At 61.9% G+C, this 54,583-nt stretch carries 62 protein-coding genes (1 of these 62 only partly in view); 15 read left to right on the top strand and 47 right to left on the bottom strand.

Annotation, left to right across the window (positions count from 1 at the left end; genetic code table 11):
- Positions 1 to 37 precede the first annotated feature (37 nt).
- A complete protein-coding gene (locus F561_RS0105925; RefSeq protein ID WP_019009033.1) occupies positions 38 to 517 on the bottom strand; it encodes a DUF4870 domain-containing protein in 480 nt (159 codons plus the stop codon).
- A gap of 41 nt (positions 518 to 558) precedes the next feature.
- Here F561_RS0105925 and rnhA point away from each other — a divergent pair, with 41 nt between their 5' ends.
- Positions 559 to 1,119, top strand: a complete 561-nt coding sequence (gene rnhA / locus F561_RS0105920) for a ribonuclease HI (RefSeq protein WP_019009032.1) — start codon at positions 559 to 561, stop codon at positions 1,117 to 1,119.
- A 20-nt stretch (positions 1,120 to 1,139) separates the two neighbouring features.
- On the opposite strand, the gene F561_RS27100 is transcribed toward rnhA, so the two are convergent.
- Complete coding sequence (locus F561_RS27100) at positions 1,140 to 1,553, bottom strand: GNAT family N-acetyltransferase (protein WP_157451599.1); 414 nt, start codon at positions 1,551 to 1,553, stop codon at positions 1,140 to 1,142.
- Positions 1,554 to 1,637: 84 nt separating this feature from the next.
- Here F561_RS27100 and F561_RS0105910 point away from each other — a divergent pair, with 84 nt between their 5' ends.
- Together F561_RS0105910 and F561_RS0105905 are read left to right on the top strand one after the other, a co-directional pair.
- Complete coding sequence (locus F561_RS0105910; RefSeq protein WP_051096830.1) at positions 1,638 to 3,023, top strand: MFS transporter; 1,386 nt, start codon at positions 1,638 to 1,640, stop codon at positions 3,021 to 3,023.
- 157 nt (positions 3,024 to 3,180) lie between these two features.
- Complete coding sequence (locus tag F561_RS0105905) at positions 3,181 to 4,554, top strand: MFS transporter (protein WP_019009029.1); 1,374 nt, start codon at positions 3,181 to 3,183, stop codon at positions 4,552 to 4,554.
- A gap of 155 nt (positions 4,555 to 4,709) precedes the next feature.
- On the opposite strand, the gene F561_RS0105900 is transcribed toward F561_RS0105905, so the two are convergent.
- Positions 4,710 to 5,456, bottom strand: coding sequence for an SDR family oxidoreductase (locus F561_RS0105900; protein WP_019009028.1), 747 nt, complete (start codon positions 5,454 to 5,456; stop codon positions 4,710 to 4,712).
- Positions 5,457 to 5,547: 91 nt separating this feature from the next.
- On the opposite strand from F561_RS0105900, the gene F561_RS0105895 reads away from it, so the two are divergent.
- Entirely contained in the window at positions 5,548 to 5,985 is a 438-nt protein-coding gene (locus F561_RS0105895) for a winged helix-turn-helix transcriptional regulator (RefSeq protein ID WP_245556438.1), read from the top strand.
- 56 nt (positions 5,986 to 6,041) lie between these two features.
- Here the strand turns inward: F561_RS0105895 and glmU are convergent, their stop codons facing one another.
- The 9 genes from glmU to F561_RS24890 all read right to left on the bottom strand — a co-directional run bounded on the left by glmU (position 6,042) and on the right by F561_RS24890 (position 14,124).
- Complete coding sequence (gene glmU / locus F561_RS0105890; RefSeq protein WP_019009026.1) at positions 6,042 to 7,502, bottom strand: bifunctional UDP-N-acetylglucosamine diphosphorylase/glucosamine-1-phosphate N-acetyltransferase GlmU; 1,461 nt, start codon at positions 7,500 to 7,502, stop codon at positions 6,042 to 6,044.
- A 150-nt stretch (positions 7,503 to 7,652) separates the two neighbouring features.
- Positions 7,653 to 8,585 (bottom strand): prolipoprotein diacylglyceryl transferase, encoded by a 933-nt coding sequence (gene lgt, locus F561_RS0105885; RefSeq protein WP_019009025.1) that lies wholly within the window; start codon positions 8,583 to 8,585, stop codon positions 7,653 to 7,655.
- Between the two features lie 118 nt (positions 8,586 to 8,703).
- The gene (gene tatC, locus F561_RS0105880) at positions 8,704 to 9,471 is read right to left on the bottom strand and encodes a twin-arginine translocase subunit TatC (protein ID WP_019009024.1); all 768 of its coding nucleotides are present in this window, start codon (positions 9,469 to 9,471) and stop codon (positions 8,704 to 8,706) included.
- Positions 9,472 to 9,489: 18 nt separating this feature from the next.
- Positions 9,490 to 9,729, bottom strand: coding sequence for a twin-arginine translocase TatA/TatE family subunit (locus F561_RS0105875; RefSeq protein WP_019009023.1), 240 nt, complete (start codon positions 9,727 to 9,729; stop codon positions 9,490 to 9,492).
- 278 nt (positions 9,730 to 10,007) lie between these two features.
- On the bottom strand, positions 10,008 to 10,736 hold the full coding sequence (locus tag F561_RS0105870; protein ID WP_019009022.1) for an SDR family oxidoreductase: 729 nt from the start codon (positions 10,734 to 10,736) through the stop codon (positions 10,008 to 10,010).
- Positions 10,737 to 11,029: 293 nt separating this feature from the next.
- Positions 11,030 to 11,446 (bottom strand): organic hydroperoxide resistance protein, encoded by a 417-nt coding sequence (locus F561_RS0105865; protein WP_019009021.1) that lies wholly within the window; start codon positions 11,444 to 11,446, stop codon positions 11,030 to 11,032.
- A 100-nt stretch (positions 11,447 to 11,546) separates the two neighbouring features.
- Positions 11,547 to 12,494 (bottom strand): hypothetical protein, encoded by a 948-nt coding sequence (locus tag F561_RS0105860; protein ID WP_019009020.1) that lies wholly within the window; start codon positions 12,492 to 12,494, stop codon positions 11,547 to 11,549.
- A gap of 98 nt (positions 12,495 to 12,592) precedes the next feature.
- Positions 12,593 to 13,267, bottom strand: a complete 675-nt coding sequence (pdxH, locus tag F561_RS0105855) for a pyridoxamine 5'-phosphate oxidase (RefSeq protein WP_019009019.1) — start codon at positions 13,265 to 13,267, stop codon at positions 12,593 to 12,595.
- Positions 13,264 to 14,124 carry a DNA-formamidopyrimidine glycosylase gene (locus tag F561_RS24890; RefSeq protein WP_019009018.1) on the bottom strand — a complete coding sequence of 287 codons (861 nt, stop codon included), beginning with the start codon at positions 14,122 to 14,124 and terminating at the stop codon, positions 13,264 to 13,266. The genes pdxH and F561_RS24890 overlap by 4 nt, the downstream gene beginning before the upstream one ends.
- Before the next feature lie 74 nt (positions 14,125 to 14,198).
- Here F561_RS24890 and F561_RS0105845 point away from each other — a divergent pair, with 74 nt between their 5' ends.
- Positions 14,199 to 14,852, top strand: coding sequence for a pyroglutamyl-peptidase I (locus F561_RS0105845; RefSeq protein WP_019009017.1), 654 nt, complete (start codon positions 14,199 to 14,201; stop codon positions 14,850 to 14,852).
- A 159-nt stretch (positions 14,853 to 15,011) separates the two neighbouring features.
- Here the strand turns inward: F561_RS0105845 and F561_RS0105840 are convergent, their stop codons facing one another.
- From F561_RS0105840 to F561_RS0105825, 4 genes are all read right to left on the bottom strand, one after another.
- The gene (locus F561_RS0105840) at positions 15,012 to 15,320 is read right to left on the bottom strand and encodes a hypothetical protein (RefSeq protein ID WP_019009016.1); all 309 of its coding nucleotides are present in this window, start codon (positions 15,318 to 15,320) and stop codon (positions 15,012 to 15,014) included.
- 12 nt (positions 15,321 to 15,332) lie between these two features.
- A complete protein-coding gene (locus F561_RS0105835) occupies positions 15,333 to 15,770 on the bottom strand; it encodes a DinB family protein (RefSeq protein ID WP_019009015.1) in 438 nt (145 codons plus the stop codon).
- Positions 15,767 to 16,312, bottom strand: a complete 546-nt coding sequence (locus tag F561_RS0105830) for a hypothetical protein (protein WP_019009014.1) — start codon at positions 16,310 to 16,312, stop codon at positions 15,767 to 15,769. The genes F561_RS0105835 and F561_RS0105830 overlap by 4 nt, the downstream gene beginning before the upstream one ends.
- 79 nt (positions 16,313 to 16,391) lie before the next feature.
- Positions 16,392 to 16,829, bottom strand: a complete 438-nt coding sequence (locus F561_RS0105825) for a response regulator (RefSeq protein ID WP_157451598.1) — start codon at positions 16,827 to 16,829, stop codon at positions 16,392 to 16,394.
- Between the two features lie 331 nt (positions 16,830 to 17,160).
- Here F561_RS0105825 and hisF point away from each other — a divergent pair, with 331 nt between their 5' ends.
- The 4 genes from hisF to F561_RS0105805 all read left to right on the top strand — a co-directional run bounded on the left by hisF (position 17,161) and on the right by F561_RS0105805 (position 20,269).
- The gene (hisF, locus tag F561_RS0105820; RefSeq protein ID WP_019009012.1) at positions 17,161 to 17,973 is read left to right on the top strand and encodes an imidazole glycerol phosphate synthase subunit HisF; all 813 of its coding nucleotides are present in this window, start codon (positions 17,161 to 17,163) and stop codon (positions 17,971 to 17,973) included.
- Positions 17,970 to 18,653 carry a bifunctional phosphoribosyl-AMP cyclohydrolase/phosphoribosyl-ATP diphosphatase HisIE gene (hisIE, locus tag F561_RS0105815; RefSeq protein WP_019009011.1) on the top strand — a complete coding sequence of 228 codons (684 nt, stop codon included), beginning with the start codon at positions 17,970 to 17,972 and terminating at the stop codon, positions 18,651 to 18,653. Before hisF ends, hisIE begins: the two co-directional genes overlap by 4 nt.
- Positions 18,654 to 18,793: 140 nt before the next feature.
- Positions 18,794 to 19,639: a DUF4394 domain-containing protein gene (locus tag F561_RS0105810; RefSeq protein ID WP_019009010.1), complete on the top strand. Its 846-nt coding sequence runs from the start codon at positions 18,794 to 18,796 to the stop codon at positions 19,637 to 19,639.
- An 84-nt stretch (positions 19,640 to 19,723) separates the two neighbouring features.
- The gene (locus tag F561_RS0105805) at positions 19,724 to 20,269 is read left to right on the top strand and encodes a 5-formyltetrahydrofolate cyclo-ligase (RefSeq protein ID WP_026298627.1); all 546 of its coding nucleotides are present in this window, start codon (positions 19,724 to 19,726) and stop codon (positions 20,267 to 20,269) included.
- Positions 20,270 to 20,419: 150 nt separating this feature from the next.
- Here F561_RS0105805 and F561_RS0105800 read toward each other — a convergent pair whose 3' ends face one another.
- Positions 20,420 to 21,523 (bottom strand): coiled-coil domain-containing protein, encoded by a 1,104-nt coding sequence (locus F561_RS0105800; protein ID WP_019009008.1) that lies wholly within the window; start codon positions 21,521 to 21,523, stop codon positions 20,420 to 20,422.
- A gap of 74 nt (positions 21,524 to 21,597) precedes the next feature.
- Positions 21,598 to 22,557: a coiled-coil domain-containing protein gene (locus F561_RS0105795; RefSeq protein WP_019009007.1), complete on the bottom strand. Its 960-nt coding sequence runs from the start codon at positions 22,555 to 22,557 to the stop codon at positions 21,598 to 21,600.
- A 157-nt stretch (positions 22,558 to 22,714) separates the two neighbouring features.
- Between F561_RS0105795 and gcvT the strand changes: the two genes are divergently transcribed.
- The 4 genes from gcvT to F561_RS24885 all read left to right on the top strand — a co-directional run bounded on the left by gcvT (position 22,715) and on the right by F561_RS24885 (position 27,835).
- Entirely contained in the window at positions 22,715 to 23,788 is a 1,074-nt protein-coding gene (gene gcvT / locus F561_RS0105790; RefSeq protein ID WP_019009006.1) for a glycine cleavage system aminomethyltransferase GcvT, read from the top strand.
- A gap of 75 nt (positions 23,789 to 23,863) precedes the next feature.
- Positions 23,864 to 24,226 carry a glycine cleavage system protein GcvH gene (gene gcvH, locus F561_RS0105785; protein ID WP_019009005.1) on the top strand — a complete coding sequence of 121 codons (363 nt, stop codon included), beginning with the start codon at positions 23,864 to 23,866 and terminating at the stop codon, positions 24,224 to 24,226.
- 144 nt (positions 24,227 to 24,370) lie between these two features.
- On the top strand, positions 24,371 to 27,262 hold the full coding sequence (gene gcvP / locus F561_RS0105780; protein WP_019009004.1) for an aminomethyl-transferring glycine dehydrogenase: 2,892 nt from the start codon (positions 24,371 to 24,373) through the stop codon (positions 27,260 to 27,262).
- A gap of 150 nt (positions 27,263 to 27,412) precedes the next feature.
- On the top strand, positions 27,413 to 27,835 hold the full coding sequence (locus tag F561_RS24885; RefSeq protein WP_019009003.1) for a hypothetical protein: 423 nt from the start codon (positions 27,413 to 27,415) through the stop codon (positions 27,833 to 27,835).
- A gap of 118 nt (positions 27,836 to 27,953) precedes the next feature.
- Here F561_RS24885 and F561_RS0105770 read toward each other — a convergent pair whose 3' ends face one another.
- Both F561_RS0105770 and F561_RS0105765 read right to left on the bottom strand, forming a co-directional pair.
- Complete coding sequence (locus F561_RS0105770; RefSeq protein ID WP_019009002.1) at positions 27,954 to 28,382, bottom strand: hypothetical protein; 429 nt, start codon at positions 28,380 to 28,382, stop codon at positions 27,954 to 27,956.
- Positions 28,383 to 28,457: 75 nt separating this feature from the next.
- Positions 28,458 to 28,772, bottom strand: a complete 315-nt coding sequence (locus F561_RS0105765; RefSeq protein ID WP_019009001.1) for a cupin domain-containing protein — start codon at positions 28,770 to 28,772, stop codon at positions 28,458 to 28,460.
- 273 nt (positions 28,773 to 29,045) lie between these two features.
- Between F561_RS0105765 and dnaG the strand changes: the two genes are divergently transcribed.
- Together dnaG and F561_RS0105755 are read left to right on the top strand one after the other, a co-directional pair.
- Positions 29,046 to 30,836, top strand: a complete 1,791-nt coding sequence (dnaG, locus tag F561_RS0105760) for a DNA primase (protein WP_019009000.1) — start codon at positions 29,046 to 29,048, stop codon at positions 30,834 to 30,836.
- 58 nt (positions 30,837 to 30,894) lie between these two features.
- Positions 30,895 to 31,857, top strand: coding sequence for a hypothetical protein (locus F561_RS0105755; protein WP_157451597.1), 963 nt, complete (start codon positions 30,895 to 30,897; stop codon positions 31,855 to 31,857).
- 397 nt (positions 31,858 to 32,254) lie between these two features.
- On the opposite strand, the gene F561_RS0105745 is transcribed toward F561_RS0105755, so the two are convergent.
- From F561_RS0105745 to F561_RS27090, 27 genes are all read right to left on the bottom strand, one after another.
- Entirely contained in the window at positions 32,255 to 32,626 is a 372-nt protein-coding gene (locus tag F561_RS0105745; protein ID WP_019008998.1) for a hypothetical protein, read from the bottom strand.
- An 86-nt stretch (positions 32,627 to 32,712) separates the two neighbouring features.
- Positions 32,713 to 33,432 (bottom strand): M23 family metallopeptidase, encoded by a 720-nt coding sequence (locus F561_RS27095; protein WP_019008997.1) that lies wholly within the window; start codon positions 33,430 to 33,432, stop codon positions 32,713 to 32,715.
- 1 nt (position 33,433) lies between these two features.
- Positions 33,434 to 33,742, bottom strand: coding sequence for a hypothetical protein (locus F561_RS0105735; protein WP_019008996.1), 309 nt, complete (start codon positions 33,740 to 33,742; stop codon positions 33,434 to 33,436).
- The gene (locus F561_RS0105730; protein WP_019008995.1) at positions 33,739 to 34,134 is read right to left on the bottom strand and encodes a PH domain-containing protein; all 396 of its coding nucleotides are present in this window, start codon (positions 34,132 to 34,134) and stop codon (positions 33,739 to 33,741) included. Before F561_RS0105730 ends, F561_RS0105735 begins: the two co-directional genes overlap by 4 nt.
- The gene (locus F561_RS0105725; protein WP_019008994.1) at positions 34,115 to 34,534 is read right to left on the bottom strand and encodes a hypothetical protein; all 420 of its coding nucleotides are present in this window, start codon (positions 34,532 to 34,534) and stop codon (positions 34,115 to 34,117) included. The genes F561_RS0105730 and F561_RS0105725 overlap by 20 nt, the downstream gene beginning before the upstream one ends.
- A 67-nt stretch (positions 34,535 to 34,601) precedes the next feature.
- Positions 34,602 to 37,001 carry a fibronectin type III domain-containing protein gene (locus tag F561_RS0105720; RefSeq protein WP_019008993.1) on the bottom strand — a complete coding sequence of 800 codons (2,400 nt, stop codon included), beginning with the start codon at positions 36,999 to 37,001 and terminating at the stop codon, positions 34,602 to 34,604.
- Positions 36,998 to 37,444, bottom strand: a complete 447-nt coding sequence (locus tag F561_RS0105715; RefSeq protein WP_019008992.1) for a hypothetical protein — start codon at positions 37,442 to 37,444, stop codon at positions 36,998 to 37,000. The genes F561_RS0105720 and F561_RS0105715 overlap by 4 nt, the downstream gene beginning before the upstream one ends.
- Before the next feature lie 101 nt (positions 37,445 to 37,545).
- Entirely contained in the window at positions 37,546 to 38,565 is a 1,020-nt protein-coding gene (locus F561_RS0105710; protein WP_157451596.1) for a glycosyltransferase family protein, read from the bottom strand.
- A gap of 49 nt (positions 38,566 to 38,614) precedes the next feature.
- Positions 38,615 to 41,302 carry a polysaccharide deacetylase family protein gene (locus F561_RS0105705; RefSeq protein WP_019008990.1) on the bottom strand — a complete coding sequence of 896 codons (2,688 nt, stop codon included), beginning with the start codon at positions 41,300 to 41,302 and terminating at the stop codon, positions 38,615 to 38,617.
- Between the two features lie 8 nt (positions 41,303 to 41,310).
- Positions 41,311 to 41,724, bottom strand: a complete 414-nt coding sequence (locus F561_RS0105700; protein WP_019008989.1) for a hypothetical protein — start codon at positions 41,722 to 41,724, stop codon at positions 41,311 to 41,313.
- Entirely contained in the window at positions 41,721 to 43,310 is a 1,590-nt protein-coding gene (locus tag F561_RS0105695; RefSeq protein ID WP_019008988.1) for a hypothetical protein, read from the bottom strand. The genes F561_RS0105700 and F561_RS0105695 overlap by 4 nt, the downstream gene beginning before the upstream one ends.
- 7 nt (positions 43,311 to 43,317) lie before the next feature.
- Positions 43,318 to 48,678 carry a phage tail tape measure protein gene (locus F561_RS0105690; protein ID WP_019008987.1) on the bottom strand — a complete coding sequence of 1,787 codons (5,361 nt, stop codon included), beginning with the start codon at positions 48,676 to 48,678 and terminating at the stop codon, positions 43,318 to 43,320.
- Complete coding sequence (locus F561_RS0105685; RefSeq protein WP_157451595.1) at positions 48,675 to 48,974, bottom strand: hypothetical protein; 300 nt, start codon at positions 48,972 to 48,974, stop codon at positions 48,675 to 48,677. Before F561_RS0105685 ends, F561_RS0105690 begins: the two co-directional genes overlap by 4 nt.
- A 56-nt stretch (positions 48,975 to 49,030) precedes the next feature.
- Positions 49,031 to 49,495: a hypothetical protein gene (locus F561_RS24875; protein WP_019008985.1), complete on the bottom strand. Its 465-nt coding sequence runs from the start codon at positions 49,493 to 49,495 to the stop codon at positions 49,031 to 49,033.
- Positions 49,492 to 49,731, bottom strand: coding sequence for a hypothetical protein (locus F561_RS0105675; RefSeq protein ID WP_019008984.1), 240 nt, complete (start codon positions 49,729 to 49,731; stop codon positions 49,492 to 49,494). Before F561_RS0105675 ends, F561_RS24875 begins: the two co-directional genes overlap by 4 nt.
- On the bottom strand, positions 49,732 to 50,217 hold the full coding sequence (locus tag F561_RS0105670) for a hypothetical protein (protein WP_019008983.1): 486 nt from the start codon (positions 50,215 to 50,217) through the stop codon (positions 49,732 to 49,734). It abuts the gene before it with no gap.
- Positions 50,218 to 50,226: 9 nt separating this feature from the next.
- Positions 50,227 to 50,574, bottom strand: coding sequence for a hypothetical protein (locus F561_RS0105665; RefSeq protein WP_019008982.1), 348 nt, complete (start codon positions 50,572 to 50,574; stop codon positions 50,227 to 50,229).
- The gene (locus F561_RS0105660) at positions 50,567 to 50,848 is read right to left on the bottom strand and encodes an HK97-gp10 family putative phage morphogenesis protein (RefSeq protein WP_019008981.1); all 282 of its coding nucleotides are present in this window, start codon (positions 50,846 to 50,848) and stop codon (positions 50,567 to 50,569) included. Before F561_RS0105660 ends, F561_RS0105665 begins: the two co-directional genes overlap by 8 nt.
- 2 nt (positions 50,849 to 50,850) lie before the next feature.
- Positions 50,851 to 51,030, bottom strand: coding sequence for a hypothetical protein (locus F561_RS0105655; protein ID WP_019008980.1), 180 nt, complete (start codon positions 51,028 to 51,030; stop codon positions 50,851 to 50,853).
- Positions 51,031 to 51,315: a hypothetical protein gene (locus F561_RS0105650; RefSeq protein ID WP_019008979.1), complete on the bottom strand. Its 285-nt coding sequence runs from the start codon at positions 51,313 to 51,315 to the stop codon at positions 51,031 to 51,033.
- A 39-nt stretch (positions 51,316 to 51,354) separates the two neighbouring features.
- Positions 51,355 to 51,696, bottom strand: a complete 342-nt coding sequence (locus F561_RS0105645; RefSeq protein WP_019008978.1) for a hypothetical protein — start codon at positions 51,694 to 51,696, stop codon at positions 51,355 to 51,357.
- Positions 51,696 to 52,052 (bottom strand): hypothetical protein, encoded by a 357-nt coding sequence (locus F561_RS0105640; RefSeq protein ID WP_040379944.1) that lies wholly within the window; start codon positions 52,050 to 52,052, stop codon positions 51,696 to 51,698. Before F561_RS0105640 ends, F561_RS0105645 begins: the two co-directional genes overlap by 1 nt.
- Positions 52,053 to 52,054: 2 nt before the next feature.
- Entirely contained in the window at positions 52,055 to 52,228 is a 174-nt protein-coding gene (locus tag F561_RS28680; protein WP_019008976.1) for a hypothetical protein, read from the bottom strand.
- Positions 52,228 to 53,244, bottom strand: a complete 1,017-nt coding sequence (locus F561_RS0105630) for a hypothetical protein (protein WP_019008975.1) — start codon at positions 53,242 to 53,244, stop codon at positions 52,228 to 52,230. Before F561_RS0105630 ends, F561_RS28680 begins: the two co-directional genes overlap by 1 nt.
- An 11-nt stretch (positions 53,245 to 53,255) precedes the next feature.
- On the bottom strand, positions 53,256 to 53,756 hold the full coding sequence (locus F561_RS0105625) for a DUF4355 domain-containing protein (RefSeq protein WP_019008974.1): 501 nt from the start codon (positions 53,754 to 53,756) through the stop codon (positions 53,256 to 53,258).
- Between the two features lie 15 nt (positions 53,757 to 53,771).
- A complete protein-coding gene (locus tag F561_RS30695) occupies positions 53,772 to 54,089 on the bottom strand; it encodes an Acb2/Tad1 domain-containing protein (RefSeq protein ID WP_483782823.1) in 318 nt (105 codons plus the stop codon).
- Positions 54,086 to 54,583, bottom strand: partial view of a phage minor head protein gene (locus F561_RS27090; protein WP_019008972.1) — the 3' portion only. Its footprint extends 276 nt past the window's final position; 498 of the gene's 774 nt are visible here — the last part of the coding sequence; its start codon lies beyond the right edge, outside the window — the gene reads right to left on this strand; its stop codon occupies positions 54,086 to 54,088. The genes F561_RS30695 and F561_RS27090 overlap by 4 nt, the downstream gene beginning before the upstream one ends.

Below are 54,583 nucleotides of genomic sequence, written 5' to 3'. Positions count from 1 at the left end.
GTGGGAAAAGCTGGGCTGATCTGTTGCCAATCACCGCTTACTTCAAAAAACGGATGGTCAGCGGATATCGGTACGCCTGCCCGCCGCTGACCCGCACCACGGCCACCAGCATCAGCACCAGCGGCAACAAAAACAGCACCAACAAAATAGGCAGATAGAAGGCAAAGAAGGCCGCAAATGCTCCGAAAAAGGCGAAGGCTCCGGCATCGGGCCTGCCCACCACCGCGCCCACTGCGCCGCCCACCAAGCCGAGGCTGAACAGAGCAAAGGCCAGCACGGTAATCAGCACGCCGTACAGCCACAGGCTCAGTTGAAAATTCAGGGCTTCCTTGCCCTGACCGTCCAGGGCGCGGCTGCGGTCTCGGTACACCAGCCACGCCAGCAGCGGCCCCAGCAGATTGCCGATGCTGGGCAGCAGCAGGCCCGCCAGAGGAGACAGGTGAATCAGGATAGCGGGCGTGCGCTCCGGCTCCGGCAGCGTGGTAGGAGGGGGGAAAGACGAGGGCGGCAGGCTCATAGTTGACGTTACGCGGCGCGGCTGTCTACAGTTCCGGAGTTATGACCAGACCCGGCGGCAAAGCCCCCTTCAAGAAGTCTGCCGCAAAAAAGGCAGAAAGTGCGGCAAGAGACCGTTTGCCCATCAAGGCCGGAATTCAGCCCGCCGTACCCATAGCAGGCGAACAGATCGACCTGTTCAGCGACGGCGCGTGCGATACGCAGGCCGGACACGGCGGCTGGGCCTGCATCCTGCGCTTTGGTGAGCGCGAACTCGTGCTGAGCGGCAACGAAGAGAACACCACCAACAACCGCATGGAACTGCGCGGCCTGCTGGAAGGGCTAAAAAGCCTGAAACGTCCCTGCCAGGTGCGCGTGATCACCGACAGCCAGTATCTCCGCAAGGCCTTTACCGATGGCTGGATTCTGAACTGGCAGCGCAACGGCTGGAAAACGGCCAGCAAGGAACCGGTGAAAAATCAGGAGCTATGGGAAGAATTGGTGGAGCAGGCCAAAATCCACGCCCTGACATTTATCTGGGTCAAGGGCCACGCGGGGCACGGCGAAAATGAGCGCGTAGACGTGCTGGCCGTACAGGAGCGCAAAAAGCTGCGGGCGGGGTGAGGTTGGGCAACGCCTAGAATTCAGACGCCGCTGAGGGTGCAACGAAAACGCGGCGTACTCCATACGGAGGGCAAAGGAGCGATCTCAAACCCGCTTCGGCGGTAGAAGGCGACTGCCTGGTCGTCGGTTTCCGCACTTAAGGTTGTCAGACCAAGGTGCGCCCTGATGCCGTGCAGTAAGGCCCGCCCATATCCCTGCCCTCTGAACTGCGGCGCTGTGCCGATGTGCAGCACCTCTGCTGCGTTTCCACTGACCTGAACGCTAACTCCCGCCGCGCTGACCATTTGCCCACCTACACTCCAAGCGTAGACGAGCCGAGTTGGATCATTCGCATAGGTAGCCAAGGTCTGAGCCGTCCGTTGGGGGTCGGGGAACATTGCCAGACTCAGCAAGGTTTTTAGCTCTGGCGTAAGAGTGGTCTCTGGACGCAGCACAGCTCAGTTTAAGGGTGGCCCCTCATCCACCCACAAGCCATCCTGCCTATCCCCTCTTTGCCCCCCGCGCCGTAGCCTGAGCCTATGCCCCCCGCATCACCCGTTTTGCCCACGCCCAAAGATACGAATGGCGGCTGGCGCACCTTCCTCTGGCTGTGGAGTTCTCAGGCGCTGAGCGTGCTGGGCAGCGGTCTGAGCGGGTTTGCCTTCAATATCTACCTGACCCAGACCCGCTTTCCGCTGGAATCTCAGAAGCCGGAATTGGCGGCGGCCCTGTCTCTGACGGCGCTGGGGTGGGCGCTGGCCGCCATCGTGGGTGCGCCACTGGCTGGAGCTTTGGCCGACCGTCTGGACCGCCGCCGAATGATGCTGACCGCAGACGTGCTGAACGCCGTGCTGTCGGCGGGCGCAGTGGCGTTGGTGCTGGCAAACAACCCACCGATCTGGCTGTTCGTGCTGTTCACAGCGGCACTGGGGCTGGTGGGTACTTTTCACGGCTCAGCCTTCGATACGAGTTATTCCAGTCTGGTTCACCGCGAGCGCCTGCCACGTGCCAACGGCATGATGCAGACCCTGTGGAGCCTGTCGGGGTTGCTGAGTCCAGCGTTGGCGGCACTCCTGATCGGGCTTCCTGCGCTGGCGAGGCGGGGCGGTGGCCCTTCCTGGCTGGGCGGATTACAGGACGGCGTGCCTCTGGCCTTTGCTCTGGATGGCCTGTCTTTTGCGGTGGCGGCGTTGGTGGTGTGGCGGCTGCGCATTCCCAGCCCGGTGCGGGCCGACCTTGCCGCCGAAGCTCCCAATAAGCCCAGCCTGTGGGCCGATATGCGGGTGGGCTGGACCTTTATTCTGGCCCGTCGCCCGCTGCTGCACCTGCTGCTGACCTTCGCCTCGATCAATCTGCTGACCAGCGGCGTGGGCGTGCTGCATCCTCTGCTGGTCAAATTTACATTGGCCCCCGACCTCGCCGCACGCGGGCTGACGGTAGAAACGGGGCTGGCAACCCTCTGGACCGCCATGAGCGCGGGCGGGTTGGCAGGCGGCCTGCTGATCAGCGTGTGGGGCGGCCTCAAGCGGCAGCGGGTACTGGGTGTACTGATCCCGATGGTACTGGCAGGCATGGCACAGGCCCTCAGTGGCGTGGCCGGAACCGTGGTACTCACGGCAGCGGCCATCGCCCTGTTCGGAATCATGACGCCGATCATGAATGCCCATTCGCAGAGCATCTGGCAGGCACAGGTGCCCAGCGAATTGCAGGGCCGCGTCTTCAGCGTGCGGCGGCTGATCGCGCAATTCACGGTGCCCCTCGGAACCGCCCTCGTCGGACTGTTGGCGGCCCGTTTCGCGCCCGGCAGCGTGTTGCTGTGGGCAGGTCTGGTGATGGCGGCAGTCTCGGCGCTGCAACTGCTGAACCCAGCCATGCGCCGGATAGAAGACCTGCCCAACGCCCCGGCCCCCGCAGTCAGGGTGTGAGGACGGACTCGCCTGGTAAAGCTGCCACCAGAGCCAGTGCCGTATTCTCATAAATGAAAATGCTCTGACACGGGCTTTTCTGCGTTTTTTGAACTCCACGGCGCGGCATGAACATCTGTACACAGGGTCACAGCACCCGCACTACAGTGGCAACCACATGTCAACCCCTGTTTCTTCCGGCGTGCCTGCAAACGGCTGGCGGACATTTCTGGCGCTGTGGGCGTCGCAGTCGGTCAGCCGTTTTGGCAGCGCCCTGTCCTGGTTCGCGCTGACCATCTATATGGCCCAAACGCTCTATCCGGCCCCTGACCAGAAGGCTGAGTTTGCGCTGGCAACGGGCGCACTGGCGATTGCCGCGACCCTGTTGGCCGTGCTGGTGGCCCCCATCGCCGGAAGCGTGGCCGACCGCACCGACCGCAGACAGCTGATGGCGCTGTGCGATACGTTGGGCGGCCTGCTGACGCTGGGAATGGCCGCCCTGATGTTCTATACGACTGCGCCGTTCTGGGTGCTGCTCCTGTTTGTGATTGCCACCCAATCGCTCGACATCATGCATGAGGCGGCGATGGACGCCAGCCTCGCCATGATCGTGCCCGACGAGCATCTGACGCGGGCCAATGGGCTGCTGAACACCACGCGCCAGATCAGTGGACTGTTGGGACCAGCCGCCGCCGCGCTGCTGATCGGCGTGCCTGCCCTCCTCAGCAAGAATGGGGCGGGTGGCTGGCTGTCAGGTCTGGGGGACGGTGTGCCGTTTGCCCTGGGCGTAGACGGCCTGAGCTATCTGCTGGCCGCCCTGGTTCTGACCCGCCTTCAGATTCCCAGCCCGCCGCCCGCCGAGAGTGCCGGGGGCGCGGTGGCGACCGTGAAGGCCGATACCCGTCTGGGCTGGACGTACCTGACGCGCCGCCCGCCGCTGCTGCAACTGCTCCTGATCGGAGCCGCCGTGAATTTTGCTGCCAGTGCGATCCCCGTATACCAGACCCTGCTGACCCGCTACACGCTGGAAGACGACTGGACGGCCCGCGGCCTGGGCTTCGCGGCGGCTCTGGCAATCATCACCACCGTCACCAGTGCGGGCATGGTCCTGGGAGGCGTGGTCGTGAGCGCATGGGGCGGCCTGAAACACAACCGCGTGTTGGGCATTCTGGTTCCCAGCCTGATCATCGGCCTCGGCATCATCGGCATGGGCCTCAGCCGCAGCCTGCCCCTCACAGCGGCGCTGTTTGGCCTGACGGTCTTTTCTATGCCCTTTGCGATGGCCCACAGCGGCGGCATCTGGCAGGCCCAGGTCCCCCGCGAAATGCAGGGCCGCGTGTTCGCCGTGCGCCGGGTGGTCTCACGCTTTACGGTGCCGCTGGGGATGGCGCTGGTTTCAGCCCTCGCTACGCGTTTGCCCCCCGGCCCGGTCATCGTGGGCATGGGCCTGCTGGTGGTCGTGGTGGCCGCGCTGCAACTGCTCAACCCCAGCGTGCGCCGGGTAGACGACCGGGAATATCTGGACGGTCTGGCGGCGGCGCGGGGAGGATAGTTGGGTTGTAGGTGGTGGGCGGTAGGAAAAGCGGGAAGCCCTGAGTCTGTCTCAAGGCTTCCCGCTTAGGTTGTTGAGTTGGAAGGTAAACCCCCCCGTTGCTTTGCAACGCCCCCCCTTAAGGGGAGGACAAGGGCTGGTTGCTCTTGCTCCTCTTACCCCCGGTTGATCTGACCGAACATGGCTTCATGATTGCCCGTCGCCTCGGCCAATCGCAGCGGCTTCACGCGTTCTACCAATACTTCCCCGCCCTGCGACATCTGGCCCAGCAGCGACATGGTTTCGTCTATAAATTCTTGCAGCGGCATGGCGTGTGGGTCGCTGGCCTGTTGCGGCCCCATCAGTTCCGTCTGCACATAAGGCGGCACGAGTTCAAACACTTCTACAGCCGTGCCCCGCAGTTGGTGGCGCAGAGACTGGGTGTAGGAATGAATCGCCGCTTTGGTGGCGCTGTAGGTCGGCGTCAGCGCCATAGGCACGAACGCCAGCCCGGACGACACGGTCATGATCGCGGCGTTGGGCTGAGCCAACAGGTGCGGCAACAGGGCCGCCGTGAGCCGGATGGGGCCAAGCAGGTTGGTGGCGATGGTGGCCTCGGCATCGTCCAGCTCGGCAGCTTGCAACTGTTCGGGCCGCATGATTCCGGCGTTGTGGATCACCACGTTCAGGGCCGGAAAATCAGCAGTCAGGCGGGCAGCAAAGCGGCGGATGTCCCCGGCGTCTGCGATGTCCAGCAGGGCTGATTGCATACCGGGATTGGCGGCCACGGTTTCGTCCAGCACTTCCTGGCGGCGGCCCGCAATGATGACCTGATTGCCTGCCCGCTGAGAAGCTTCAGCCAGAGCGCGGCCAATGCCCGACCCGCCGCCCGTGATCAAGATGGTGTTGCCTGTGTGGTTCATGGTGGTTCTCCTTGCTCCGCATCGTAAACTTATTACGCACCAACGGGAAGTAGGCACCGAAGAGCGCTATAGGTACCCAAAGGAGAGTATCGTGTCAGACAGCAAAACAGATAACCGTATTGGGCCGATGCCCTTGCAGGAACATCTGAAAGACGATCAGCAGGACGACCCGGAGTTGGACGCCCTCGTGCGCGAAATTATTGGCCGGGTGGCCGACAAATGGACGATGCTGGCCCTGGAAACCCTGACCGAACACGGCCCACTGCGCTTTACCCGGCTGGGCGAACTGATCGGCGGCGTGAGCCAGAAAATGCTGACCAAGACGCTACGGCAGATGGAAGCCGATGGGCTGGTCACGCGCACCGTGTTTCCGGTGATTCCGCCCAGAGTGGAATACCGGCTCACCGAACTGGGCCTCAGCCTCAGCGAAGCCTTCTGCGGCGTGTGGATCTGGGCCGATCAGCACCGGGAAACCATAGTGAAGGCCCGCCGAACTTTTCAGGAACGGCGGGAGGGTGCAGAGGGGTAGAGCGTTTTGAGGTCAGTGAATGAGTGGGCTACCTCTGGGGGCTGAATCTTCCCTGTCTACTGCTTTTCCAGCCACCCAGCCAGCCACGGCAATTTCTGGCCTACTTTTTCGCGCATGCCGCCCCAGTAGCGGCGCGACCAGCCTTCCATGGTGCGCTGTTTGCCGCGTGCAATCGCCAGAGCGCCCTCGGGAATATCCTCGTGGACGGCGCTTCCGGCAGCGATAAAGGCCGCGTCGCCCACCGTGCGCGGCGCGATCAGGGTGGAGTTGGAACCGATGAACACGCCCGCGCCCACCTGGGTCTGGTGTTTGTTCACGCCGTCGAAATTGGCGATGATCGTACCCGCGCCGATGTTGGTTTCTGCGCCCACCGTCACGTCTCCGAGGTAGGCGAGGTGTCCGGCCTTGACGCCTGCATCCAGACGGGCATTCTTGGTTTCCACAAAGTTGCCGATATGCACGCCCGCACCCAACACCGAGCCAGGACGCAGTCGGGCAAACGGCCCCACGTCGCTGCCCGCGCCCACCACCGCGCCTTCCAGCACGCTGTGGGGCTTGATGACCACGCCCGTTTCCAGCACGCTGTCGGTAATCACGCTGTACGCTCCCAGTATGACGCCGTCGGCCACCCGCGTTTTGCCGCGCAGGATCACGCCAGGTTCGACGATCACGTCCTGACCCAGCGTCACGGTGTCTTCGATGCTGTTGGTATCGGGGTTGATGAGCGTGACGCCTGCCCGCATGTGCGCGGTATTGATGCGCCGCCGCAAAATCGCTTCGGCTTCGGCCAACCCGGTGCGGTCGTTGGCTCCCATGACTTCGTCTATATCGGCTAGCTTGAAGGCGTGGGCGGCGGCTCCGGCGGCGTGGTACAGGGCCAGCAGATCGGTAAGGTAATACTCGCCCGTGACGCTGTTGGGCACGATCTGGCGGGCCAGTTCGGGGGCGCGGGCGTCCATCACGTACACGCCAGAGTTGAATTCACGCACCGCTTTTTCGGCGTCGGTGGCTCCCTTCTGCTCCACGATCCGGGTCACGTTGCCCGCCTCGTCGCGGATGATGCGCCCGTATCCGGTGGCGTCGGGCAGTTCTCCGGTCAGGATGGTGAAGGCGCTACCGCGAGCCTGATGGTCTTGCAGGAGTGCCCGCAGGGTGCTGGGCCGCAACAGAGGCGTATCGCCGTACAGCACCAGAATATCGGCGTCGCCCGCCTGTGCCGAGCCGGAGAGGGGCAACGCGTCGGCCCCGCTGAGGAAGGCGTCGCCCGTGCCGCGCTGCTGCTGCTGGCGTGCAAAACTCACGCCCGTACCTGCCAGCGCTGCTTCGACGGCGGCAGCCCCGTGACCCGTGACCACGACCACATTACGTGCGCCGAGTTCCTGCGCGGCCTTCACGGCCCACGTCACCATCGGGCGGCCCGCCACCGGGTGAAGCACTTTCGGCAGGGCCGACCTCATGCGGGTTCCCTGGCCCGCTGCCAATATCACTACGTCCAGTGGACGGTTACTGTTGTTCATCGCTCGGCTAGTTTACGGGGCCGGGGTGAGGTATGGCGCAGATAAATCCAGATAAGCCACCCCAAAGCGGAGCGGGCAGGGGAAACTTTCTTCCCTTGCCCGCCCGCTTCACACTGATTTTTATTCCGAACGGCTGAACTGGACTTGGCCTTACGCCGTTTTCGAGGGCGTGACGGCAGGCACCGGATCGACCCGCGTATCGGGCTGCTTGGCAATTCTGATCAACAGCCAGATGCTGACCAGAATCAGGGGAATAGAAATCAGGTGGGTTTCGGTCCACAGGCCGATGCCCGGTTTGTCGAGCCCCTGGCTCAGGTAGGCTTTGGGAATCAGGGGATTGAGGCGGAAGGTTTCTTCCAGACCCGCCCGCAGGATGGAATACCACAGCCAGAACTGCCAGAACGCCCAGCCGGGCTTGCGCGAACGCAGCCAGAAATAGGCGGCGATGCTGAGGATGATGCCGATAAACACGCCGTAGAGCTGTGTGAAGTGTACGGGCGCGGTCATGACCAGTTGCCCGCCGATCTGCTGGCAGTACTGAGACAGGTCCATGTCCGGGTTGGCGTTTTTGACGCACATGCCGTCATGGAAGGCGCGGGCCGAGTCGGGCCAGCGGTAACCGATGGGCCAGCCGGTGACGCGGCCCACCGTATCGGTGCCGTTCATGATGTTGCCGATGCGTCCGCCGATGATGCCGAAGGCCACACCGGGCACGCACAGGTCGGCGTACTGGTAAAAATTGAGCTTATATCGGCGGGTGTAGTAGATCAGGACCAGAATGCCGCCGATCAGACCGCCGTGAATAGAAATGCCGCCCTGACGCAGGTTGACGATGTCCAGCAGAATGCGGGGAAAGGGAATGTTCTCGAACTGATGCCACGAGGTTGCCACGAACACGGCCCGCGCCCCCACGAGGCCCCAGATGATCATCCACAAGATGATGTCGTTGAAAAGATCGACGTTCAGGCCACGTTGCCGGGCCATGCGTGTGCCCACCCACACGCCCGCGACGATGCCCAGCGTGATCAGCACGCCGTACCAGGCAATAGTAAAACTGCCTATCTGTAAGAAAACAGGATCCATAAGTCAGGGTCAGTGTATGCCGGATAAAGGCAGGCTGGGTATGAAATGGAGGCGAGAGCCGAAAGAACAGCAAAACGGCCCATCTTCTGAGCGGAAGACGGGCCGGAGGGACAGAAAATCAGAGTTCTAAAGCGGGCGTTTCTTCTGCGGGCGGCTGGATACGGAAGGCGCGGGAGAGCAGCACGCCGAGTTCGAACAGCAGGTACAGCGGGCCAGCAACCAGCAACATACTGCCGGGGTCGGGGGTGGGCGTGATGATGGCAGCGGCCACCATGATCGCCACAAGCGCGAAGCGCCAGCCCTTTCTCAGCATGGTGTGATTCACGATACCGATGCGGGTCAGGATCACGGCCAGAATGGGCATCTCGAAGGCCAGTCCGAACGACACCAGGAACGTGATGATCATGCCCATGTAGCTGGCGAGATTCAGCAGCGGCGTGACGGTGCCGCCCAGGAAATCCACGAAAAAGCGCACCATGGTCGGCAGCACCAACTGGAATCCGAAGGTCACACCACCTGCGAAAGCGAGGCCCGCTCCGGCGATGAAGGGCACGGCCCATTTCCGCTCGCTGGCATACAGACCCGGAGCCACGAAGGCCCAGACCTGCCACAGAATGAACGGCAGCGCAATCGCCAGCCCCGCCCACAGCGAAATATTGAAGCTCAGCAGGAACTGGTCGGTGAGCTGCGTGACGATCAGTTGCACCTTTCCGGCCTGATAGAGCTGGGAGTATTGCAGCGGCTCTTTGAGCAGCTCGATCAGGTCGATGCGGTAATTCCACGCCACGCCCATGCCCACGATCAGAAAAATGACGCTGTAGATCAGGCGCTTGCGGAGTTCATCGAGGTGGTCGAACAGCGGCGCACTTTTCAGGTCTTGCATCATGACCGCCCCTCCCCGTCCTTAACGCCGCTCGACTTCGGTGACGGTCGTTTCTACGATCCGGCCATCTGCCGTGCGTACCGGGTCAAGCGTATGAGAATGCACGTCGGTCACGACTGGGGCCACGGGGTCATGAATTTCTTTCTTGAAGCTCTTGATGCCCTGGCCGAGGCCCTTACCCAGTTCGGGCAGTTTGCGTGCGCCAAAGATCAGGGCGATAACGGCAACGATCAGAATGATTTCCAGTGGGCCTAGTGACATGTTCTGCTCCTTGATGGGTACGGGGATACGTTGCCCGAAAGTGGGCCGAGCGGCTGAAGGTAGGGTAGCGCGTGCCCCCGAAGGGCTGTGTGGGCTTGCTTTCTGTGGCCCGTCCAGATAGGCCCGGCTGAATTGGCTTGTTCTGCGCCCCTCTTACCCTGAATGTATGCGGGGCAGGCCAGATTGGATCACGGGTGGGTTAAATGGGAGTCAACATTAAATCTTGATTTAGAGGTAAGGCGCGGGCAATGGGGCAGGCCAGCAAACACCACTCCACTTCAGATACTCCAGCCGCCATCCACCAGGATTTCCTGCCCAGTGATATATCCAGCCTCGCGGGTGGCGAGGAACGCGACAGCGGCCCCCACCTCATTGGGTTCACCAAAACGGCGGGCGGGAATCTTTGCGGTCAGTCTGTCGGCGTCGGCAGGATCGGCGTGCAGGGCGCGGAGGCGGTCGGTGGCGGTGTAGCCGGGGGCCACCGTGTTGCAGGTCACGCCGTCGGCGGCCACTTCGAGGGCCAGCGTGCGGAGGTGGTTGGTCACGGCGGCCCGCATCGCGTTGCTGACGGGCAGATTCAGGGCTGGCCGCCCCACCGTCAGGCTGGTGATGGCAATGATTCGCCCCCAGCGCCGTTCCCGCATTCCAGGCAACACTGCCGCCGCCAGCCGCACCGTACTCAGGAAGGTCGTATTGATGCCCGCCTGCCACGCCTCTTCGGTCACGGTACTGGGCAGGGCTGGGGGCGGGCCGCCCGCGTTGCTGACCAGAATATCGATCTGCCCGGCGGCGGCGAGGGCGGCCTGCACGCCTTCCGGGGTGCTCACATCGGCCACCACCCAGCGTGCGCCGAGGGCGTCTGCCGCTGCCTTCAGGGCCTCTTCGCCCCGCGCGGCCAGCGTCACATGTGCGCCCAGCCGCATCAGGTCATGTGCCGCCGCGAGGCCGATGCCCCGGCTACCGCCCGTCACCAGTGCCCGTCTGCCTTCCAGTCTGAACAGAGTCATAGGGGTACGGTACACCGGGGCACAGGCCCTTTCAGCTCTGAGCCATCGCCAACGGGCTGTCACCGATGAGCTATGGATTCCAATAAACTCGAAAAAAATACTGGAAAGGGAGAGGACGGCGCGAACTCTTTCTGAGGCACACCATGTCACCCAAAAAAATCCAGAAACACAGCGAACGTGTTTCTGGAGCACAAAGATTTGAGGAGAGCGTCTAAAAAGGTTCTAGCTCAAAGCGGAAGCACTCGGCCACCACGCTTTTCCTACTGACACTGCCTACTCATCACTGACAGTCTTCACACCACGCTGAGGCGCACGTCCACGTTGCCTTGTGTGGCGGTGCTGTAGGGGCAGACGGCGTGCGCGGCGTGCATCAGGCCCTCTGCCTGCTCGGTGGTCAGGCCGGGAAAGTGGCCCACGAGTTCGATATCCAGTCCGAAGCCCAGACCCTTTTTCTCCAGGCCCACGCGGGCGGTGATGGTGCTGTCGTCGGTCAGTTCGATCTTCTGGCGACGGGCGACCACACCCAGAGCGCCCTGAAAGCAGGCCGCGTAGCCCAGCGCAAACAGTTGCTCGGGGTTGGTGCCGGGGCCGCCGTCGCCGCCGATTTCTGCGGGCACACTGAGATTCAGGGTCATGCGCCCGTCGGTGCTGGTGGTGGTTCCGCTGCGTCCGCCGGTGGCGACTGCTTCTGCCGTATAAAGGTTGCTCATAGAGGCCAGAATGCGCTCCGCAAGTGTGCAGAGGCAAGGGACATGAGGCGGGCGTTACCTGTGGAGTTCTACGGATTTCGTCCAGGTTCCGGACGCCGTTTTACCTGACCCGCACCCGCAGGTAGGCCCGGTCTGCATAGCCCTCGTGGTCGGGGCGGTGCGCCCGGATGTAGGGATGCCGCTCGATCAGCAGAGGATCGGCCCGCAGAAGTTCGGTGAGATACCGCTCGGTCACGGCCAACGTGGGGCCGGGTTGAGGGTAGCCCGCCGTGGCAAACACCGCCTCGTGCTTGCCAGGCGTCAGAGTGTGGATGTGCAGCAGATTGTCGGGCACGGGGCGACCATTGATCAGGCCGTATCCCAGAGGGCCGGAATCGTTGGCAAGGGCAGCGTGTGCAGCCAGTAACGGAGCCACGAGGGGCAGGCTGGGATCATGCGTTCTGAGGCTGTGGGCCAGTTCTCCGGTCAACAGCGTTCCAGGCGACCCTGCGCTGGGCAACACTGCGCCGGGCAAGGCTGCTCCAGCCACATTCAGTTCACCGGGCCGGAGTTCACCGTATTGGAGTCGGCGCTGACGCTCTCCGGCCAGCAGCGCGTGCAGGATCACGGCGCGGCCCGCTGCCACTGCTGCCAGCGAAGGCGGAAGCGCCGCTGCTCCGCTGGAGGCTTCCTGCAGCACACTGATCGGCCCCACACGCCACACCTCGCGCCGGGCATTACTGACGGCGGCGAAGGCAAAGCCCACATTCAGAGGCGATCTCGTCTGCCCAACGCGGGCCAGGGCTCCGGCCAGCCCCGCAGTCAGGGCATCCACCGCGCCGCGCAACGTCACCTCTTCGGGTAGCGCCCGCAGGCCCGCCGCGCCGATGGTGGCGGCGAACCGGGCAGGCGTCAGGCCGTGCGGCAGCGTCAGGCTCTGGCTGCCAGTGCTCAAATCCATGCCGCTCAGCACGGCGACGATCTGCGGAGTGACCAAAAGCACATCTGCACTGAACGCAGGATCGCCCACGCGTGAGCGCACGCTGGACTCCACCACACTCAGGCTCATGCTTGCAGTTTAGCCGTGCCTGCCCGCCTTTGCTCAGGCACCCTCCCTGGCTGACCTTTATCCGGCGGGGGCACACCGTATGACGCACCACAAAAAGCTCAGGGCATCAGCCGTTCTATGTTCCAAGCTCCCGCCTGAGGGTCAGTGGACGGCCTATAGCGGAAACGGTCATGCATCCGGTTCGGGCGGCCCTGCCAGAATTCCCACTCCTGCACCTGAACGCGGAACCCGCCCCAGAATTCAGGCCTGGGCACAGGCAGCGTTTCGGGAAAGCGGGCTTCCAGATCGGCCAGCTTCCCCTCCAGGGTGGCGCGGTTTTCGACGGGTGCACTCTGCGGATCGCTGGCATGGGCGGCCAACTGGCTTTCACGCGGGCGGGCATGAAAATAGGCGGTGCTTTCTTCCTCACCCACACGCACCACCGGGCCGTATGCCCGCACCTGCCGCTCGTGGTCGGCCCAATGAAACAGCAGTTCCGCCTGCGGATTGCCCGCCAGATCATGGCCCTTGTGGGAGTCGTAATTGGTGTAGAAGGTCAGGCCGCGTGCATCGGCTCCACGCAGCAGCACGGTTCGCACGGAGGGGCGGCCTGTGGCGCGGTCGGCGGTCGCAAGGCTCAGCGCATACGGCTCACGCAGGCCATCAGCAATCGCCTCATCCAACCAGCCCTGAAACTGGGAGAGGGGATCAGGATTCAGGTCGGCGCGGCGCAGTTCGGCGCGGGTGTAGCTGAGGCGCAGGGCGGTCAGGTCGTGTTCGGGGGGCTGGGTCATACCGCTCCCACCTGTTGACCCTGCACTGGCTGAGGCCGCACCTGCTGGCACTGGGGACAAAAATGCGTGCCGCGCTGGGCCAGCACGATTTTTTCGATCTGGGTGCCGCAGCGGTCACAGGGCTTTCCGGCCCGGTCGTACACATGGTGGCGGTGCTGGTACGCTCCGGCCTCGCCGTCGTGCTGGGCGTAAGTCCCGTCGCTGAGGGTGCTGCCGCCCGCCTCCACCGCCGCGCCCATGACCTCGCGGATGGCGTGATAAAGGCGCGTGGCTTCATCCGGGTTCAGGCGGGTCTGGGCCGGGTGAATCTGGGCTGTCCAGAGGCTCTCGTCGGCGTAGATGTTCCCCACCCCGCTGACCGGCTTCTGAGACAGCAGCCACGGTTTGACGGCCCCGCAGGTGGCGGCCCGCTCCACGAAGTCAGCGACCTGAAAATCGTCCGACAGAGGTTCCGGCCCCATTCCGGCCAGCGTGGGCATGATGGCGTACTGGCCGGGGCGCACCACCGCCATCTTGCCGAAGCGCCGCGAATCGTCGAAGTGCAGCGTGCCTTCATCGGTGGTCAGGGTCACGCGGGTGTGTTTGCCCGCCTCCAGCCGAAAGCCGCCGGTCATGCCCAGATGCACGATCAGTTCGAGGTCGTGTGGCAGATCGGGCGTGCCCTCCGCTTCGGCGGCGGCCAGTTGCAGCATCAGGTATTTGCCGCGTCTGGACAGTCCGGTGATGCGGCGGCCCACAGCCAGATGGGTGTCCCGGTATTTATGCGGCGCGTCGTGTTCTATGCGCTCGATCACGCGCCCCCGCAGCAGCGGCTCTATCTTGCGGCGCGTCGTTTCTACTTCCGGGAGTTCGGGCATGGGGCGAGCATAGGACGCGGCGGGCCTGAACTGTGTGCTCTAGGCTGCCTCGCCGCATTGCGTATCTTGCTCCCATGACTCCAGACGCCAGAACTTCCAGCGCTGGCCGCACCCTGCTCCTGACAGGTTTCGAGCCGTTCCATACCCATCCCAGTAACCCCAGTGCCGCTGCTGCGGAGGTGCTGGATGGACTGATCCTGCCCGGCGGCCTCCGCATCCATTCGGCCCTGCTGCCCGTCGAACCTCACGCCGCCCGCGCCCGGTTGCTGCCGCTGCTGAGCGAACTGCGGCCTGACGCCGTCCTGCTGACCGGACTCGCGGCGGGCAGGCCCCATGTCACGCTGGAACGCGTGGCCCTGAACGTCATGGATTTTCAGATTCCAGACAATGCTGGGCAGACCTACCGCGACCAACCTGCCGAGGTGAGCGGCCCCCCGGCCCTGCTGGGCACGTTGCCGATGCGCGGCATCGTGGAGGCGTGGCGGGCGGCGGGCATTCCGGGAGACATCAGCAACACGGCGGGCCTCTATGTCTGCAATTTTGTGATGTACCACGCGCTCTACATCCTGCAAACACAGGGCCGCGCCCACGTGCCCACCGGATTCCTGCACCTGCCTGCCAACGCCGAGGTTGCTCTGGCCGTGTCCCCAGACCGTCCCCCTCTTCCCTATCTGCCCCAGGAAGAACTGACGCGGGCGGTGTTGGTGGCGGCGGAGGCGTTGAGGTAGGGACGGGTAGAGGTGGAAGGTGAACCCCCCGTTGCAGCGGCAACGCCCCCCCTTGAGGGGAGGACACAACATCTTCTGCGCTCCCCTCAAGGGGGGCTGGCTGCACAGCAGACTGGGGGTCTGCACGCAGCTTCAACTGGGGCCAGAAGACAAACCCCATTACGGAAACGGCGCACGCCCCGGCACCCAAGCTCCCGCCTCGCCCCCGGCCCAGTACCAGCCTTCCTCTGACGGCTCGGACGGCTTGCGGGACAGGGCGATCAGCACTGCGGCCAGTGGCACGCGGCGAGCAAAACGGGTGCGGGCGTGCCACGCGGCCAGCACCGTTTCAGGATGCCTGGGGCGCAGGCCGCGCAGGGCAGCGTCGGCGCGGTTGACGGCCAGATCGAACAGGGCGGGCGGCACGGCCCCCAGCGGCGTCGTGCCGCCCGGATCGGGGTCATGCAGGAAGGGGCGCTCGGTGGGCATCAGGACAGAACGTCAGGCAGAGCGTTCGCGGCGGGCCAGAGCCGCAATCTGCCCAGCGTGCCAGGCCGCGTGACGGGCATTCAAGCGCAGCAGTTCGGACACCGTCATGAGGGTGCCGGAATGGGTGACGTTCAGCGCCAACACCGCTTCGGGCAGAGCGCGGGCAGCGGCCACTTCCCACTCCATCAGGCGGGTCAGCCCCGCGTCTTCCGGGGGGAACGGTACAGCATCTTCATTGTTGCCTTCATTCCGGGCAGCCTCAGCAATCAGCGTCCAGTACTGGCGCTTGGTGGCGCTCAGGTGCGAGGCCAGCGCCGCAATCCGGGGGTGAGGTTGTCCGTCTGCCTCCGCCAGTACCGAGCGCACGCTTTCCCAGGGATGCTGGTTGGCCTCTTCCAGCAAGGTGGCGAGGGCATCCGGCGAGAACAGCAGGGGCACGGGGAGGGTCATAGGGACCGCCGCATTCCGGGCCGGGCGTGGGCGGTCAGGCGGAACACGCCGTCGCTCTCGTTCAGCAGGCGTCCAGTCTGGACCATATGGCGGGTCACGGCCTGGGCCTGCGCGGGCGTCAGCGGGCTGCCCGCACTCAGGTCAGCCAGCGTGAAGTGTCCGCCCTTGCGGTGCGCCAGGCGGTACACCATGCGTTCCTGCACGTCCGGGCGCTCCTGCCCATCCAGCGCCCGTCCCACGCGGCGGCCAAACAGCCACCAGACCAGCACGCCCACCAGGAGGCCGATCAGCAGTTCCAGGGGCACCAGACCCACGGCCACGTCAGGCACGGCAAAACCCTGAGCCACAGCCAGAGCCTGCGCTTTGGCCGCCGCGACCTCTGCCGCGCCCGCACCGCTGGCAATGGTTTCGCGCAGGATGCGCCGCGCCTTCAGAAAGCGCATGACGCCGCCGAGGTCGCCCCGCACATAGATGACCCCAAACGCGATCAGCGCCGCCGAACAGCCTGCAATGACCGATAATCCCCACCGCGCCACGTTCACGCGCCCATGCTACGTGAAGTGGGAGGTGGGCAGGGTGTCAGAGACGCAATTCCGCCACTTCAGGGCAGCGCCACCAGCCTTAACGCAGGGTGGGGCGGCGGTTCAGTTGTGTCCAGAAGGCCATGATGGTGGTCATGGCCTCCCGAAATTGACTGAAGTCCAGCGGTTTGATGACGTAGGCACTGGCCCCATGTGCATAGGAATCGCTGATGTCGCGGGGTTCGCCGCTGGTGGTCAGCATGACGACCGGAATATCGCGGGTGCTGACGCTGGCACGAATGGCGTCCAGCACAGCAAGTCCGTCCATCTGGGGCATTTTCAGGTCCAGCAGAATCACGTCAGGGAGAGGATTGGTTGGCCCACTGGCATTCAGCATGGCAATGGCCTCTGAACCGCTGCCCGCCACACTCACATTGTGAAACACCCGTTGATCTTTGCCGCTGTCGCGCAGCACCGTCAGAGCCAACTCCACATCGTTGGGATTGTCGTCGACAAGCAGAATTCGGCGTTGTTCCACAATTTCTCCCTTCTCCATGCTTTGCAGCCCTCTCGAATGATGTCGGTGATGCCCGTGTCCTGAGAATCCAGTGTCCGTATAACTACGGCCTCCAAACTACCTCTAAACAATGAAGATTGTATCAAGATTTAATCAGATTTATGTGTAAAAAGCACAAATATCGGTTTGGTTTCTAAATTCTTCCTCGCCCTATAGAGGGTGCTTCATTAACCTGACTGGGATATGACCGGAGCGTCATCAGACTCCTGGCACTCTGGGCGTAACAGTGGGTTGAGCTGGATCTGCGCGTGGCTGCCGCCTCCTGTGACCGCAAGCGCCCTACACTGAAGAGGTGTTAACCAAGCGCATCATTCCCTGCCTCGACGTACAAAACGGGCGTGTGGTCAAGAACGTCCGGTTTTTTGAAAACCACCGGGATGCCGGAGATCCGCTGCTGTTGGCGCAGGCTTACGAGGCGCAGCAGGCCGATGAACTGGTGTTTTACGACATCACGGCCACGCATGAGGGACGCAGCCTGATGCTGGACGTGGCCGCGCAGGTGGCCGAACAGGTGATGATGCCCCTGACGGTGGGCGGCGGCGTGAATCACCTGTCGGATTTCCGGCAACTGCTGATGGCAGGCGCAGACAAGATCAGCGTGAACAGCGGGGCCGTGAAGCGCCCAGACCTGATCCGCGAGGCCAGCGACCATCACGGGGCGCAGTGCGTGATGCTGAGCATCGATGCCAAACGCCGCGCCAGCGGGGAGGGATGGACGGTGCATGTGGGCGGCGGGCGCGTGGATACCGGACTCGACCTGATCGAGTGGGCGGTGCGGGGGCAGTCGCTGGGCGCAGGCGAACTGTGTCTGAACATCATGGACGCCGACGGTACTCGCGCTGGCTTTGCGCTGGACGCCACCCGCGCCGTGGCCCGCGCCGTCGATCTGCCCGTGATCGCGTCGGGTGGGGCCGGGCAACTGACCGACTTCCGCGATGTGCTGCGCGGCGGTGACGAGGGCGGGAATGCCGACGCCGCCCTGGCCGCCAGCGTCTTTCACTTTGGAGAACTGACCGTTCCGCAGGTCAAAGCCTACCTTCAGGCCGAAGGAATAGCGGTGCGCCCCGATTGGCACGACTCGGATGTGCGAGGCTACACGGCATGAACCCTCCCGCCCCCACCGACCTGAGCACTCTGAACTTTGGCCCCGATGGACTGATTCCGGTGGTAACCCAGGATGCCCGCACAGGCGCAGTGCTGATGCAGGCCTACGCAGACCGGGCCGCCGTAGAGCGCACCCTCGCCACCCGCGAGGCCACCTATTTCAGTCGCTCGCGGGCAGAGCAGTGGATCAAGGGAGCCACCAGCGGCCACACCCAGCGAATCGTGGACGTGCGCCTGGACTGCGACGGAGACAGCGTGCTGTACCGCGTAGAACAGACCGGGGCAGCCTGCCACACCGGGGAATACAGCTGCTTTTACCGCTCCATGCTGGAGGATCAGCCTCAGGCAGCAGCCAGCGAGAATGGCCTGGACAGCACACTGGAACGCGTGTACGCCACCATCACCGAACGCCTCGCCACCCTGCCGGAAACCAGTTATGTGGCCCGACTGCACGCCGGAGGGCTTGACCGGGTGCTGAAAAAAATTAGTGAGGAGAGCGGCGAAGTGCTGCTGGCGGCCAAAAACGGTGACCGCGCCGAACTGGCCACCGAGGTTGCCGACCTGCTGTTTCATACGCTGTTTGCCATGGCTGAGGTGGGCGTCGGGCCTGCAGATGTGGCCGCCGTATTGCAGGCGCGTGAGGGCAAAACGGGGCTCAAGGGGCCGAAGGAAATCGGCTGAGCTAGAAACGTGGTTTCCGGCCTCTGGCCTCCTGACTCCGGGGATGAGAACAACCTAAAGCAGAGACCAAAACCGCCACGTGATCCAGAGTGGCGGCTTTTGCTTATAAACAGTTGAAGCCCGACCCGGAGGTTCCACCCATGAACAAAACACTGACCCGCTTTGCCCTGCTCGCCGCCGTCTCTTCTGTTGCCCTGGCCGCATGTAACTCCACGCCCGTTCCCCAGGCCCCTACCGGGCGAGTGGCTTACGGCATCGATGCCTCCGGGCAACTGGCCCAGTTCGGCCTCGACAATGCGGGCGCAAGCTACAGCACCCGCGCCTTTACGGGCCTGGGCGCGGGCGAAACGCTGGTGGATCTGGACTTCTGGAACAAGGACAGCGCCCTGTACGCTCTGTCGAGCAACGGCACGCTGTACAAGGTAGACCCGGCCACAGGCGCACTGAGCAAGGACAGCATGGGCGCACTTGCCACCCCCGCCGCCATGGACTTCAACCCTGCTGCGGGCCGCCTGCGCGTGTTCAGCACCGCCGACGACAACTTCCGGATCACCCCCGCAACGGGTCTGGTGACCCCGGACGGTAAGTTGGTGTACACGGGTACGGACGTGAAAACCGGAACCAACCCCACGCTGACCGCCGCCGCCTACACCAACTCATTTGCCGGAGTGACGCCCGCTGCAACCGAAACAGCCTTGTATTCCATCGACGCAGGCACCGATACGCTGGTGATGCATACGGTTGGCCCGGCCTTCAGCACCCTGAACACGGTCGGGAACCTGAACATCGATGCCCCCAACGGTGCAACCGGATTCGACATCGTGGGGCAGAACGAGGCCTACCTCAGCACCAGCACCGGCACCACGACGGCCCTCTACACCGTCAATCTGCTGACCGGAGCTACCACCCAGACCGCCACTTTCACGGGCAGCCTGAAGACATTTGCTGTGACCCTGCCCAGCAAGTCCACTCCTCTCTCCAAGTAAAGACCAACCAGACCAAACAGAGCAGGCCCAGCATCTATCTGGGCCTGCTCTGTTTGGCTGCAATCTCATTGCATACTCTGTCCGATGCGGCCCCTTCCGACTGCCCTCAAGAGCAACTGGCGAGCGTGGGCACGGGACATACGGGCGGGGTTGCCCGATAGATCGGAGGCCCTGACAGTTCATCTGGCGGCCCTGTTGCACGCGCAGGGGACGAGGCGGGTGCTGGCCTACCGTGCCCTGCCGGGCGAGCCGGACGTATCGGGGCTGGCGGCCCAGTTCGAGTTGCTGACCACCCGCGCCCGCTGGAAGCCGCACCCGCACCTGACCCTGCACGCCTGGGACACCGCCACCGAACTCAGCCGCTTTGGGGCGCTGGAGCCGCCCGCAGATGCGCCGCGTATCCCGCTGGAGAGCGTGGATGCTGTGCTTCTGCCCGCGCTGGCCTTCGATGAGCGGGGCGTGCGCCTCGGCTACGGCGGCGGCTTTTATGACCGCCTGTTGCCCGGATTTGCGGGCCTGACCATAGGGGTGATCTGGTCAGACCTGATCGTGCCGGAGCTACCCACCGAAGCCCATGACATCCGGGCGCAGTGGCTGGCAAGTGAAACAGGCGTGCAGGCCATTCAGTAACGGTAGAACCTCGATCATATGGAACCCAGATCAGGGCTGTTCGTCAGGAATGCGTTTCAGAAGTTGCCGCACCACCACACCGACTGCTGTTCACAGCCACCACGCTTTTCCCACTGACCACTGGCAGAAGACCGTCATCAGGGCTTCCGCTCAGTATTTTTTGGTCTGCTTGGCCTGCTCCAGAGCAATTTCGCGCAGAACCTGCGATGAATTGGCTCCCGACGCACCCTCGATGGCTTTTACCGCAAGGTCCTGAACCTGACGGCTGGCGGCTTCCAGTTGTTGGGTCAGGCTCTGAATGCGGACCTGCTGATCGGCAATATTGCTGTTCAGCGACTCTATACGCAGGTCAAAGCCCTGACGCTGGCCTTCTATATCTTTGGCCTGAATGTCGGCGCGGGTTTTGGCGGTATAGCTGGCAATGCCCCGGCCTTCATCCTTGGCTTTTTTGAGGGCTGCTTCCTTTTCCTGATCCAGCAGGGCAAATTTGCCCGCAGTCTCGGCAGCGTCGCGCTCGCGTTCGGCCAGGGCTTTTTCGGTTTCGGCAAAGGCTTTGGCGGCGCTTTCGCGGCGATCTTGCAGGGCCTGGCGCTGCTCTCGCGTCTGGTTTTCGTACTCCTCGCTGTCCAGTTGCCGGGTCAACTCCAGCGCGTACTGGTCTTCTTCCGACTTGCGCTCGAACTCCCGGTTAAAGGCTTCGGTACTGTCTCTGAGGGCCTTGCGCTGCGCCTGCTGTTCCAGTGCCCACGCTTCCTGCGCGGTGCGGCGGCTGAGCTGGAGGGCCTCACGCTCGGTCTCGGTATCGGCCAGAAACTGGCGGGCCTGCGCCTCGTGGCTCTCGATCAGTTCTCCCAGCAGGCCGTCTTTGGGTTGAAGGTCATACAGGTTTTTCAGGTCGGCCAGTTCTGCCGTCACGCGCTCCTGAATGGCGGCCAGGGCTTCGGCCTCGTGCGTCAGCCATTCGGAAAGCTGGCTGGCTGTGGCTCCCAGATTTTGCTGCACCGTTTCCAGGGCCTGCAAGGTATTGCCGTCGCGGGTGGCAGCGGCAGCAGCAACAGGACTGGACACAGGCGCAACCGCGCTGCCCGCAGGGGTGCTGTGCTGGCTGGCAGCCACCTGACGGGCCAGCTTCTGGTTTTCGGCCAACGCCGCCTTCTGGTCGGCCTGCAACTTGGTCACGGTTGCCAGCAGCTCTTCGTAGCCGCTCAGCAATTCGGTTTTGGTGTTCTTGTCGCTCAGTTTTTTCAGGGTCATGGGCACGTCCTCGGGTCAGGCAAAGAGGGGAATGGCTTTGGCTCGCTCAGACTTTCTGGCAATCAGGCCGGAAATCAGGCTTTCTGGGAATAGGAAGTCACCGCATGCAGCGCGAGATCCTGGGCCTGTTTCATCACGTCCTGCAGTTGCTCGGTCAGCGACTGAATCTGCCCCGTCTGACGGTTGAGGGTGTCGTCCAGCGCCGTGATCCGGTATTCATAGACCCTCTTCTGGCCTTCCCAATCTCTGTCCATCAGCTCGGCCTTGACCTTGGCTTCCCGGCTGACTTCCTCGATGGCCTCGGCGCGGGTTTTGGCGACCAGTTCGGCCAGTTCGGCAGGAAAGGCCGCCAGTCTGGCCTTCTGTTCTTCCAACTGCGTTTGCTGTGCCCGGAGCGCCGCTTCCCGCTCGGCCCAGTCTTTTTCGCGCAGGCGGCGGTCTTCGGCCTGATCGCGCTCAAAGTTGCGGATGTCGCGTTTCAGTTCATCCTGCTCGATCTGGCGTTCACGGGTTTGCTCGTAGCTGTAGTCGGCGCTCTCCTGAAGCTGCATGGCAGCCCGTTCCGCTTCACGCGCGGCGCTGCTCCGCAGAGAATTCTGGCGCTGTTCCTCCCACGCCTTGCCCTGCTCGGCCTGTTCACGGGCCAGGGCGTCGGCAGCCTGCTGGGCGTCGCGGGCCAGGGCCGCCATCCGTTCAAGATGTTCCACGCGCTGCATATACAGGGCGTCGGCCACCACCCGAATCTGAGACAGTTCGTTCAGATACTCGCCCTGCACCACTTTGGCGCGGCGCACATCTTCCAGCCGCTCGTATTCCTGATCCAGTTTGCCGATCAGGCCGTGCAGCGTGGCGTTAAATTCAATCTGCAAGTCGGCCAGGGTGCCCACGATTCCACTGGTCGTCAGCTCAGTGGATTTCTGCACCCGCAGCAGATCCTTCTGGCGTTCGGCCTCCTGCGTGCGGGTCAGCAGACCCGATTGGGCACGGTATTGCTCGGCAATGCGCTGGAATTCACTGGAAGAATTTTTAGTCACGACACTCCTTTTGGTGCTCAATTATGTTATATCCTAAATATAGTTTGAGATCAAGGCCACAATGTACGCGTTGTATAACATATCTGAACGGGAGAACATTTAGAAACCCGTCCGTACCACCCGGACGCTCCTGCCCCCCGTTCGCTACAGTTGACCCGTGACCCCAACCTCCGAACAGACGCTGAAGCGCACCCCGCTGCACGCCGCCCATCTGCGTGCCGGTGCCCGCATGGTGCCCTTTGGGGGCTGGGACATGCCCGTGCAGTACAGCGGCGTCAAGGCCGAGCACGACGCCATCAGAACCGGGGCTGGCGTGTTCGACGTTTCGCACATGGGCGAGTTCCGAATCACGGGGCCAGATGCCGCCCGTTTTCTGAACCGCGTGACCACCAACGACGTAGCCAAGCTGAAGCCCGGACGCGCCGCCTACAACTGGCTCCCCAACGATACGGGCGGCCTCGTGGACGATATCTACGTGTACCGCGTGGCCGAAGAGGAATTCTTTCTGGTGGTCAATGCCTCCAACATCGAAAAGGATTGGGCACACCTGCAACAGCACGCGGCGGGCTTTGACGTCACCCTGACCGACGAATCAGACCGCTGGGGCCTGCTGGCGGTGCAGGGGCCGCAGGCTGAGGCCACGCTGCAACCCCACAGCAGCGTGGACCTGAGCCTGCAAAAGAAGAATGCCTTCTTTGCCACCAAACTGTTCGGTTTCGATGTCTGGCTGGCCCGCACCGGCTACACGGGCGAGGACGGCTTCGAGGTCTTTACCGACGCTGCCGAGGCCGAAACGGTCTGGGACAAACTGCTGGCGATCGGCCTGACGCCAGCGGGCCTCGGCGCACGCGATACGCTGCGGCTGGAAGCGGGCTTTCCGCTGTACGGCCACGAGTTTGCAGACCATATCCACCCTCTGAGCAGCACCTACACCTGGGTGGTCAAAAATACGGCCCACCTCGGCGCACAGCACATTCAGACCGCGCCCAAACAGAAACTGATCGGGCTGGCGCTCGATAAGGTGCCCGTGCGCGAGGGCTACCCGGTACAGCTCGGCGGCGCGGTGGTCGGCCACGTGACCAGCGGCACGTCCAGCCCCACGTTGGGCCACCCGATAGCCATGGCACTCGTGAATGCCGAGGCCGGAGACGCCGACGCCTACGACGTGGAAGTGCGCGGCAAGCTGCACCCGGCGCGTCGCGTCGCTTTGCCGTTTTACAAGCGGGCCTGAACACCACCTGAAGATTTCTGCACATCGCCATAGCCGATCCCACACAGCCCCACCCAGAATTAGGGAGAATGAACCATGCAAACCCCCAGTGAATTGAAATACGCGCCTTCGCACGAGTGGCTGTCTGAAGACGGCACAGTAGGCATCTCCGACTTTGCACAGGATCAGTTGGGCGACGTGGTCTACGTGGAACTCCCTGAAGTGGGCCGCATCGTGACCGCAGGCGAAACCGTGGCCGTCGTGGAGAGCGTGAAGACTGCCTCTGACATCTATGCGCCCGCCACCGGAACCATCACCGCCGTGAACGACGCCCTCAGCGGCGGCCCCGAACTCGTCAACAGCAGCCCCTACGAAGACGGCTGGCTGTTCAAGATGGACGTGACCGAAGAAAGCACCGAGCTGACGAGCGCCGAAGAGTACGCCGCCGCCAACAACTGAGGAACGGTCTGAGGGTCTAGGGTCTGAGGGTCCGAGAACGGCCTGAAAGACCAGCGGGGCAGCTCGGTTGCCCTCCGTCCTGGCCTGTACCTTTCCGCCCTGCCCGTCCCGAACTTCTTTTCCCAGACCCCACAGGAGCCACCCATGCGCCCATCCCCATCCCGTCCACTCAGCGAACTCCTGCAAACCGACGATTTCACCCGCCGCCACATCGGCCCCAGCGAGGGCGAGCAGGCCACGATGCTGAACGAGCTGGGCTACGACAGCCTCGGTGCCTTTATCGGCACGGTGGTTCCCGCCGCAATTGTGCGCCCGGACGAGATGACGGTGGGCGGCCCGGTGACGGAAGCGCAGGCCATTGCCGACCTGAAGGCGGTGGCGGCCAAAAATAAGGTCTTCCGCAGCTATATCGGCATGGGCTACAGCGGCACGCATACGCCGCCCGTGGTGCTGCGCAACATTCTGGAAAACCCCGGCTGGTACACCGCCTACACGCCGTATCAGGCCGAGATTTCGCAGGGGCGGCTGGAAATGCTGCTGAATTTTCAGCAGATGGTGATGGACTTGACGGGCATGGAGGTGGCAAATGCCAGCCTGCTGGACGAGGCCACCGCCGCTGCTGAGGCCATGACCCTCGCCAAGCGCACCGCCAAAGCCAAAGGCAACGTGTTCTATGTGGCCGACGACGTACACCCGCAGACGCTGGACGTGATTCGCACGCGGGCCGAGTTCTTCGGCTATGAGGTGAAAACGGGTGCGGCAGACGCCGAACTGCCCGAAGGCACCTTTGCCGCCCTGATCCAGACCCCCGGCACCTACGGCGACCTGCACGACCTCTCCCCCATCGCAGAGCGCGTGCATGCCCAGCAGGCGGCGCTGATCGTCGCCACCGATCTGCTGGCGTGTGCATTGGTCACACCTCCGGGCGAGCAGGGCGCAGACATCGTGATCGGCAACTCGCAGCGCTTTGGCGTGCCGATGGGCTTCGGCGGCCCCCACGCGGCGTTTCTGGCCTGCCGCAGCGCGTACCAGCGCAGCATGCCGGGGCGCGTCATCGGTGTCAGCAAGGACAGCAAGGGCAAAACCGCCCTGAGAATGGCGATGCAGACCCGCGAACAGCACATCCGGCGCGAGAAGGCCACGTCCAATATCTGCACCGCACAGGCGCTGCTGGCGAATATGGCCGCCGCCTACGCCGTGTGGCACGGCCCGGAAGGCATCAAGACGATTGCCGAGCGCGTGCATCTGATGACGGGCATGCTGGCAAAGGCGCTGCAAGGCGCGGGGCTGAATCCTCAGTCCAGCTTCTTCGACACGCTGAGCTTTGACGCCAGTGAAGCCGATATCCGGGCGCGGGCCGAGGCGAAGGGCATCAACTTCCGCTTTGACGCTGGCAAGGTGGGCGTGACGCTGGATGAAACGGTGACGCTGGCCGATCTTGCCGACATCATCGAAGTCATCACCGGACAGGCGGCAGACCTGACGGCGCTGGAAGCGGGCGCGGTGGCTGGCATTCCCGCCAACCTCCAGCGCAGCACGCCTTACCTGACGCATCCGACCTTCTCGGCGCACCACTCCGAACACGGCATGTTGCGCTATCTCAAGCAGCTAGAGAACAGGGATTACAGCCTGACACACGGCATGATTCCGCTGGGAAGCTGCACCATGAAGCTGAACGCGACCACCGAAATGATCCCGGTGACGTGGCCTGAATTTGGCGGCATCCACCCGTTCGCGCCCGCCGACCAGACCGAGGGCTACGCGCACCTGCTGGCAGAGCTGGAAGCGTGGCTGGCCAACGTGACCGGGTATGACGCCGTGAGTCTGCAGCCCAACAGCGGGGCACAGGGCGAGTACGCGGGCCTGCTGACCATTCGCAAGTACCACGAGGCACGCGGCGACACCCACCGCACGGTCTGCCTGATTCCGGCCAGCGCCCACGGCACCAACCCCGCCAGCGCCGCCATGATGGGCATGAGCGTGGTGGTGGTCAAGACCGACGAGAACGGCAATATCGACTTCGACGATCTGAAAGCCAAGGCCGAGCAGCACAGCGATAACCTCGGCGCACTCATGATTACCTACCCCAGTACGCACGGCGTCTTCGAGGAAAACGTGCGTGAGGTCTGCGAACTGATCCACGCGCACGGCGGGCAGGTGTATCTGGACGGAGCCAACATGAACGCTCAGGTGGGCCTCACCAGCCCCGGTTTTATCGGCGCAGACGTGAGCCACCTGAACCTGCACAAAACCTTTGCCATTCCGCACGGCGGCGGCGGGCCGGGCATGGGGCCAATCGGCGTGAAGGCCCACCTCGCGCCGTATCTGCCCAATCACAGCGTGCGGGCCACCTCGGACAGCAAGACCGGAGCCGTGAGCGCCGCGCCGTATGGCAGCGCCAGCATCCTGCCGATTTCGTACCTGTACATTCGCCTGCTGGGGGCGGCGGGCCTGAAGCGCTCGACTGAAATTGCCATCCTGAACGCCAACTACATCGCCCACAAGCTGCGCGGCGCGTATCCGGTGCTGTATACCGGCCCCGACCACGACGGCAAGGGCGGGCGCGTGGCACACGAGTGCATTCTGGATATTCGCCCGCTGAAGCAGGAGAGCGGCGTTTCTGAGGAAGACATCGCCAAGCGCCTGATGGATTACGGCTTTCACGCGCCCACCATGAGCTTTCCCGTGCCCGGTACCCTGATGATCGAACCCACCGAAAGCGAGCCGAAAGCCGAGCTGGACCGCTTCGTGGCCGCCATGCTGGGCATTCGCCGCGAGATTCAGGAAGTGCAGGACGGCCTGATCCGGGTGGAAGACAGCCCGCTTCGGCACGCGCCGCACACGCAGGACGACCTGATTTCCGGCGACTGGAACCGCGCCTACAGCCGCGAGGTGGCGGCCTTCCCCAGCGCCGCGCAGAAGCACTGGAAATACTGGCCCGCCGTGAACCGCGTGGACAACGTGTACGGCGACCGGAATTTCGTGTGTAGCTGCCCGCCGATCAGCGAGTATGCAGAACTACAACCGAGCGAATAAGGCAAAGGTGTAAAAAAGTGGAGCCGTCCTATGATGAACGGCCCCACTTCTCACTCTGCTTAACTCTTGTTCAGCCCTTCCCTAACTCGGCAGCGGCCAAATCAAATCTGGTTCCCGGCTGCGGCTCATGTAGGGGCGGCAGCCTGAAGCATGCATCCACGTACCCTGAATACTGCCAACCGCGCCGCCAACTTTCTGGGGTATTTCAGCCTTGGGTTAGGGGCACTGGAAGCCGCCGCACCGGACGCTTTGGGACGCACCTTGGGACTGGAACGGCACACGACGTTGCTGCGGCTGTACGGAGTACGCGAGCTGACCGCAGGTGCGGCGATCCTGACGCAGACGACCACGCCGCAGTGGATGTGGGCACGGGTGGCGGGCGACGCGATGGATATTGCGACGCTGGCCCTCGCGTTGGGGCCGCAGAACACCAAGAGAGGCAACGCTGCCGCTGCCCTCGCCGCTGTTGTGGGCATTACGGCGCTGGATATCTGGACGGCGTATCAACTGACCCGGCAGGCGAACGACGCCAGGCAGCCTCTGGCTCTGCGTAGCCCAGAGAGCGCGACCTGAGTACGCCGTAGTTAACATTTCGTCTCGCCTCAGACGACTGGATCAAGCTCCATTCCCACGACGCAATCTCTTCGCTACTCGCTCCGCTCGGTTCAGCTCAAGCTGAACTGCAACCCACCTAGTCTTCTGACCGGCCCGGTTTGGCCTGCCAGGCCAGCCACACGGCCCACAGATTCACAGCGGCGGCAGCCAGATGCCACGGCACCAACTGCCCACTTGCGGCCCAAATCAACGCGGTCAGCGCACACAGCGCGTTCAGGCTCAGGCCAATCGCAAAGGTGAGGCTCTGGTGCGGGGTGGAATACATGGGTGTGCGCGGGTGCGGATCGGTCATGGCGTCGTGCGCCTCGGCGTAGCGGATCAGGCTCAGGATACCGAAGACCAGCAGCAGACCCGCCAATAACATGCCCCACAACCCCAGATAGCGGCTGACATTCCCGTAATCCAGCGCCCCCAGCGCAAAGTGCCCCAGTGAGCCCAGAATGCTGACCAGCGCGAGGCCCAGCGTACGTGGCGTGGAGTAGTTGGGGGCGTCGCCAAGGGGCATCTGGGCGCAGTCTAAGCGTCTGGGCCGGGGGTCAAAGTGTGCGAGATTCAAATCACACTGGCTTCAGGGCCGGGCTTATGAATTGGGGGTAATCACCTCTACCGCCGTCAGCGTTTCGGTAATGCGGTAGGTGTGGCTGGCCCCGCTGGGCACGCAGTAAGAATCCCCCGGCTCCAGCGCGATCGTCTGCCCATTCACGATCAGTTCGGCGCGGCCCTCGATCACGTAGCCCAGGGTTTCATAGTCGTTCACCGTTTCGGGTTTGGCGGGGTCGGGTTCCTCGCGGTGCCACAGGCGCATCTGACCGGTTTGGCCCTGAATCAGGTGGTGCTCGCCATGTTCGCCGTGCGTGGTGCTGCTGCGGCTGACCTTATAACTTGGGTTCGTCATGCCTAAGACTGCACCGCTGCGGCCCTGCCGGGGTGAGGAGAAGCTTCAGGACGGCAGAGCTTTGGGCCGCCGGGCAGAGAATGTCGATGCCAGCGCGAGCTGTCCGGCAGTCAGCAACACGCCTCCAAAAAACACCGTTCCAGACGACGTTTTTTTGAATCTGACGGGATTTGCAAGAAAGCCAACAGCGGCGTACACTGCGCTTCTAGCTCTGATGATGTTGCCTGAAGACGGCACAGGCACAGACGGAACGCCGGGGGGTGGGGCAACAACGTGGGAACCAAAGAAGACGTCCGTTCGCGGCTAAATATCGCGGAGGTCATCGGAGAATATGTGAGCCTCACGCCTGCGGGCAAAGGGCGCATGAAGGGGCTGTGTCCGTTTCACAAGGAAAAAAGCCCGTCGTTTCAGGTCGATACCGATCAGGGCTACTACTACTGCTTCGGCTGCAAGGCGGGCGGCGACATTTTCAGTTTTGTGCAGCGCACCGAGAACCTCAGCTTTGGTGATTCTCTGCGGAAACTGGCCGAAAAAGCGGGCGTGCAGGTGGAAGCCAAGTACGGTGAGAAATCCAGCCGTGACCTGTACGACGTGAATGCCTTCGCGCTGGCCTATTTTCAGGAGCATCTGCCGGGGCCTGCGCTGGACTATCTGCGGGGGCGCGGGCTGACCGACGCCAGTATTGCGGCCTTCGAGCTTGGATACGCGCCCGAGGGCTGGGACGGTCTGGTCAAGCGGGCCAAAAGCCGGGGCATCACCGACCGCCTGCTGCTGGAGGCGGGCCTGACCACTGAAAACCCGGAATCGGGCCGAATCTATGACCGCTTCCGGGGCCGGGTCATGTTTCCGATCCGCGACCATCTTGGGCGGCTGGTGGGCTTCGGCGGGCGCGTGCTGGACGACAGCAAACCCAAGTACCTGAACACGCCCGACACCGAAGCCTTCAAAAAGGGTGAGCTGCTGTACGGACTGGACAAGGCCAGAAGCCTGATTTCAAATTCGGGCACGGCGGGGGGCGGGGAACTGATCGTGGTGGAAGGGTACATGGACGTGATCACCATGCACCAGCACGGCATGACGGGCGCAGTCGCCAGCCTCGGCACGGCCCTGACCGCCGAACACGCCACCCTGCTGGAACGGCTGGGCGCACAGAAGCTGACGCTGATGTTCGACCAGGATCAGGCCGGACTCAAGGCCACCCTGTCGGGGCTGGACCAGGTGTTGGGGGCCAAATTCCGGGTGCGGGCCACCAGTGTGCCCAGCGGCAAAGACCCCGCCGACGCGCTGCTGGCCGGAGACGAGGCAGGCATCCGCGAAGCGCTGCGGGGCGGGCTGGATGAGGTGCATTACCGGGTGCAGGCCGCGCTGGAAAAGTACGACGTATCCACCACCGCAGGCAAGCGCAGCATTCTGATGGAACTGCTGCCCCGCATGCAGAACCTCGATCCGCTGGACGAGGGCGCGGAACAGATGCGTACCATCGCCTGCCACACGCTGGGCATCAAGCCTGAAGCACTGCTGGAATGGATCGGTTCCAAGGCCAAGCGCCGCAGCCTGACCGATACCCACATGGCAGGTATGAGCGCCCACCGGGGCGAGGAGGACCGCGAATTGTCGCTGCTGCGGCAACTGCTGGTCGACCCCACTTTGCTGTCCAAGCTGGACGGCAGCACGCCCTGGCGCAACGAATCGGTTCGTAAGGTCATGCTGGCGGCTTTGGGGCAGGGCGTGGGCGGCGCGAATGCCGATTCCATCCTCGAAATCTTCCGGGGTCAGCCCGAAGAACAACTGCTGATTCGCCTGATGTTCGAGGGCCGCGACACCGGAGCCATTTCTCGCGATACCAACCAGATGTACGAACAGAAGGTTCACGGGTACGCCGCCGCCGCTGTGGACGACATTCAGGTCAGCATGAGCATCGACTCCATGCGGGCCGAGGTAGACCTGCTCAAGCGTCAGGTGGCCGACGCTGCCGCCGCCGAGCAGTTGGCCCTGCTGCGCCAGATCGGGGAGTTGCAGCGGGCCATAGAAGCCGAGAAGCGGGCACGGCGGGGTTCGGCCTAGAGGGAAGGGGGGCAGCGTTCTCACAGGGCGTCAGTCCAAGCCCCACATACTGAACGCCATGACCCCGTTTCGCGGCCTGATGTTGTGCGCCAGCTTTTGCCTCGCTTCAGCAGGCGGGCAAGGTTCGCCCCCTTCGTCGTCAACGCCGTTGCAGCAGTCCGTCTCCTATCAGGACGGCTCCTATCAGAACTTTGACGAGCAGAACGCAGCCATCGCCCGCCTCGCGCCCGCTTTTGGGGGCTACTACACCCAAGACAAGTTGCTCTATATCGTGACCACTCTGGACGATGAGACGGCCCGGCAGACCGCGGTAAAGACCCTGTTTGCCCAACAGGGCGAGCAGTTGCGCCGCAACGGATTCAGCCCGCAACAGGTCAGATTTGTGCGCGGGCAATTCAATGCCGCGCAGCTGTTGGAGTCCAAGGAAGTTGTTCAAGGCGTCCGGGGATGGACAGGCTTGGGAATTAACCAGAAGCTCAACCGTGTGGAGGTCCGGTTGGCGTTGCCTGTGCTGGAAGCCGGGGCGCAGGCTTTCGTCGCGCGGCGGCTTCCGGCAGGCATCGTCGTGTTTACCTCGCTGCCGCCCCAAGTATTGCCGCCCGCAGATACCTTGCCGCACCCCCACCGCGCCGTATTGAACGCCGAGTTGCGGGACAAAGCCGTCCAGATCAGTCTTGACCTCACCAATACGGGCCGCGAGCGCCTGAAATTTTTACATGGGTCTTGCGATTTCAGTTTTGAAGTGGTGCGGCTAGAGACAGGAGAAGTGGTGCGGCCCAGCCCAGCCGTTGAACTCTGCAACATGGTGGGTCACCTGATCGACCTCAAGCCCGGCGAAACCCTGGCTTTGGCGTCTGAACTATGGAATGTACGGACACCCGAAGGTGAGGCTGTTCCACAAGGCCGCTACCTCATCCGGGCAGCCTTCGAGCTGTTTCAGAGCGGCGACGGGAATGAAGCAACGACCCTTGTCGTCCGTCCGGCGGATGTGGTGCTGGAACTGCCTATCACGGTCAAGTGAGCCGCGCCGAACAGCAAAAATCCCACCCGCAAAGGTGGGACTGCTTGCTTGAACCTGTCTTGTTGGTGGGCGGTATAGGACTTGAACCTACGACCTCTCGCGTGTGAAGCGGGTCACAGCCGCAAACATACAGAGACACCCAAGAACAAGCGGAGGCGTGAGCATCGTCTCAGACAGCATATTTCTGATTGGGTTGTGACATTTGGAGACATCAGAAAACATTTGAGGGCTTCACCTATTACGCACGAATTACGCACGCCAGAGTTATCCACAGCTCTATGTCCCAATTGTGGATAACTTGTGGGCTGGCATTCCACAAAGTGCCATAGGCCAATAGAAAAAGCCCTCGCCCACGCATTAGCGCAGGTGAGGGCGTTTCGCCTGAGTTGTCCGCTATTTAGGGGAAGAGACGCTTGAAGGCCATCTCGATCAGCATGGTCGTGAAGGGGCTGTCCAGCAAGGGCATCAGCCAGGTCGCAGAAGGCGGCGCAAACTCACGGACCAGGGCCTGCACGACAGCCAGCACGAACTGGGCGCGGGCGGTTCCGGCCAGGACGGGCTTGAGTTCCTGCACGGCCTGTACTGCCGCTTCCAGGAGCGCACCGACTTCCGTCCAGGTCGCGCCGTCGCGCAGGGCCTGCGCCTTGCTGATCAGGTTGCCGAGGTGCTTATCAAGCCAGGGCTTGACCAGGTCAGGGCTGAGGGCGGCTCCGGTGCGGGTGGCGCTCCCGAGGGCAAGAAGGGTAGACAAAAGCTGAGCGTTCAACATAGGCACACTCCAAGGGCGCGGCCCCACCAAGAAGGCAGGGCCGGAAGAAGGCGAATTGTCAGCGTCAGTGAATGACGCGGCGGGCCTTAGTTCAGGGGTAACGCTGGAATAGAGATGCTGGGTACAGGCTCACGGCTGTTCACGTACACGCGCACGGTTTCCGTCCGCGCGTCTACCGTCACGCCGCTGTCGGGACGCTGTACCAGCTGCCCCGTGATCTCCAGGTCGTTGATCAGTACCCGGATGGGCGAACCCCGCACAGCCTGGAGATCTTCAATGCGCCGTTTTGCCCCGCGAGCCTTCAGCCATTCCTCGGGATGGTGGTAGTTCTCTCGAACAAATGCTTCGCAGGCTGTCCGGTTTTTGAGGTGCGTGCTGGGCCAGTAGTTGGCAGGCAGGTTCACGCCTGCCTTCTTGACGTAGAAGTGCAGGTGCGCGGCCATGTCCAGCTTCGCGCCCTTGCCGATCTGCCCGACCAGGTCACCACCCTTGACCTCTTCGCCCAACTTGACGTGAATATCGCGCAGGTGCCAGTAGCCGGAAGTGCTGCCGTCCTCGTGCCGAATTTCCACGATGCCGCCGATGTAGGAATCCCACATGACGGCCACCACGCGGCCCGAGTCAGCAGCTTCGACAGGATCGCCCAGGTCGGTGTCACTGCCAGTCACCGCGTTCAGGTCGATGGCCGGGTGAACTGCATGACGAGCAGCGTAGTAGGCGGCATCTAAAAACCCGCACCCCGGTTGCACGGTGTAGCGGGTGGTTGGGGTATCGAGCGTGGGCCAGAAAGCACTGGTATTCGTCATCTCACTCCTTCACGTTGGCCGCAGTGGCAAACCAAAACCCCGCATTCCGAACGGCTTTGACTTGCAGCACGCGGCCTCTGAGAGGCACGCGCCAGAACTCAGCGGGGCGCACCAGCTCCCCACGAATGCGGTAGACGGTTTTAAACGAGAAATAGAACTGTTCCGGCTTCACGCCCAGGCCGAACACGCGCCGGTCGACCGGGTCAGCCAGGCGGACCGTGATCGTGGTGGTGTACAGCGACGCTGGGAGATCAACCAAGGGGGCAGGCACGATCAGTCCAGCCGCCAACAGCAACAGGGCGTGCTTCACAGCGCCTCTCCTCTCGCCGCCCGCCTACGCCAGGATTCGACCCGGCGCATGACCCCGATCAGACTCAGGATCCAGAAGAACAGCGAGACGGCAAAATTGCCCCAGATCAAACGGGTGGGCGTCCCTACTCGGTCACGCTCCAGATTCCCTGCAAACAGGAAGTAGAGGAAGAAACCCAGGCACGCGATGCCCAAACCCACGCGCAGAAGGTGCCACACGCTCCGCTCCCACGCGGGCCGGTCTAAGCGGCGTTCTGGCGGGCTGAAGACTTCCCACCAGCACAGGCAGCTGTAGAGCGCCAGAATCCCGGCGCTCGCCATTCGCATGCCGAAGAGCACCTCTGGCCCTGCGACGAAGGCCGTCCACCACTCTTTAACGGTCAACAGATCCATCCTCTTCCACCTCCTTGGGTTCAGGCTTGGCGACCTGTGTTGGGGCGAGGCCATCGGTTTGCATGCCCCGGATGACGTTGAACAGTTGCGTGAGATCAGTTCCTTCGATACCGAGGCGCTTGAAGGTCAGGCGCATGATGATCAGCGGCACGATGATGGCGGGCAGCGCTCCAGAGAACGCACCAAAGACACCGGCCAGGAAGGGACTCCAGTGGGCTTGTTCTTGAAGTAGGACCGTCAGGCCGCCGCCGGTGATCGTGCTGAGGAAGAACGCGCCGAGATATTGCAGGGGGCGCATCTTCATCGCGAGGACTAGGACGACGCTGATCTGCATGACGCCCGCGAGACCCGCTGCAAGCAAGGCAGGGACCAGCGCGGGGATGATTTGTTTCTCAGGCATGGGCCTCCAATCGGCCAAGAAGAACCGCCCAGCAGCCGAGGGCGTGGGCGGGTGGAGAGGGGAAAGCCTAAGCGGTGATCGGGCCAGTGCTCATGCCTGCGCGGGCGGCTTCTTGTTGCCAGCGCCCAAGCTCCGCCCACTCTTCCTCAGGCGTGACTCCTGCACTGCTAGCCGTACTGGGACGCTGACGGGTGGCGTCCGTCCAAGACTTGGCGTTCGAGCCGCTTACCCGCAGGTCGTTGTCGGCGGCTTCCATATTCACCCAAACCACTTCCCCCATCCCGCCCCGGCACGGCTCATTGGCGGGCACCGCTTTGGAGAGACCCGTAGTGCTGAGGCTGGTCGCGCCACTGGCTGCTGCTGAGGTCAGCAAGGCCCACGCGCCATTGTTGAAATGGATCATGGCCCCGTTGGGTAGGGCACTGGGCAAAGCGGTCACGCTGATGGTGGTCGCCCCACTGGACGCTGCCGTTCCATCTTTGGCGAAATTGACAATGGCCATGTAATCCGTAAAGGCGCGGGGATTGCTGCCGTTCTCCACAGCATAATGGGTGATTTGGACACCCGCCTTGCGGTTCTGGGTCGCTGCTGCCAGCCCACTCATCATCTGCCCGCTGGAAATGATTTTGTTGGAGCGGATGGATTGGTTGCGGCCGGCCTGAAGCGAGATAATCGCAGAAACACCAATGGCAAGATTCGAGTAAATCTCAATGAAATTATTGTTCTTGAAGATGTATGTGCGGTCAAACGCGAACAGGTCAGACGGCAGAATGGCTGTGCCACTGAACCCACCAGGGCTACCCGGTCCGCCTGGTGCGTCTCCAACAATGCTGTCGTATTTGTAGGGTGCAGGCGTTGTTCCAGCAGCCCAGGCTGCGTGATGGTACATGTCCCACGGTCCGCTGGTCCACAGTCGATTGTGATGCACCAACACGGGGGAATCTTCTGTACCCACCATGTTGTCAAAGTTGATCAAGTCCTCATGCCGACTGAAGCCAGGACGGTTCACGCACTCGTTGTAGGAGACCTCCACGCCGGGAATCTCATAGGGAAGCACAAACACCGTGGGCGCGTTGGCATTGTGCAGCTTGTAGATGTAGATCATCTGCACGCTTTCCCAGCCCAAGACCGTGCCCCCCGGTGCGCCGCTGGCACTGCCCCAACTGGAACGGATGTACGAACCGTCTGCATTGACGTATCGCCCATCAATGTCCCTGAAAAGGCTTCGAGTGAGCTTGATGGCCCCTGCACCACGTCCGGTAAACCCAGCCAGATGCACGCCAGAGGTACGCTCCGCATAGCACTGGGTGATGTTTGCCAGATCGAAAGAACCTGTGCAGACGCGCCCGAAAAACTTACTGGCCGCTTTAGGGTTCAAACCATAGAAACGGGTGTTGGTCGCGGTAAACTTGACATTGGCAACCGACCCTGTGATGTGGTGGCCCCGGCTGATCGAGCGTGCGCCCACAAAGTTGATCTGATTCGTGACCTGTATGCGGAAGGTCTGCAAGCACAGGCTTTCCAGTGAGCGGTGCCAGCTGCTGACCGTCAGCGGGTTGCTGCCTGTGACGTGCTGGGTGTTGATCTGAAGTGGTTCACACCAGGTTGTACCCGGCCCCTCTGTCTTCTCATACCCGGCAATCATGGTGGCAGAGGCAATGTTTCCCGCCGCAACCCGCATTCTCTTGAAGTTCACCACGCGGGCAGTCATAGCGAGCGCCCCGTCATTCTGGGTATAGGTATTGAACCCCACACGCATACGCCGCCCACTGGTGGTAAACGTTGACGTGAACACGATGTCATCAACCCCACCCGTAAAGGTATGAACATAATCCGGGGGGCTGCCTGAGTTCTCATCATCAACCGTATGGAACGCAATGGTCTGCCCCGCAGTCCCCTGCATCCGGTAGTAATAGGTGTATGTCCTCCCTATTAAGGTGTAGCAAGGGACGTAAATGGAGAGGTGCTGACTCGCTGCCGTAAAGGTGACGGTCTGATTGCCCGCACTCCCACTTGCTGACCCCTGCCCGGCCGCACCCGCAAAAAACCACCCAAGGAATCCGCCCTGTGTTACGTCTTCAGTCCAGTGGCAGAGGTGATTCTGCGGCGCCCATTTGGCTGTCGTGACGCTGGCGACGGTAGGAGTTGACCACGACCCCAGGAAGTTCACTGCAAAGACGCGGTACTCGTAGAACTCCAACTCGCGGGCGTATTTGTCTGTGTAGGTCAGGGTGCCGATAGGTTCAGCCGTAAGGCGTTCCCAGGCCCACGGATTGTTCAGGTTCTGAGGATCGTCGCGGTCCGTGGCGCTGCGCCGAAAGACACAGTACCGGGCACCGGGTACCGAGTCCCAGTTCAGCACGTTGCCCGGTACTGTGGCCACTGCTGTCAAGTTGGCAGGCGGGCCGAAGACGGGCACGGCGAGAGGTAGCGAAACAGGTGGACGGCGAAAGATTTTTAAGGTCATGCGCCTTCCCTCCAATAATCAATTCTGACCGTTGCGTTGCTGCTGCCACTGCGGATCAATCGTAAGGCGGGCAACTGAGCACCAGATAATTGCAAGCCTTCCTTGACCGCGTATTCCGGCGCGGTGGGCGCATCTCCGAAACCCATCTGAGCCACACCAGCGGTGACAGTGACTAGGGCGCGGTTGGCATTCGCAGGAATGGTCAGGCCGACCTCGGCAGCCCCCACGCTGAGCACCTGGCGGGTCTGAACGGAAGTGGCTTCCTGGCCTGCGACGGTAATCGTCTGATTGGAGGTGATGGTAGTTGCGCCGACCAGTGTAACCGGCAGCGGGTTGCTGCTACTGACAGGCATCGCCTTGGTGGGATCGGCACTGGTGGCGGTACCGAGAATGCTGCCCCGGTACCGCCAGAAGTCCGTCAGGACTTTGGGAAGAATAGCCATGTTCACCTCACAGGAAGGGAGAAAGACGAACCCCCGCTGAACTGCGGGGGCAAGAAAAATCTTGTGTTTGCGGCCTGACAATCAGCCGACTCTGTGTGGACTCAGGCCGAACGTAACTGAATCATTCTTCGGATAACTCGGGGCATAACCACATCAGCCGTCAGGTTCTTAAAGACCCATTGACGTGCCCCCTCGCCTTCTGCGGCCAACTCTGCATCAGACTTCTGAAGCAATTCTTTGATGATGCGCTGTGCTTCTGCAGGCGTCTGGGCAAAGTACACGCCTGGGCAATCAGCGAACACCTGCGCGTGGCCTGGAAAGGCATTGGTCACATGCGGCATACCTGAGATCAGTGCAATGGGTAGGCGATCTGAGTAGTAGTAAGGCGTCTTTGGGAAGTGATTCCAGCTTACGGTGACGCGGGCTTTGCGATTTTCCCGCTCCTGTTCGGCGTAAGGCACGACACCGAACGTCTTCACGTCCTCCGGGTAGCCGCCCCCATACACCCGCATTCCTTCGCCGTACTCTTTCTGAAGCAGACGCACCAACTGCAGCCGTTGGGCCGCGCCGGGGAAAGGAATCTTCAGTCGTCTGATCTGAGAATACCGCCCGAACAGCACCACGTCACACTCTTTGGTTGTGGATGTGTCGTGCCCAAAACGAATGGTATCTGTCCAACTGGGCGTGTATTCCACACGTCGTGCTCCTAAGAACTGAAACAGTTCCCGTTGCTGCCCAAGACCCACTGTGAAGACGGCATCTACCTCACGAATCACGTCTTTGGCAGACCCTGGCAGACGTACGAGCAACAACCCGTAGGGGTCACCATCATGGTAGGCAATAAACGAGCCGGGGGCCGCCTGACGCCACGCTTTCACCATGCCTTTGACCTGGTGGGGTACGGTAAACTTAGAGATTACGATGAGGTCGGGTTGCTGTTGCTGAATTTGGGCCAGAATCTGCGCCTGTGCAGTTTCCAAGCCGAGCTGCTCAATACGGAGATTAAGTGGGTATGCCTGATAGTCGCTCAGTTCTCCTTGAGCCACCATGCGCTTGAAGACGGTATGTGGACCAAGTTGATCGCCCTCAATAGCCTCGTTGGGCACATAAAAGAGTTTCATTCCTGGCAGCATACAAGCGGATTTCTTTTTCAGTGTTGTGCTTTCCGACTCAGTACCCGTATTGAGCCTTGACGACGGCCCACATCGCGTCCACTTCAGCATCGGTGAACTCCCGCAGATAGGTACGGTGTAAGCCGATTTCGATTCCCGTCGCCGGGATGAGCTTCCGGGCATTTGGAGCCGCTGGGCCAGGCGTGATGACCGTCTGACCGCCTTTGGGGTAGATATTTTTGCCCGTCACACCGCCTCTGACCCAACACGTCACGCGGGCATTGGCTGCACTCACGCTCATCACCAGCAGCGTCCACGCGCCCTGTGGCACCACGAGACCGTGATCATAAGTGGAACTTGCGTTGGCATCGTCCTTGAGTACCATGCCGGGATTCCCGCTAGAACTAACCCGTAACAGGACTTTATTGGTGACGGTGGCGGTGTTCTCTTGATAGATGGTGCGGGTCGCCGTGCGGTCACTGATATAGACCATCGCCGCAATCGTAAATTCAGCCTGCCCTCCCAGCTGAAAGGTCAGGGGCAAGTCAACCTGCTTGGTGGCATCGGTAGCGATGATCCGCTGCGGGGCATCCCGCCACTGAAACGCGGCAGGCACCACGCCGTGCCGAAAATTACCGCTGATGTCCGTGAGTTCGGTGGCGCTGGAACCGGGCCGAAAATCATAGGCGGCGGCGGCTCCAGCAGGCATCACCAGAACGGGATTTGTACCGGGTATTACTACAGGCGGCACATAGTCGGTCACCATGACCCCGTTGCGGACACTCGTTCGTCGGTGGTCTCCGGTCAGACGGTCTCGGTAACGCCCATTTAAGACTTTTTGATAGGAACCGCTGACAAATTCTTCCATCGTTACCACTGGCACATCGTTCGTCATCAGTGCGTCGATGATGCCCTTGAAGTACGTGAAATTCACGTCTTCGACTTTTTGAGGAGTTACCCCATCAGGCAGCACGCGGTGGAAGGTAATCAGCATGACCCCCCCGTATTTGCTGACCCGCTGAATCAGGTTGAGGATGGAACTGGCAGGCGCATTGTTCAAGACGTAAGCCGAGCTGAGGCGGTGCATATCCTGACCACGGGCCGCCACCACGGAACTCCCACCCACCAGCCTCGCTGATTTGAAATGCCGTTTGACATAGTCATACGTATCAGGTGTTTCACCGCCACCGGGATAGACCCAGTGGTTTAGGCCGCTGAGTGCGATGCCCCGACGCATGAGATCCGCCCGTCCGCCGGTCATCTCATCGGCGATCAGACTCAACGGGTAGTCCTGTGTGGTCAGGGCTGATTTCAGGTTCATGTGCAGGCGGCTGTGGCAGGTCACTTCATGCCCGCGCCCCTGCACTTCCAACAGTTGATCCCAGGTCATGGTCGGCCCATTGGCTCCAATGCCAGAGTCGGTGTAGCTGCTGATAGTGGGGATGCTCAGCCGCATCCCGAACTGTTCCATATAGGGAATCATGGTGGTGTAACTGTCGTCGTTGGCGTCGTCACTGATGATCACAGCCATCGGCATTTCGGGCTGCTCATAGGCTTCGACCCAGTCAATCCAGACCGAACCGCCTGAAGGGACAGCCGCCGCTGCGTAATTCAATTCGATCTCGATGTAATCGACAGCCGCCATATTCGCGGGTGTCACGTTGGAAGCTGCACCATACGCCGCCAGAAAGGTGTAGCTTGTCCAGCGCCCTGGCAAAGGTTTAGCACCGTGTTGATGGTCAAAAATTCTCAAGCCCGCACCAATACAGCGCATGGTGATGTTGTTGAACGCAGGGGCATTGGCGTCATCTGTCCACAGGCGCAGTCTCAGCGCATGGTTGCTCCAGTCGGCTTTGGTGGGCATGCTGAAGCGCACGCGGGAGCTGCCAGTCGTGCCTACTGTGAGCTTGACGCTACGCGTGCCGTGAAAAGCCCGCGTGGTGTCGATGGTGGCTCCCGGAAAGAGGGTGATCCCAGTATCAGTCTCAAAGTCAACGACAAGGCTCACGCCGGGGTCAATATTGCCACTGCCCACGCTGTTGGTGACGGCCTGTGGCCCGATCAATCCCGGTGCCTGCTTGCGCCAGATGGTATCCACACCTTTGCGCCAGATCTCACCTGTAGAACGCACCATCGTATCTGTCAATTGAGTGATGTTCGATCCCGCCAAATCAGATTCGTTTTGCACACTGGGCATGGCGTTTTGTGCACTGGCCTCAATGATCATGTTTCGGGTCAGGGTGCTCAAGGTCGTGCTCTGCGTGATATCGGCCAGTGCTTCCGGGACAGCGGCGAGTCCTGCACTCAGATCCACCAGTCCTGCTTCTACATCCGCTCTTAACCCCAACAGGTCAGTTGTCCCTGCTTCAAGGCTGGCAATGATGTCACCCAAAGTGGTGGGGGTAATCCATCCCACTGGTGTAATTGGTTTACTGAGATTGAATACACCGTCTATTTGCACGGGCAGCACATACATGGTGTTGGTGCGGCTGCGCCCAGCATGGGTCACTGTCAACTGCACTTCGACAGGATCGGTTGGGTAAGGATTAGAAGGGCCACTGGCAGGGACATCAGGAAGGGCGTTGGTGGCCAAGTCCACATAAGTCGCTCCGCCATCAGTAGACCGGATGTGATATTCCGGCGCAGGCAATCCCTGAGCATCCAACTGCTGCAAGGGGTAGCGCAAAATGATGTCAACCACGGCGGCGGCTGGAATGCCCGTAACTGGTGCATTGATATTGGGCATGGAGCCTCCTAGATAAGTGGCACGGCCACGCCAGTGCCATCAGTGAATTCATGCTGGGCCGAGAAAAACCGAGTGGTAACCCTAAACCCGGTATCGGTAGGCGAGCGAGCCACCACCCGCGCCCGCAGCAGCGGAAAGGTCAGGTCACCGAACTCCAGGGCGCTGGCACTAACCAGATCGAGTTCGTACTCGCCCAGCATCCGGGCCGCGTGTAAACGACTCTCGCCTTCGATGTAGTGATCGATGTCCAGCGGCACTGGATTCCGGAGGCCGTCACCGAACAGTTGGGCCACATTGCTTTCCACCGCACGGCCCAGGCGCTCGGCATACTCCAGTGCCCGTTCACGGGGATAGCCGCGTTTGAGAACCTGCGGCGCACCATCTGCCAGCCGCACCACAAACGGTGTGGGTTCTTCATTCATTGCCGCACCGCCCAACGCAGGGCCCTCACCAGCTCATTGCTGCCCGTGCTGCCCAGTCTGACTTTGGTGGTTCGCACGTTGGCTGGGGTGTGCTCATACTCAAACAGGCCGGTGGGGCCGGTCACGGTACCGTCTGGACTGCCGGTGATGCTGACCGTCTCGGTGGGTGGGGCGAGGTAGTTGAGCGTGATTTCGGTGGGTGAAGCGAAGGGCGTCTGGAGGAAGCTGGCGGCCACAGTGTTGGCCCGCGCCTCATCCACAAACAGAAAGCGCACCATATAGACCCGCAACACTCCCGGTGTGCCCACACTGAACGCCGCATTAGCGCCAGCCAGCACTTTGGCCGTCCAGGTGTCTCCCGTATTTGCATCGGGCGGCAAGATGACCCGTGCTGTCCGGACATCCGAGGTGGTGGGGAGACTCGCCAGCAGTATGGCTCCCGTACCGGTTTGCACCAGCAGCCTGAAAGTGTCCGGCATGTCGGCAACTTCAGGCAAGCTGTACAGCAGCTCAACACCAACAGGACGCCCAACGGCACTGGCTACTTCGACACCAAGTTGGCTGGGGCCGAGTGTGATCTCGCTCCATGTTCCAGGATCGGTATCCATCGCGCCAGCCGGGTCAACATAATTGCCGCCCGCTGGAGTACCCAGAGCAGGCAGCTGGGCCAAGAGAAGCCCCACGCCCTCAGGTGGCTCGAAGGCTTTCTGAGCGCGGTAAAGAGAATGGTTTGCATCAGTCGCGATGGCCGTAATGGTCTTGGGCACACCCGCTGGTGAGTAGGTCACGTAGGGGTCAGAAACCCCTTCTACGGCCTGACTCGTCGCCACGCGCAGGACGGCCTGTGTGACCGTCTCCCGGCCCTGGACTTGTAGCCTGCGCCAGGGCTGCCCAGCGTAAGCCACATTCAGCGCAGCGGTCTGAGGAATGCCGAGGAACACGCGGCCCTGAGCATCCACACCCCACGTTTTCCCCGCAGATTTGGCGAGACTGACCAGCACTTCTTGCAGCGTGCTGGTGGGCGCGTAGTAGGTGCCGAGGCTGGGGCCAATGTCAGTCCCGGAACCATCGCCAATCAGCGAGGGCAGGTAGGTCAGCGAAGGTGGGCACAGGCGACTCAGAATGTCGCGGGCAATCTGATACACGCCCATATCCCGGTAGACCTTGCCGTCCATCAGCGTCAGGCGCAGCGCTTCCTCACCGCCCGCCACCTGGACCCCTTCAGCGTCTGGGCTGTCTCCACTGGGCGGATCAGGAACGATGCCGTAATAAGCAGGGTTGCCGTCTACCTCCAAGCTGATCACGGCACGGGGAGGCAGAGTCATCTGATCGTTCCGGCCTGTGAACTCCAGCTGCACCGTGTTGCCGTTGTTGGCCAGTTGCCAACGGAATCCACCCTCCAGGCCCCCCGGTGCGAGGTGGGTGAGTTGCTTGGGCGGGCCACTCTTGTTTGGAGGCCAGATGTTCAAGTTCCAGGTCAACGGCGCTCCCCCTTGGGTGGTGCGGTAAGTGAATGGCCCTGCACTGGGCAGGGCCGAACGGGTACAAGCAGTCAGGAACAACAAAAGCAACAGCAGCAGCCTCATGGGTCTCCTAAGGGGTAGAAAGGTCGAAAGCGGTTAAACCTGCACTCTGGGAGGCCGATATGGTTTCAGTGCGGACCAGCACGCCTTCAGTCACGAGGGTGTTGATGTATCCGCCGAAGCGGTCGACGTGCCCCCCGAAGACACCCACGAATTCAGGGGTGGCCATGACGGTCACCTGTGAGGTCGGGATCGTCACGCTGCTGTTGGTACTGGTGGTGGGTGTGGTGGGAGTGGTATTGGTGCGCGTAGGCGTGGTCTCTGTCAGAGGTCGTCTATCGATGTTGACGAACCCAAAGGTCACGGTCTTGACGATGCCTGCCAGCACGTCATACACGGCCACCATGATGTTCACTACGGCACTCAGGATCGGTGCGAACAGTTCGAGGATCGGAGCCAGCACGCTGCCGATCAGGGTACCGATGATCTTCAGCGGCTCCTGAATCGCCTTGATCGGTTCGGCCAGCACACTGAAGACGCCTTCCAGGATCATCCCGATGGGGTTGATCTTGTTCAAGATTTCAGCGAACAGGTTCAGTGGGTTCAGCAGCTGGCCGAAGCTGGACGCCACATTCATGACGGCATCTGAGGCTTTCTGATCGCCAGAAGCGAAGCCCGCCTGGAAAGACTTGCCAAAGCTGATCTTTCCCTCTTCTTCTTTGGCCTTGCCCACGTCGCGCAGGGCCGCTGCTAACTCGCGCAGGGCCGCTGCATTCTTTTTATCGAGTTCAGCCTGAGCTTCCAGAGCGCGGGCGCGGGCTTCATAGGCTGGGACGCTCTTGTACAGCATGCCAGTCAGATCAGCCTGACCGTCGGCCAGCAGCTTGTTACTGTCGGCATTCAGTTGGGTGGCTGCTGCGGCCCGCCGTGATTCTTCGGTCAGGACAGCGGTGTACTCAGCAACGTTTTTGGAAGCGAAGGCGGCAGATTTCGCGTTGGCCAACTGCTGATCGTCCAGTCCCTTCAGACGAACGGCAGTCTCAGTCAGGAAGGCCGAATCTTGCAGCTTCTTCCGCATATCGTCCCAGGCCTTACCAAGATCGGCTGCGATACGTGGGTCAACAGGCAGCGCCGCTTTAGCCGCGGCTGCTTGCTGCTCTGGGGTCAGTTTCGGACGCGCTCCTATCGCGTCCACTGGAGTGTCTTCGTAGACCAGAGGAGTAAAGCCCCCCGGCGTGCGGGCAGGGTTGGGTTTGATGCCTTCCAGCCCCATGTCCACTTCTTCCCGAACAAAGCCCATCAATACCAGGATGCTGTTTAGGTTGTCTTTGAAGACCTGGGCAGCCTTACCTGCTGGGCCCCCCAGGTCGATCCAGTCTTCAAGCACCTGTGTGAAGCCTGACTTGCGCGGGTCTAAGCCTTGCTCTTTCAGCTCACCCAGCATGCCCATGAAGAAGCTGGTGGGGTTGCTGGCACGCTGGGCGGCCTCCGCTTCAGAGTCGCGTTCACCTTGGGCAATCTCGGCAATGGCACGGGCACTGGCTTCACTCTGAGCAATCAGACCCAGATTCAGGCGTGCATTGCTGGCCAGTATCCGCTTCTCTATCTCTGCCAGGGTTGCAGCAATCAGATCAGTGTCTCTGGTGGCCACTGCTTGGTCATAGACCCGTAGAAGCCCCTCTTCACTGCGGGCACCCAGCGTGTCAAGCAGGAATTGCCGTGTGCTGGCATAGGTTTCTTGCTCAAATTTGGCAGTCTCTGCGGCTTCTGCCCTCTCTGCTGCCCCCACTTCCCGCCTGTGGGCCAGCTGCTCTGAGTAGACTCGCTCTATCACACCCGCAGTCTGCGGGGCCAGCCGTCTGGCTTCTGCCAGTGCCCCTTCTACGTCATACCTGATCTGCAAGATGCTGAAGCCTGTGGCTGCCCGCAAAGAGCGTAGCAGCCCTTCATCATCCTGCCCAAATATCTGACGCTGGGCAAAGTCTGCCGTGGCTTCTAAATTCTTGAATTGGGCATTGGCCGCAGCAATCTGCTGGTCATTGATGGCGCTGGCAGCCGCACCCGCAGCAATCTGGATGCCCAGCAGCTTCTGGGTGCTGTCTTCAGCATTGCGGCTGATAGTGGTGGTCAGGCTGTCATTGACCTGCTGAATTTTCTGCCCGTACTGCACCCACAGGCCTTGCCTCTCTTTCAGGGTCAGGCCATCAGCATTGACAGCTGCATTGCGTTCAATTTTCAGGCGGTTCACTTCCGCCTCTGCCGTGGTCTTGGCCAGCAGGTTGCGTGCGGCCAGCACGTCAGTGCCCAGCCTCTTCTCTACTGCCAGCTTCCCTTCTGCGCTGTCACCAGCGGCTGCAATCTCACGATCATAGGCACCAATGACCGCACTGGCCTTGTTCTGAGCCAGAGCAATCTGACCCGCAGCCAGTGCCCGATCTGCGGCAATCCGGTTGCTGGCCACCAACTTGGCCCGCGCCTCGGCCTCTTTGTCATCTTGCTCACGGGCTGCTTTCGCCTTGGCTGCCGCCTGTTCCGAGAGTGCCCCGCGGCGCTCCAGCTCAGAGGCTGCAGCATTGATTCGGGCCAGGTCGCCTTCCTGCTTGACGCCTGCCGAAATGATGGCGTCCAGGCGCGTACTGCTGGCCTTGCGAATATCGGCGGTCAGCTTGGCTTGAGCGGCCTGCTCACGTGCCACACGCTGTTCCCGTTGAAGGGTGGTTTCCTCTTCTTTCTTATTGGCCGCATCTTCCAGGGCAGCCCGGTCGGCCAGTACCTTTTTGGCAAATTCAACGGCCCCACGCTTGGCATCGTTCTCGCCTATGTAGAGGTCGATGCGTTCCTGGACTCTCTGGGCCAGCTCAGTGTTGTGGGCCTCTTCTGCCTTCTGGAGTTCGCCTGCCAGCGCCAACACGTCCTTCTGATACTTCAGGTAATCAGCCAGCTTGAAGTTGTATTCCTTCTGCTCAGCGGCAGTGGGCAGCGGCACGGTGATGTTGACCCCTGCCCCTGCACCCGCAGCCGTGCCATAGGTAGCGGTTCCCGATGGGGATGGCTGGGGAGTAGCGCCACTGCGATCAGGCAGCTTGGCCAGCAGCGCCAGGTCATTGGCCCGCAGAATGCCAGATACCTTGCCCAGCGTATCGATATCGACGTTCCCTACAGGGTTGACGCCCTTGCTGATGGGATTACCATTCCGGTCAAATTGTCCGCCGTTCTGTTCATAGGTGACGGCATTGTTTCCTCTGACCAGTCGGCCACCGATGAAGATCCCCACATGGTTTTGCCCGTTGGACGTATAAAAAACTGTGTCACCCGGTTTCAGGTCGTCTGGCCCGGTGTACTCCCGCAGCAGTCCGGCCTTCTTGACGTTGAGAGCGGCGTCACGCGCTTCGATATCGCCGTCCCCATTGGCGTCCGTCTGAAAAAGCTTGTTGATCAGGGGGGCGATGCGCTCATCTGCCTTGCCCAGCGTCAGGCGCACCCATTGGGCGCAGAAATTCACCACGTCATCAGCCGTCTTTAAGCCTGTGGCACGTAAGGCTTGCAGGGCCACGGCGCTCTGATACTCGCTACTGTTGGTGTCTGATGTAGGGCCAGCTACATCCCCTGTCTGTGGCCCTTGCACAGGCAAGCGGCGCAAGGTCACAGCAGGGGCCACATTGGCGTCGGCGGCATCCTGCGCGGCCTGTGCCAGCTTCTGAGCCAATGGCTGCAAGATCGGGGGCAAGTTATCGCCCAAGGTCGTCAATGCCTTGGCGAGCGCACTCAGGATCATGGCTTGTAGCCCGTCCAGCCCTTTCTGCATCCCAGCAATCAACTGGGTTGCCAGATCGCCGCCCAGCTTCAGAATCTTGGGCAGGAAGTCGGTCAGGTACTTCTCCACCCCGGCCAGCGCCCCCACCACAGCCCCGGCCAGAAATTCCCATGCTTTAGACCAGTCGCCGCGCAAGAGCGCAGAGACTGCATTCACGATGTTGGTGACGGTGGTGATGGTCGTTCCCACCACGCTAGCAATCCCGCCGAACACCGTGCTGACGATGGGCAGGATGGCCGTGAAGGCAGGCCGCAGCACGGTTTCCCAGAGCGTCTTAATCAGGTTGAAGGTGGTTACGAACAGGCTGCCCAGAGCCAACACTACCGGCTGGACCGCATTCAGAGCCTGATTGAACTGCGGTGCGAACTGCTCAGCGGTCTCACGGCCCTGGCGGAAGCCATCGACCAAGAAGCGCACCACGCTGGTCACGATGGGGCCAAGTCTGTTCAGGCCAGCCGAGACAGCGGGCATCACATCGTTGACCAGTTTCAGCAGTTCCTGCCCAGCCGGTTCGAGGGCCAACTGCACCTGACGCCACGCGGTCTGGAAGGTGCCTTGCAGCGTATTGGTCGCATTCTTGACCGTATCGGTTGCGCCCTTCAGGTCACTGATTTTGGTTTTCGTGATGTCGAGCTGGGTGAGGCCGGGGCCGAAATCCTCGCCTGCACCACCGAAGATGGCCGAAGCGATCCGGGTGCGGTCTGCAACTCCCTGCACCCCTTTCAATTTATCGGTGACCATCTGGAATGCCTGTGCCTGCGTGAGGCTGCCTGCATTCACCTGATCCACCAGCTTTTGCTGATTCAGGCCCAGCTCGGCATACACGCCTTTGCTGTCATCACTGACATCGATCAGGGTCAACCCGAATTCTTTGAAGGCGTCGGCAATCTTGTCAGTCCCCAGTGCGCCTTTTGCTGCACCCGTTTCCAACAGGCTGAACAGGGCATCCCCTGTAATTTTGGCCTTCTCGAATTGTGGAGAATATTCCTGGAGCGTATCGAGGAAGTCTCCACTGCTGTTGAGACCCTTCTGGAAGCCAGCCGAAATGAAATCCAGTGACTCTTGAGCGCTCTGCCCCGTCGCTTTCATCAAGGCCTGAACAGCCGCAGCAACTTTGCTCTGATCTTCCTCGAACCGTTCAGCAATCGCCAGAGACCCTTCGGTGACCGCTTGCAGGTCGGTATCTGATAGCCCCTTGATTTCCTTCCGGACGTTCGCCACAGCCTGCTGAGCTTCGGCCAGGTCGCCGCCCCAGTTGTTGCCGAAGACGCGCTTGGCAACCTCGCCCAGCCCCTTGGCTTCCTCAGCCGTCACGCCCAGACTGGCTTGCAGATCCAGGATGCCCTGATTAACCTGCTGCGCGATGCCCACGCTGGCCGCTAAGCCACTCACCAGCGCCGTTCCTATCGCCGCAGCGGCAGCCACAGCCAACCCCGGCAGCCCCGCAATTGCGCCTGACAGCGCCCCTTTCAGGCCACTGCCACCCTTCTCGCCAGCAGTGGCCCCGGCCTGTTCGACAGCCGCTTCCATCTGGCGCAGGCTCTGCTCGTCTGTCCGGGCGATGACATCTACATACGCCACATCAACCTGCCCGCCTATTCCGCCGCCGCTCGTCATTTCTCGTCACCTCCCAGTTGCTTGAATTCGTCTGCCGAGATCAGATTGAGCACCCAATTGGGCACGCGCTTTTTCTTCAGCGCCCGCTTGAAATCGCGCCTCACACCTTTGCTGACCTTGCGGGCCTTCAGCTCAGGCAGGTCATACCCGGCAAACCAGATGTTCCGCGCCCGCTCCTGATAAGGATCGGCGGGGGTGTCATCCGGTTCCACCAGAGCCTTCCAACCCGCTGCGCCCAGCTTGCCGAAGTGGTAGTTCATGGCAGGCAAGTCCCGCTGGTACCGGACAAAGCCCATCTGTGAGGTCAGCGCTTCCAACTGGGCAGGCTTCAGAAGCTCAACTTCCCACGGTCTTACGCCGTAGAGGTGGGCGAGAAGGGCAAGGGTGCGACGCTCGCTAAGGCGGTCAGCACTGGCATCGCCATCGTCATCGTCTGGTTCTTCACCACCTGTGCCAGCGCTTCCTGCGCTTTTGGGTCTTCAATGGCCTCCCCACTGATGTAGGCGTAGGTCAACTGAGCGATCTGGGTGGGATGCAGATCCCGCACAAATTCCGCCACCACCACAGGGTCAAGAGGCTCAGCGGTGCGCCGCGTGATCAGGCTGCCCAGCCACTCCATGTATTGCGTATCTGTGGTGTTCTTGGTCTGCTGCATCTGGTTGAACTTCTCACGTTCCCGGAAAGTGGCCTCGCGCAGATGCAGGACGATGAATTCAGGTGCAGCAATCCCCTGTTCAGCAAGCGCCTCGCGGGTATCGTCGGTGACCGGTAGGCGCAGCATCTTGGTCTGCGTACCCGTGATGTCAAGTGGCTTCATACAACCTCCAGGGGTTCTTTTGAAAATCGCAAGTTGCGGCTGTTGCCGACGGCAGCTTTGGGCAACTTGACGCGGTATCTCTGTTTGGTGTCCGGATCACGCAGGATCAGCGTTTTCCGGGTGTTGCCCTTCTTGACCAGCAACCAGCCACACTGCAAGAAGCGCCCCTCTTGTTTGAGGGACGCTCCATAGGCAAAGGCCACCGGCTCAGGGCGAGTCGTGGCGATCAACTCCATTTAGGCAATCGCGCCAGTGTCGAGGAAATTGGGGCCGTAACCCGTCAGGCCGATGCTGAACGTGACCACCGCATCCGCGCCGACGGGTTTACCCCGGCTGGTCACGAGGGCGCAGCCACCTTCATTGGTGGTGTCTTCGTTCATGGTCTGTTCGAGCCAGATGTATTTCCCCAGGGCTGCCCGCAACGCTTCCATGTTGGCGCGTTCGGCATCCGTAGGCTGAACGTTGCCGCTCAGGCTGGCCGTCCAGCTGGCCTGATCCGGCTTGGGCTTGGCCCACGTCACGCCGTCGCCCGCAGCGGGAGAACCATACATCTTGGAGACTGGGTCAGTTTTGGTGCTGACCGTGGCAGGCATGTCGCTGGTCGTCAGTTCAGGCAGTTCTTTGGCTGCCGTGGTGAAATCGGTGGGCCGCACCAGGGTCGGCGCAGTCAGCACCACGAATCGGAATTTGCTGGTTTCACCGGTAATGGTATCGAGGGCCATGTGATTCTCCTACGCCCGGTAGTCGCTGACCTGACCCGTAAACTCAGGATCAGGCGCGGGCCGGGATTGAATGAAGCGGAGGCCGAGAGGTCGCAGTGCAGCCGTAACCTCAGTGGTCAGAGACAGGGCACGCAGCAACGTCGGCGCGTAGCAGGTGACCTGAATCAATTTGGTGGTGGGCCTGAGACCATAAGCAGGCAGCGCAGTGTCGGAGACGGGCTGCAAGATGATTGCCTCTGCCTGCTCACCCGGCGGATCAGGATCACGCTCCAGGAAGATGGGTGGTCCCACTCCTGGAGGGAAAGCCTTCAGCAGGGCCACCCTCGCCGCGATGATGGTGCTCGCCAGATCAGCCATTTGGGAACACCTTCTCTATGGCAGGTCGCATGAACGGTTGCGCCCGCATGTAGCGGGTGCCGAATTCGACGAACGGCGCGTAGTTCACGTTGGTGCCCACGCGGTAATGCCCTTTGCCAATCTTCTGCACGTTGATGCTCTGGCGCAGGCGTCCGGTATCGACAGGAGCCAGCAGCACCATTTCGTTCCGGAGTTGCTGGGCTTTCACTGCCGCTCGCTGCTCAGCCAGTTGTATGACCGCAACCCGAATGTGCTGAGCACGGAAGGTGCCCATGCTCAGGCCTCAGGTTCAGGCTCTGCCGGGGCGTCTGACTCTTTGACAGGCGTGGCAGGCAGGTGGCCCGCCTCCTGGAGTTCCTGGGCGCGTTCGTCTGTGACCCGGATCAGATCACCCCGTTGATGGGTCTCCCCTGTATTGCGGTCTGTGAACCGCTTCTTGACTCGGTACTGTTCCACTTAAACCCCCTCACACACAGCGAGCGTGTAACTTGACCACGCTTCGACCCGGACGGCTTTCCAGTCACGGCCTCGCAGTCGCAGCCGCCCTCCCACTTGAAACAGTTGGGTGGGTGGCAGCTGCACGCGCAGACGTTCGACCCCAGCCGTCAACCCCATGCGTTCCTGCTCTTCTGCGCCCAAGGGTTGGACGCCGACGATGATTCCAGCATTGGGAATCCAGCTTTTGAGCCGCTGCCCCAGCGCGTCGGGTGTGCCGACGGCTTCAGTCAGAAGTTGTGCCACTTCTTCTGACACTGGCTTCAACTTGCCGCGTGGCACGGCCTACCAACCCAGCACGGTGATGGTGTAGTCGAAGTCGGTGGTCGTGCTGGACACGTCTGCAGCTGGCCAGCACTCGCGCAGCCGGAGACTTTCCCCTTGCAGGTAAGCGGCCACCTTCTCTGGGTCGATGTAGGTCTCACTGACTGAGCCTTCGGTGCGGGCCTTCACGGTGGCCGGGTTCATCAGATGGGCCACCGCTGCGGCATATGGATCGAGCAGCACCTGGTCTTGGCCACCGACCCGGCGCGTGACGCTCTGTTCATCCAGCAGGGCACCCCGTGCCGGTTCGCTCAGCTCAGGGGCATAGCGCTCCAGCACGCCCAAAGCAGCGGCCCGCTCCATTACTGCCCCGCAGCCCGGAGCGCGGTAATGGTGGCTTCACCGATCTGGGGAATCGCATCCAGCTCCGCGTCAGTCTTGGCCAGGGCCAATTCCAGCGTGGTCAGACCTGCGCCTTCCAGGGCAGCGCGGGCCGCAGGAGTCAACCCTTCAGGCAGAGGCCTACTGGGCGTGTCCTGGCCTGCTACAGGCTGCCCGTTGACCTCGGCCACCCCGTTGGGGCTTTGTGGATCGGTGGGCGCAGTGGGAACCCCTACCTCCTGCTTGGCCCGGTTCACGGCCTGGACAGGCTGAATGGTGGGCACACGCGGCACGTCGGTGATCATGCGGGCGCGGGCCGCTTCAGATGCCTTACTCACGATCAGGCCTCCTTAACAGTGCCGAGGGGATGCACAGGGCTGAGGGTTTTGACCTCAGCCTTGGCAATCGCAGCGTGGGTGATGTTGGCGGGCGCGGTCGGCGGCGTGTAGGCCGCCACATTGCGGTTAGCAATAGACCCAACTCGCGCCGCAACGGACGCTTTGCTGGCAGCCATTAGCCGACCTTGGCGTCGCTGAACTTCACCACGGCGCGTTCATCGACGACTGCCGCACCGGCCACGATTTCCATTTCGGCGCGGCGGACTGCACCAGCATCAGTGCGAGCGGTCGAGAAGCGCACGGGGCTGCGAGCGTCGAAGCCGTCCAGAGTCAGGCCCGTCACGCCGCCGACGCCGATGCCGACCACGTAGATGTCGGTGACCACACCGCTGGTGGTGTCGGAGGGGATGACTTCACGCTGTTCCACGGGGTACACCTGACGCCCGTTGACCGTCGTGGGCGTGCCGTAGATGTTCGCCATCCCCGAATCGATCATGGCCGCGCCCGCGATGGTCGTGACCTGCTGACGGTTGAAATAGTCGCTGATGGTGTTGGCCGCCACCAGTTCACCGGCGAGATCAATCGCGTTCTGAACATCGGTGTTGCCGATCACGACAGGCTTGAGGCCCAGCGCCACCATCTGACGAATTGCCTTGGTCAGCTTGGCGTAGTTGCGACGAAACACCAAGTTATTGCCGGTGTCGCTGATGGTCAGATCCAGCCCGGTCACGACGCTGTTGCCGCCGATGGCTTCGGCCAGCACGCTCAGGCCGTCGAATTCCAAGCCGTTGGCGGTACGGCTGCCGTTCACCAGCAGGTCGCTGTACCGGTTGCCGATGCCGGGGGCCATCGCTTCGATCTGGGCATCGATCTGGGCCGGATCGACTGCACCCAGCACCCGGTCCCACTCGTAGGCATCGCCCAGAATGGCGAGGTTGGTGGTGATCTGCGTTTCGCCGCCGGCGAACTTGGGCGCGTAATCGGTGTTCAGACCGCGCAGCTGTCCGACGCGGGCCAGTTGCTGACGCTTGTAGACCTTGGTGAGGTCACGGGTGGTGTCAAAGGTCAGCAGTTGCAGCAGGGCACTGGCCCGCAGGATGGCGGTGGCGACGTAAGTGCTGGTGTTGCTCTGCACGCGGCCTTGGATGTCGAGCAGGGCGGGGCGTCCGAAAATTTCATTACCTAGAGCCATATGAATACTCCTTAGAACTTGATGCCGTCAGCAGCCATCGCGCCAGCAAGGGTGCTGGTGTCGGGTGCATCGGTTCCCTGCACGCCACCCGCGCCGGGCGTGGTGGTACGGGCTGGGGCGAGAAACGGGAAATCTTTGAGCAGGGCCTTCACGTCAACAGCGCCGTCCTTGACGTGTTTTTCGTCATTGATCAGTTTCAGGGCGGCATTCACGTCCACCACTTCACCTTTCAGATCGGCGCGGTACCGAGCCTCGCGGGCTTCTTTGCGGGCCTCGTCGCGTTCACGTTCAGCCTCTTCCTTCTCGGCCTTGACGCGTTCTTCAGCACTGAGGGCAGCTTTCGCGGCCTCGGCTTTGGAGGCTTCCTGCTGCTGCTTCCGGTCACGGGCAAGTCGCTCGGCCACAATGCGGTCAACGTCGGCTTGGGTGAACGTGGTGCCCTGAGTTTCCGTCTGGGTGGACGTGGTGGGGGTTTCGGTCTCGGTGGTCTGAGTCTGGGTGTCGTCGTTCATGGTGGGCCTCCGCTGTTAGGGGCGCGTACCCCGGTGCCCCCACCTACAAGGCCGATGGGTGGGCCACAAAAAAGCGCCCCGGAAAGGGCGGCGAAGTTCGGCAGTCAGGTGTCGGTGAATCAGTTGAAAACGATGGCTTTGTTCGCCCACATGCTGGCCTCTTCCAGCTTGGTGTTCCAGCTTGGTGACTGCTAGGGAGCGTTCACGGCTGGGCGGCAAGGTACTGAGTACCGTGTCATGCGCTTGCTTCAGAGCTGCCCGTACAGTTTCAATTTGCTGGACCTGCTCAGGCGTAGGCGGCTGGTACTCGAAAGGATGTTTTGGACTCGTCATCTGAATTCCTCCGGAAGAACGGCCAGTGCCACACACCTGCACATGATCGGCTGGCCGGGATGCCCGTCGGCGGGCGGATCATCCCACGAGAAGGTTTTGCCATTCCTGGCGCGGTGTTCTGGACGCACCCGGTCATCTCCAGCCGTGTGCCAGATGTACTGGGTAATGCCCGCGTCCTGCTGACTCTCGCGCTGAGCGAAGGCTGAAGCGTTGCCCAGCTCATTGCGAACGATGGTGCCCGCCCGACTTCGGCTGACCTGCACCCGCTCTCTCAGCCGGGCCTGGATCTGCTGGACGCTCTGACCCCGCTCCAGGCCTTCCAGCAGGGCCGACTGCACTTCTTGCCGCAGCCGTTCCTGCTCAGTGCCCCAGTACCGCGCCAGGCGCTCCGCAGCGTGCCGCGTATAACTGATCTCAGCATCTGGGCGCACCCGGAACGCATCGATCACTGCTGGGGCCGCCCGCTGAACTGTCAGCATCTCGGCAAACGCTCC

The organism is Deinococcus aquatilis DSM 23025 (assembly GCF_000378445.1).
Taxonomy (GTDB): Bacteria; Deinococcota; Deinococci; order Deinococcales; family Deinococcaceae; genus Deinococcus; species Deinococcus aquatilis.
This window is presented reverse-complemented; position numbering and strand designations above follow the sequence as displayed.

What these genes read in the sequence shown, in the direction of transcription:
- F561_RS0105925 (WP_019009033.1), bottom strand. Translation starts at nt 517, where the DNA reads ATGAGCCTGCCGCCCTCGTCTTTCCCCCCTCCTACCACGCTGCCGGAG.
- rnhA (WP_019009032.1), top strand. Translation starts at nt 559, where the DNA reads ATGACCAGACCCGGCGGCAAAGCCCCCTTCAAGAAGTCTGCCGCAAAA.
- F561_RS0105910 (WP_051096830.1), top strand. Translation starts at nt 1,638, where the DNA reads ATGCCCCCCGCATCACCCGTTTTGCCCACGCCCAAAGATACGAATGGC.
- F561_RS0105905 (WP_019009029.1), top strand. Translation starts at nt 3,181, where the DNA reads ATGTCAACCCCTGTTTCTTCCGGCGTGCCTGCAAACGGCTGGCGGACA.
- F561_RS0105900 (WP_019009028.1), bottom strand. Translation starts at nt 5,456, where the DNA reads ATGAACCACACAGGCAACACCATCTTGATCACGGGCGGCGGGTCGGGC.
- glmU (WP_019009026.1), bottom strand. Translation starts at nt 7,502, where the DNA reads ATGAACAACAGTAACCGTCCACTGGACGTAGTGATATTGGCAGCGGGC.
- lgt (WP_019009025.1), bottom strand. Translation starts at nt 8,585, where the DNA reads ATGGATCCTGTTTTCTTACAGATAGGCAGTTTTACTATTGCCTGGTAC.
- tatC (WP_019009024.1), bottom strand. Translation starts at nt 9,471, where the DNA reads ATGATGCAAGACCTGAAAAGTGCGCCGCTGTTCGACCACCTCGATGAA.
- F561_RS0105875 (WP_019009023.1), bottom strand. Translation starts at nt 9,729, where the DNA reads ATGTCACTAGGCCCACTGGAAATCATTCTGATCGTTGCCGTTATCGCC.
- F561_RS0105870 (WP_019009022.1), bottom strand. Translation starts at nt 10,736, where the DNA reads ATGACTCTGTTCAGACTGGAAGGCAGACGGGCACTGGTGACGGGCGGT.
- F561_RS0105865 (WP_019009021.1), bottom strand. Translation starts at nt 11,446, where the DNA reads ATGAGCAACCTTTATACGGCAGAAGCAGTCGCCACCGGCGGACGCAGC.
- F561_RS0105860 (WP_019009020.1), bottom strand. Translation starts at nt 12,494, where the DNA reads ATGAGCCTGAGTGTGGTGGAGTCCAGCGTGCGCTCACGCGTGGGCGAT.
- pdxH (WP_019009019.1), bottom strand. Translation starts at nt 13,267, where the DNA reads ATGACCCAGCCCCCCGAACACGACCTGACCGCCCTGCGCCTCAGCTAC.
- F561_RS24890 (WP_019009018.1), bottom strand. Translation starts at nt 14,124, where the DNA reads ATGCCCGAACTCCCGGAAGTAGAAACGACGCGCCGCAAGATAGAGCCG.
- F561_RS0105845 (WP_019009017.1), top strand. Translation starts at nt 14,199, where the DNA reads ATGACTCCAGACGCCAGAACTTCCAGCGCTGGCCGCACCCTGCTCCTG.
- F561_RS0105840 (WP_019009016.1), bottom strand. Translation starts at nt 15,320, where the DNA reads ATGCCCACCGAGCGCCCCTTCCTGCATGACCCCGATCCGGGCGGCACG.
- F561_RS0105835 (WP_019009015.1), bottom strand. Translation starts at nt 15,770, where the DNA reads ATGACCCTCCCCGTGCCCCTGCTGTTCTCGCCGGATGCCCTCGCCACC.
- hisIE (WP_019009011.1), top strand. Translation starts at nt 17,970, where the DNA reads ATGAACCCTCCCGCCCCCACCGACCTGAGCACTCTGAACTTTGGCCCC.
- F561_RS0105810 (WP_019009010.1), top strand. Translation starts at nt 18,794, where the DNA reads ATGAACAAAACACTGACCCGCTTTGCCCTGCTCGCCGCCGTCTCTTCT.
- F561_RS0105805 (WP_026298627.1), top strand. Translation starts at nt 19,724, where the DNA reads ATGCGGCCCCTTCCGACTGCCCTCAAGAGCAACTGGCGAGCGTGGGCA.
- F561_RS0105800 (WP_019009008.1), bottom strand. Translation starts at nt 21,523, where the DNA reads ATGACCCTGAAAAAACTGAGCGACAAGAACACCAAAACCGAATTGCTG.
- gcvH (WP_019009005.1), top strand. Translation starts at nt 23,864, where the DNA reads ATGCAAACCCCCAGTGAATTGAAATACGCGCCTTCGCACGAGTGGCTG.
- gcvP (WP_019009004.1), top strand. Translation starts at nt 24,371, where the DNA reads ATGCGCCCATCCCCATCCCGTCCACTCAGCGAACTCCTGCAAACCGAC.
- F561_RS24885 (WP_019009003.1), top strand. Translation starts at nt 27,413, where the DNA reads ATGCATCCACGTACCCTGAATACTGCCAACCGCGCCGCCAACTTTCTG.
- F561_RS0105770 (WP_019009002.1), bottom strand. Translation starts at nt 28,382, where the DNA reads ATGCCCCTTGGCGACGCCCCCAACTACTCCACGCCACGTACGCTGGGC.
- F561_RS0105765 (WP_019009001.1), bottom strand. Translation starts at nt 28,772, where the DNA reads ATGACGAACCCAAGTTATAAGGTCAGCCGCAGCAGCACCACGCACGGC.
- F561_RS0105755 (WP_157451597.1), top strand. Translation starts at nt 30,895, where the DNA reads ATGACCCCGTTTCGCGGCCTGATGTTGTGCGCCAGCTTTTGCCTCGCT.
- F561_RS0105745 (WP_019008998.1), bottom strand. Translation starts at nt 32,626, where the DNA reads ATGTTGAACGCTCAGCTTTTGTCTACCCTTCTTGCCCTCGGGAGCGCC.
- F561_RS27095 (WP_019008997.1), bottom strand. Translation starts at nt 33,432, where the DNA reads ATGACGAATACCAGTGCTTTCTGGCCCACGCTCGATACCCCAACCACC.
- F561_RS0105730 (WP_019008995.1), bottom strand. Translation starts at nt 34,134, where the DNA reads ATGGATCTGTTGACCGTTAAAGAGTGGTGGACGGCCTTCGTCGCAGGG.
- F561_RS0105725 (WP_019008994.1), bottom strand. Translation starts at nt 34,534, where the DNA reads ATGCCTGAGAAACAAATCATCCCCGCGCTGGTCCCTGCCTTGCTTGCA.
- F561_RS0105720 (WP_019008993.1), bottom strand. Translation starts at nt 37,001, where the DNA reads ATGACCTTAAAAATCTTTCGCCGTCCACCTGTTTCGCTACCTCTCGCC.
- F561_RS0105715 (WP_019008992.1), bottom strand. Translation starts at nt 37,444, where the DNA reads ATGGCTATTCTTCCCAAAGTCCTGACGGACTTCTGGCGGTACCGGGGC.
- F561_RS0105710 (WP_157451596.1), bottom strand. Translation starts at nt 38,565, where the DNA reads ATGAAACTCTTTTATGTGCCCAACGAGGCTATTGAGGGCGATCAACTT.
- F561_RS0105705 (WP_019008990.1), bottom strand. Translation starts at nt 41,302, where the DNA reads ATGCCCAATATCAATGCACCAGTTACGGGCATTCCAGCCGCCGCCGTG.
- F561_RS0105700 (WP_019008989.1), bottom strand. Translation starts at nt 41,724, where the DNA reads ATGAATGAAGAACCCACACCGTTTGTGGTGCGGCTGGCAGATGGTGCG.
- F561_RS0105695 (WP_019008988.1), bottom strand. Translation starts at nt 43,310, where the DNA reads ATGAGGCTGCTGCTGTTGCTTTTGTTGTTCCTGACTGCTTGTACCCGT.
- F561_RS0105690 (WP_019008987.1), bottom strand. Translation starts at nt 48,678, where the DNA reads ATGACGAGCGGCGGCGGAATAGGCGGGCAGGTTGATGTGGCGTATGTA.
- F561_RS0105685 (WP_157451595.1), bottom strand. Translation starts at nt 48,974, where the DNA reads ATGGGCTTTGTCCGGTACCAGCGGGACTTGCCTGCCATGAACTACCAC.
- F561_RS24875 (WP_019008985.1), bottom strand. Translation starts at nt 49,495, where the DNA reads ATGAAGCCACTTGACATCACGGGTACGCAGACCAAGATGCTGCGCCTA.
- F561_RS0105675 (WP_019008984.1), bottom strand. Translation starts at nt 49,731, where the DNA reads ATGGAGTTGATCGCCACGACTCGCCCTGAGCCGGTGGCCTTTGCCTAT.
- F561_RS0105670 (WP_019008983.1), bottom strand. Translation starts at nt 50,217, where the DNA reads ATGGCCCTCGATACCATTACCGGTGAAACCAGCAAATTCCGATTCGTG.
- F561_RS0105665 (WP_019008982.1), bottom strand. Translation starts at nt 50,574, where the DNA reads ATGGCTGATCTGGCGAGCACCATCATCGCGGCGAGGGTGGCCCTGCTG.
- F561_RS0105660 (WP_019008981.1), bottom strand. Translation starts at nt 50,848, where the DNA reads ATGGGCACCTTCCGTGCTCAGCACATTCGGGTTGCGGTCATACAACTG.
- F561_RS0105645 (WP_019008978.1), bottom strand. Translation starts at nt 51,696, where the DNA reads ATGGAGCGGGCCGCTGCTTTGGGCGTGCTGGAGCGCTATGCCCCTGAG.
- F561_RS28680 (WP_019008976.1), bottom strand. Translation starts at nt 52,228, where the DNA reads ATGGCTGCCAGCAAAGCGTCCGTTGCGGCGCGAGTTGGGTCTATTGCT.
- F561_RS0105630 (WP_019008975.1), bottom strand. Translation starts at nt 53,244, where the DNA reads ATGGCTCTAGGTAATGAAATTTTCGGACGCCCCGCCCTGCTCGACATC.
- F561_RS0105625 (WP_019008974.1), bottom strand. Translation starts at nt 53,756, where the DNA reads ATGAACGACGACACCCAGACTCAGACCACCGAGACCGAAACCCCCACC.
- F561_RS30695 (WP_483782823.1), bottom strand. Translation starts at nt 54,089, where the DNA reads ATGACGAGTCCAAAACATCCTTTCGAGTACCAGCCGCCTACGCCTGAG.